This is a genomic window from Tsukamurella strandjordii (assembly GCF_039525985.1).
Lineage (GTDB): Bacteria > Actinomycetota > Actinomycetes > Mycobacteriales > Mycobacteriaceae > Tsukamurella > Tsukamurella strandjordii.
Genome location: NZ_BAAAII010000003.1, coordinates 3237 through 56773, shown reverse-complemented (window position 1 = coordinate 56773; position 53537 = coordinate 3237). Strand labels below are relative to the sequence as shown.

Below are 53537 nucleotides of genomic sequence, written 5' to 3'. Positions count from 1 at the left end.
AAGATAGAGGGAAGTATGAGTGTCGCAGGATTCGTTCGGACGATTCTCGCGCGCCGGCTGGCGGTGCTGGCCGTGCTGGTCGTCACCGTCGCCGCGGGTGTGTTCGGGTGGTCGTCCACCTCGACGCACTACGTGACGAATTCGGCCGTCGTCGTCATCCCGCCGGGGGCGGGCAACCGGGACGCCGGATTGAATCCGTTCGTCAACGTCGCCAGTACCGCGCAGCTGGCGTACGTTCTCGCGACCGCCGCCGAGCGCGACGAGGCTCGCGATGCGGTCGCCAAGGCGGGCGCGTCGCCCGACTATCAGCTGTCCACCGTGGCGGGGGACGCGGCCAACTACGCCCAGTTGTCGCCGCAGGTCACGTTCTCGGTGTCGGCTCCGGACCCGGAGGCGGCGCGGCGCGGGGCGACGGCGTTGATCGATTTCATGCGCGACCGGCTGCAGCGGATGCAGCGCGAGGCCGGCGTGGTGGACGGGACGTTCGCCGATCTCCGGGTGCCCGTGGAGCCGACGGACGGGGCCGCGGTGAGCGGAAGCGCGCTGCGGGCCGCGGTCGGATACGCGTCCGGCGGGCTGCTGGGGACCGTCCTCGTCCTGCTGCTGGTGGGTGCCGCAGCCGACGTGCTGCGCGGACGCCGGAACGGTGAGCCGGACGCCGACTCTGCCGTAGACACTGACGCTGCCGTTCCCGCCGACGCAGTAGTCGCCGACGACGCGGCCGACACCGACGACGATCCTCCCGCCGACGCGGAGGGCTCGGCCCGGTCGCAGCCAGTGGCGTGATGCGGCTTCAGGACCCGGTGGCCGCCGGGTCGGCACTGACCTCCCGGCTGGAGCGCTTCGGGCCTCCGGGCGCGCTGTTCGTGGGCACCGCCGGATTCTTCCTGCTCTCGATGCGGCAGGCGATCACCGTCCCCGCGACCTTCGGGATGAGCCTCGCGCAGACCCTGTTCGCGGCCGGCGCCCTGGTGTGGCTCGGCGCGTGGCTCACCGGCAACGCGCGCCCGGTCTCCGATCGGGCCGTCGTGGTCGCGGTCTCGGGCTACGTGTTCGCGTCGTTCCTCTCGTACGGGGCCGCCACCGCCCGCGGTGTGCCGGGCGTGGCGCTCATGCCGATGGACCGGTACGTGGTGGTCGACCTGTGCCTCGTCGGCGTGGTGCTCCTGCTACTGGCGGTGCTCCGCTCGGAACACGGTGTACGGATCGTGCTGGCGGGACTCGTTCTCGGCGGCACGCTGAGCGCGCTCTTCGCGCTCGTACGGTTCGGCACGGGCATCGACGTCGCCCCGGATTTCCGGATCCCCGGGCTGACCAAGGCCAACGACTTCGTCATCGTCCAGAACGCCACCCGGGAGGGACTCGACCGCCCGCAGGGCAGCGCCGGGCACCCGTTGGAGCTGAGCGCGATCCTGACGGTCCTCATTCCCCTCGCCGCGGCACTGTGCCTCAACGCGCGCGCCCGGGGCGCATCGGCGCTGCCCTGGGCGGTGTGCTTGGTGATCCTCGTCGTGGGCGACCTGGTCACCGTCTCGCGATCCGCCGTCGTCGGGACCATCGCCGCTGTCGTGGTGATGTGCTGGCGCTGGCCGATCCGGCGGCTCGCCGGTCTGGTGGTGGGATGTGCGGTCGTCGCTCTCGTGGGCATAGCGGCCCAGATCAACGTCGTCTCCGCGTTGGTCCAGACCTTCGCGGGGTCCGGTACCGACTCGTCGATCAAGTCCCGGCAGGTGGGGATCGAGTACGTGACCGCGCACGTGCAGGAGCACCTATGGGTCGGCCAGGGTGTCGGCGCGTATCCGGCGCTCCGGCAACCGGTCCTGGACAACCAGTACCTGTCGCGACTGATGGAGGCCGGGGTGGTCGGATTCGTGGCCTTCTGCGTCGCGCTGGCGGTGGCACTCGTGCTGGCCGTCCGCGCTTCCGCCGCCGCGGACGGGCCCACCGCCGAACTCGGCTCCGGCGTCAGCGGCGCATTGGCGGCACTCGCGGTGATCGCCCTGATCCTCGACACGTCCGGCTTCCTCCAGGTCTGGTACCTCACGTGGATCCTGGTAGCGCTCGCGGGTGTGTTGTTCCGGTTGTCCCGGGCCGCGCCGTGACCCGCTCGGTCCGGGCCCGGGTGCTCGCGGTCGTCGTGGTCGTAGCGGTCATGGTCACGGGATTGGCGGGCTGCGCCGAATCCCCCGCTTCGCGGCCCGCCTCGCCGACCATCGGCGTGATCCCGTTCTCCGAACCCGATCTCGTCAATCCGCTCCGGGGGCAGTACCAGAACCTGATGGAACCGCTGTTCCCGCAGGGGTCCGACCTCAACCGCGGGCTTCCGGCGTGGCCCGGCGCTTCGGACGTCAGCGCACGGATCCCGTGGAAGTCGCTGCAACCGAAGGATCCGCGGCGGCTGCCGCCCGGGGCGCCGGACTCGCGCCGCTACGACTTCTCCGCCCTCGACCGGGCGATCGCCGACGCGGCCGCGCAGGGCAAGCGCTTCGGGTTCCGGGTGACGGCGTTCGACTCGTGCTGCGATGTCACGCAGCGGGGCGGCACGGTGTCGTCCGTGCCCGACTGGCTCCGCGGGATACCGGACGCCACTGAGACCTATGTCGTGGACGGCGTCCGATACGTCGTGCCGCAGTGGAACAGCGCCGAGTACCTGGATCGGTTCACCGATCTGGTTGCGGCACTCGGCCGTCGGTACGACCGTGACGAGCGGCTGGCGATCTACGAGATGTCGGGGTACGGGGACTTCAGTGAGAACCACGTCGCATTCGTCCGCGACGACGCGCGCACCCCGGGGCCCTCGCCCGAGGAGAGCCGGGCGCGCCTCGGGTACTACAGCCAGTACCGCGACCAGTACATCACCTCGGGTTCCGCCGCGCGGCTCGTGGACGCGACGTTGCGCGCGTTCCGCTCGACGCGCGTGGTGTCCGCGATGGGCAACCCGGAGATCGCGCGCCTGCTGCTCAGGGACAGCGCTGCACTGGCGGGTGTCCGGCACCCCGTGGGCGTGCGGAGCGACTCGCTGGGCACGTATCCGGTCATCCCGACGTGGGCGGAGAACCAGTGGTCGCAGTACGTCGTCGAGCGCGATCCGATCGTGGCGCTGCTGAGCCGGCGATACCGGACTGCGCCGGTGCTCACCGAGTGGCCGCCGCAGATGCTGACCGGAGGCACAGTCCTCGACTACTACCGGCGGGCGGTGTCGCAGGTCGTCGACGGACACGTCTCGATGACGTCGAGTACCGGTTTCCCGGCGCAGAGCCGGCCCGAGCGGATGACCTCGGAACAGTACGACCTGTGGTCGCGCGCGACGAAGTACGCGGGATACCGGTACGCCGTCACCGCCGCCGGGCTAGCGCCCGCGTCCGACCGCGATCCTGCCACGCTGACCATCCGCTGGGCGAACTTCGGTTCGGCCCCGACGTACGACCGGTGGACGACCACGTACGAGTTCGTCGATGGCGAAGGTCGATCAGTCGCCTCCGTGCCAGCGGGTGTCGACCTCTCTACCCTATTCGCGAGCCCGACGGTTCCCTACGAGGACACTGCGGCCAGCCCGCCTGTAGCGGAGACAACCGATACCGTCGCGGTGCCGCTACTCCCCGGCGCATATGTTCTGTGGGTAAAAGTGGCGTGGAGCGAGCATAAGCTGGACGCTACCCACAGGATGGAACTGCCCCCTATGAATCTCGCACTGCGCGGTCGGGACTGCGATGGCGCATATCCAGTGGGGAAGATCGATGTCCGTTGAGCGATGGCTGCTGCTGCTTCTTCTAGCTCTTGCCGTGCGAGAGCAGCTTCGCCAGTAGCCCGGCAGATGCAGAGGTGATACCCCTTGGAAAGCTATCCGAAAGATAAATTATGAACAAGGCACCCAATGGAGACAAATTCGAGAGCAATCGATCTAATACTGGTGAATTCGACCATGACATCCTTCTCAAAGTGTCTTCTCGAGCATCGCGATTTGAGCGAGAGGAGTTTCCATCTATAAGATGGTTTTCCGCTTCCTTAATTCGCGAAAAGTTTGATTATAGAACTTTTAACACGCTAGACGCGATAACGCTGATTGAGTGCGAACTGGCCATCATTTCCTTTCGGCGCGGACCTAATGAAAGCCTTCTTGAAGCTGCAGCAAATGACAGAAAGTTATCCACCATCGCAAGCGAGTTAATAGAAACGAGGAACTCTAGGCCGATGTCGCGACTTCATTCTGAAGCCGACATTCTAATAGTTGTCGATAACATGGATTCATCCTCTTCGCAGGGAATCTACGAGACAGAGCTCCTGCGTGAAGTGGCTGATTATTTTAGCATCGTCCCTGGTGCCTCCATTCTTGCGGTTTGCGTACCGATGGACTACGAAATTGGGTTGAATTACTCGTTTAAGGCACTGCTTGACAAACGACGAGTAGAAGATCTTCTCGCAAGCCTTGGCATGCAGCGCCTGAAACGGATTGATGCCTGGTATATTCGCACCGAGGCCCTGCGTAGGAACCCTTGAATCAGTCGGCTACGGCAAGTGCATCCCCGGCGGTCCGTACGCCGACCGTGGCGACCCATCCGGTGCGCTTGGAACGGTCGATAGGTTCCGTCTGGCGCGTGATTGCGCCGCAGCTCTCTGCTGATGGTCGACGCGGACCTGTTCAGCTGGTTCGCGATCTCCCGCAACGTGTGACCGCGACGACGAGACGAAGGTCCGCGATGGCTGTCGGGACTGCTGCACCGATAAGGGCCAGCGCAACGTCCTCGACCGGCAGCGATGGAGCACCCGCGAGAGGTAAACCGTTCTGACTTCTCTGCCGCTCCTTTGTGAGTGATTGAGAGGATGGCTTCTATGCCACGCAAGGTTGACCCAAGAACTTCGGAGTCGGGCTGTTCGCCTGGTGACCGAGCACCGCAGTGAGTACTCTTCGGCGACCGCGGTGCGGGTGCAGGTCGCAGAATCGTTGGGGGTCTCGCCGGAGTCGGTTCGTCGGTGGGTTTCCCAGCATGAGATCGGCCGCGCCGTCGGGGTCAGCACCGCCGAACGTGAGGAGATGCGCCGGTTGCGGGCGGAGAACCGTCGCCTTCGGGAGGTCAACGACGTGCTCAAGTCTGCGGCGATTTTCTTCGCGGGGGAACTCGACCCCCGAAACCGCTGATCGTGGCGTTCATCTACCAGATGCGGGCATCTGGTCACGCCGTCGAGTCGATCCACCAGGCCCTGCACGTAGCAGGCTTGCAGGTCGCGGCGCGAACACTACGAGCCTGGTGCGCGCGCAGCCAGGAGATTTCCGAGCGGGGCGTCTCGGATGCGATCGTGGAGGACACTATCCGGCAGCTCGCTTTCACAACCACGCCGGAGGGGACTAAACAGCTTGCGCCAGAAGGTCTGTATGGGCGGCGGAAGATGCTCGCTGCCGCCCGCCGCAGGCTCCCTGGTGCTGGGTTCGGTGCGGTAGATCGGGCGATGCGATCCCTGGGCCTGTCCGGGGTGGTCCGTGGGAAGGCGCATCGGACGACGATCCCGGATTCGCGGGCCTTGCGTGCTGCTGACCTGCTTAACCGGGATTTCACCGCGCCGGCGCCGGACCGGGTATGGGTCTCGGACTTTACGTATGTGCGCACCCACACCACCTTCACCTACGTCGCGTTCGTCGTGGACTGCTTCTCGCAGCGGATCGTCGGCTGGAACACTCCACCCGCCGCGATGTCGAGCTCGTCGACGTCCCCGTCCGGATGGCCCTGTGGCAACGCGAGCGAGCCGGGCACAGAGTCGCAAAGAACCAGCTCATCGCCCACTCGGACGCGGGATCGCAGTACACGTCGATCCGCTTCACCGAGCACCTGCACCTCGAAGGAATCCGCCCATCGATCGGCTCTGTCGGCGATGCATATGACAACGCTCTGATGGAGACCGTCAACGGGATCTACAAGACCGAATGCGTCCGCACGGACGTCTTCCACAACGGTCCTTACCGAACCAGTGAGGACGTTGAATTCGCCACCGCCACTTGGGTTCATTGGTACAACACCCGACGGCTGCACGGCAGCCTCGGCATGCTCACCCCAGACGAATACGAAACCGCCCACTACGCTGACCAACAAGACGTGTGCGAGCTACCCGCCCACACGTAAACCACGGCAGGAAAGCCGGGACGGTTCACCCACAGCTACCGACTCGCCCACACCGAAGCAGCAACCTCCACAGGCTAGGCGCGGCGCTCGTCCTTAACCACCGACAGATGCCGGCGCAAGGTCCGGCTATGGTGAGTGACATAAACCACGGTCCACCGCGTCGTCAGATTCGGCAACGGCTCCTCATCCTGCAGCTTCACCCGCACCGATAACTGATCACCAAGCTGATCATCACGCGCGATCACGAACTCGGCATACACCCGCACCGACTCGCGATCCCAACCAGTCGGCGCAACAACGCGCCGCACCCTCGGCCGCCCATCCACACCCAGAACACTAAACCTCGTTCGCCGGTGGGGCCGAACGAAACCGCCCTACCGGGGCCAGATCAACTTGACATAGCCACTCACACTTCCGGCGAGAGATGCGGCGAGGAGGCCCTTGCTGCCGAAGACGACGGCACCGGGTGCGGAACAGGCGCCGTCGCCAGGCGGCGTAGAGGTGGGGGTGCTCGACGGCACCGACGACGTGGGGTTCTTCGTCGGGCTCAAGGATGGGTCCGTAGATCCGGGTGCTGGCCTGGAGACGTTCGGGATGCTGGAGCAGCTCGGGTCCGATCTGTCGTTGGTCTCGTCGATCGCGGAGCTGCATACGCTGGTGGAGGAGCCGCTGCAGGCGTCTTTGGAGAGGCTGCGCGGGTGGCCCGGGGCGACGGCAGTGCAGCGGCAGCTCGAGCGAGGGAACGGCGTCGCTGAGCGCGAAGGTCGGCGTGATCAACTTCGACGGCGTGGTGCAGTCGGCGCAGCACGATGACGACGCGGAGTGATCGGAGCCGCTCCCCCCCCCCTCTGGGCCGATGAGTGCTGTTAGGCCCGCATCGTCTCGACGGTGCTGCCGTGCTGGTCGGCGTAGGCCTGGCCAACACGCCGGCGCCGGCGTGAGAAGTTGGTTGCCCGGTTTGCCCCTCGATCGCGATAATGAGCGGGATCAGAGAGGTTGGCGATATGCAGATCCCCGTGACGGACCTCGGTTCGTGGCCGAACTACTCTGCGTGCGACGCGAATGCCGGTCACGGGCACATCTATCGCCGTCCGGACGGTGTCGTGGTGCGATGCGGTGGGGCGCGGTACTGCGTGGCGTGCACCGCCGACGAGCTCGAGTCGGCGTCGGCGTGGTGCGGTGCGGTGGCAGCCGGCGAGGGCTGGGCTGAGGGGCCCGGGCGGCACCCCACGCCGCGCGCCGAGGATCCCCGACGGTGCCCGGTGTGCGCCGCGGTCCGCTGGGCCGAGGTCGCTTCCGCGAGCGACCGCTACGGCCGCCGCGTCGTCATCCGGCTGCTCACCGAGGCTGCCCCACTCGAGGCTGGCCACGTCGGCACGAACTCCTACCAGCGCGCCGTCCGCTGGGTCGCAGCGCGCCGCCCGTTCTTCCGGTCCACCGCCCGCAACGGCCTACTCTCCGACGCTGCCCTGTCGGAGTCGTCGGTGCACGCGATCGTGCGGCGCCGGGCGCTGCGCGCCGGCATCGATCCCGCAGTGATCGCACGACTCGGCGCGCACAGTCTCCGGACCGGTCACGTCACGCAGACCCTGCGCAACGGCGCCAGCTTCGAGGAGGTCATGGCCCAGACCGGGCACAACACCGTCAGCACGGTCCTGCGCTACCGCCGCGAAAACGCGCCCCTCGTCGCCAATTCCGTCACGAAACTAGGCCTATGACCATCCCCGCCGCAGGCGACCTCGATGCCCGCGATCGCGCCACCTGGACCCTCTGGGCGGACTGGTGCGCGGCCGTCGACGAGCACCCGGTGCCCGCGACCCCCGCCGTGCTGGCCCGGTTCATCGCCGCCAACCCCGCGGCGCCTCGCACGCAGCGCCGCCGGGTCGCGGTCCTCAACGGCGCGCACCGCCGCGCCGGCCACCGCCCGCCCGGCATCGCCGAGGCGGTGCGCGAGGCGATCGACGCCACCCGCGCGGCGCGCCGGCGCCACCTCACCGACCTTGCGGTCGACGTCGCGACCCACCTGCCCGACGGCTGGCCCGCCGCGCTGTTCGCCCGCCGCGACACGCTACTCCTCGTGCTCGCCACAAGCGGGATCCGCCCGACCGCGCTGTCCCGGCTCACCGCCGGCGCGATCTACGTCGACGACGAGACCGACGAGCTCCACATCACCACCACCGCCGACGGCGGCGAAGAGTACACCACCGCGCCTGACCTACCCGCGGCCGGACTCTCGCCAGCCGCCGTGCTCGAGGAGTGGCTGCACCTACGCGCACTACAGCACCACGTCCCAAGCCCGAGCATCACCGCGACCGCCCTACGCGGCGAACCGATCCCCGCAGTGCCGGCCGTCCCCGACGATGCACCGATGTTCACCCCGCTCGACGGATGGGGCGCACCGCCGCTCGACACCACCTCCCACCTCAGCGCGGGCGCGATCGGAGCGCTGCTCCGTGCCCACCTGGCCGGCGGGGCACCCGCTCACCGCCACATCGCTCCCCGACCCACGCCGGCCGGCGAACCCGCGGCGACGGAGTACCCCGCGCCGGCGCCGCTCGATCCCAGAAGCTGGGACCGCGGCCTCGCAGCGCGCCGCACCGCACAAGGAGCTCTCGCCGACGTCGATGACGTGCTCGACGAGGTCGATGCCCGAGCGAGCAAGCTCCTCGAGGTGCTCCTCCAGCTGCTCGACGACGCAACCGCACCCTGACGGGAACCAAACGCCGAGCTGGCGCGTCCAATTCATGTGACCGATGAACTGTACGAACGTGCCCTCGACGCCCTTCTCGCCGCAGAAGCTGGCCGATTCGCACCCGAAGTCGCGGAGAGACCAGACCTCGACGCCTGGATCATCGCCGCGATCCGCGCATCCACGCCCCCGTTGAGCCAGACACCCTGAACCGCTAAAGAACTCACTGATCTGGCAGGTGCGGGAGTCTGGATTCATTGTCTGCACTTCGATTCCATCAAGAGATGCACTTTCCAGACACCAGACCCCTACGTATTGGCGTCGGCGATGAGGGCGTTGACCCGGGCGGTGATGCTCTCAAGTGCCTTAGCGATCTCGCGCAGCTCGTCTTGAGCGCCGGCCGCCGGCACGGGGGCGTCGGTCCGCCAGTACCCGCCCTTGGGGCCGCGCTCGCTTCGGACGAGACCCTGTTCGATGAGGCGTTTCATCACCGCAATCGCTCCGCCGGTGGACAGGCCAGTGGCCTCGCAGATGCTATCGACCGAGCCCACCCTCTGCCCAGGCGAGGTCTGGGAAAGGATCTGTCGCACAATCAATTCCCCTTCGTCCATCCGTGCCACGATGCACCACCAGCCTATTGCTACAAATGATTGTCAATGATTCGAGAATAGGCTACCATGGAGGCATACCGAAGGAGAGACGATGGCTGACGACGAACAGGCCGAGCGCCGGCGTCCACGGGGCGCTGCAAAGCTCGCGGATCTGACCTTGATCGTGCGGGTCCCCGGCCGTCCGGCCGACGTCCGTGTATTCACCGACGCTGAGGGCCCCGACGCCGAGCGCTACGCCGCGGAGCACGGGGCCACCGTCGAACCGCTCGGCACTGTTCAGTAACCGAAGGAGACCACGATGAGCGACGAGCACGACACCACCTACGGCGGCTGCTGCGAGCACCACGATTCGACGGCTGCGGAGCCGCGTCGAGAGGGGCGAGTGGCGCGGATTCAGACGCCGCCGTCCCGACGCTGGGAGCCGAAGATGCCGGACATGACGAAGCTGCTGGGCGAGACGGTGGCCGAGTACCGAGATCATCCCCCGGCCTAGTCCACGAATCGAACCGATCAGGAGCAACGAAGATGACGAAGAACATCTCCGACCCCGTGCAGGCGATCCTCGCGGAGGAGCTGGCCGGACAGACCGAGAACTGGTCCGACCTCGCGGCGAGCATCACGACGATCCTTCGCGCCCGATTCGAGATCACCGAGCACACCTACTCGATCGTCGTTGAAGAAGCGGGGACCACGGCGCCGTCGCCGGAGACGGCGCGCGCGGTGGATGATTTCGTTCGGCGAGCACGACGAGATCCAGTCCGGTAACCGAACGGAAGACGCAGATGATCAAGCAGGTGCAGGTGCTGGCGGTGAGACGCCATGCAGAGGCCGCGATTTGGGAGCGGGGTTGCCCGCCTGCCGAAGGCATCCTGAGCGTCACCCGAGACGAGGCGACGAGCCCGAGGACTGTGGTCCTGCACGTCAGCTCGGGGCACAACGCCATTGTTTCCCGGAGAGCACTTGAGCGGCACGGGTACACCGTCGAGGACACCGGCTACGACTCGTTCGCACCCGGCAACCTCGGAGTGAAGCTCCGAGTCGGACCGACCGCAGTCAAGTAGCCCGTCCAGTTCCACAGTCCAGCAATCGAAGGAGATCGACGTGGAGTTCGCTGAGGAGACGTGGTACCGCATCGTGTGCGACCGATGCGGTACGAGAGGACCCGCGGGCCTCACCGAGGGCGAGGCTCAGGAGATCGCGTTCAACCTCGACGACGGATGGATCGCGCCGCCGGATGCGGTCGAGGTTCTGTGCCCCGCCTGCCAGCTCGACGCGGCAGTCTGAATATCGAAGGAGAAGTGTGATGGCGGAGTACGGATCTTGGGAGCACCATCCCGGCGGTGGCAAGTCGACCTGGATGCGCACTGAAGCAGAGCGCGTCACCGGGAAGGATACGACGAGGCCCCGGACGCTGGCCGAGCTGCTGGCGGCAGCGCCTTCGGACGAGGACCGTGCCCGCCGCGCCGCCGGCCTTACCGAACGCGTCGAGCTGGTGCGGGCCGAGGGCTGGGATCCGTTCCGCTGGACATGGTCGAACGGCGAGGTCGCCGGCGTCGCCCTGGTCCTCGAGAACGGTGCGCTCGTCGACGAGGTCTCGGGCAGCGAGGTCGCCGCGCTCGACACCTGGGCTGCGGACCTCTGGGGCGTCGACGGCGGCGCCGCAGACGCCGAAGCCGGGCACCCACGCACCCGCGAATGGTTCGCAACCCTCCGCACCACGTCCGGATAACCAAGGGAGGTCTGCAATGGGAGATGAGAGCGGCCCCATCGAACCCGATAGTCGTGATCGTGCACGACTGCTTCGGACGGTGGCACACCAGTTCCGCCAGGTGGACACCGCACGGATGACCGGTGCACAGGGGTACCAGCTGGTCGAGGCGCTCAAATCTGCGGCAGATGGCGCCCCTGTGGCGGTTCGTCCCGAGAATGTGCACGAGCTCCCGTTACGCCCTGGCCCGGATTCGAGTTGGAGGCGCGCGAACCTTGCGCTGGATGCGGCTGCGGACCGTGCGGAACGGGCCGCCGACGAAATGGACAGGCGGCTAGACGAGGCAGGCGTACCCCCCGGATCGTCTGACCTGCTCACACTGGACGAGCTGCTCGCGGTGGCTGGCGAGTCGAGCGCGGACCGAGTCGCCGGTGCTTCGCCGGGCGACGAGGTCGACCAGCTCGGAGCTTTCCGCGAGACGATTGCGTTCGCGGAAAAGCGAGGCATGCTCGACGAACCCGATAGCGATCTTGGCCTCTCCCACCTCCGCGGCATGTTGGCCACGGTCGAAGCCGAGCCGGCCGCGTTCTCGCCGGCGAAGCTGGGCCGGTGGCTCGGCTGGGTGCAAGCGGCCGTGGTCGCTGCGGGAGTCGGCACGCTCGACGACATGAAGGCGATCAGCAACCGACACAAGAGGTAATCGAAGGGAGTCAGCATGGCCGTCGCAGTCGGAGGCCTCATCCAAGACCGATGGTGGGAGCGTCCGATCGAGACCGAGAGGGACCTGATCGGCTTGCCGGTCGATGTGCATGCGCGGGACGCGTACGGTGTCGAGTGCCGGACAGTGGGCCGCGGCGTCTGGGTTCGTCTCGACACCGACGAAGATCATGTGCTGGCGCTCCCGGCCGTGTTCATCTGAGTCCGGATTCACTGCCTAGAAACCGAAGCGCTTTGAAAGGACCACCACGAGATGACAGGGATTTTCCATAGCATGCGGGATGTGCTGGTAGCTGAGATCACGCAGCGCAGCACCTTCAAGATCGGAGATCGGCTTCCCGGACTGATCGAGTTGAGCGAACGATTCGGCCGGTACCCACGGACACCGACTACGAACGCGCGGCGTGCCTACGGAGAGGTGGAGGACCTTGGTTTGGTCGACCGCCACCCTGACGGCACCGTCACCGTTCGGGCCTCCACTCTTGGCCCTATCGACGAGGGAGATCTCGTTGGCCGGCGCCTCGACGCTATCGAGCGATCGTTACTAGATGCGCTATCGGAGGTGCGATCGCTGCGTACTCGCGTGACCGCAAACAGCTCGGTCCGACCGAAGCTCGGTGAGTGGTGGGACGTTCGCAGTCACGCGAGCGGCGACGTTTTCCACGCGGTCTACGTCCGCGACCGGAAGATGGCCGGCGAGTTCCTGTGGCTGGTGGCCGTGGACAACACGCTGATCTTCCGCCCGCTCTCGCACTTCGACGTTGTTCGGCGGCGCGATGAGTCCCCCGACTGGCCGGGAGAAGGCGCTGCGGGCGGGCCGAGCGGCGGCGACGGAGGTGAGGGTGTGTCGCGAGACCTCAACCGTGGCGAGGTCGGCGAGGAGGAGTGGGCTGCCTTCACGGAGTCGCACCAATTTGATGAAGACGAGCAGTAGCCCTGGATCCAGTTCGTAATCGTGACGCATACGGGGGATCCGGGACGCATCAGCGTCCGGCGTGCATCGATGCGGCTAAAAGCCGAGAATGGTCGCTGCGGCTCGCTCGATCGCGATCGTGACATCGAATTCGTAGTCGGGTGGCCACTCGATCGCCCCGGTGATGCGCTCGTGGATCACGCTGACCTCCACCACGCCGGCGGTGACGAGGGCTTCGATGAACTCCCAGTCCTTCTCGCGTCCAGCGAGCGCTTTCGACACACACAGATCGTGGGGCTCGAGGCAAAATCCGGACACGCCGTAGTCCTTGCCTGGGATACCGCACTCGAACTTGACGAGACGGTCCTGCCAACCTGCAGGGAAGATCACGGTCTCGCGCTGGATGGCCTCGATGTAGAAGCCGTGTTCGTAGTCGAAACCGGATTCCTCGCCGAGGTAGACATTGACCTTCATGAGCTTGTCCGCGATCTCATCTTGCGTCGCACCCTGCACGAACTGCATCCACAGCGTCACGTCCATCTCGCGGGACAGGACGGCGGTCGCGGGCAGCTCGTCGTGAGGGTGCGAGCCGAGGATCGCCTGTGAACCTACGACAACGACATACGGTTCACCAGTGAGCTGGCACGCAGCGGCGATGCCGAGCCGGAGTTGGTCCTGATTCACGCAGCAGCCGGCAGCAGCGAGCGGTGCTTCAGCGCACTGGTGACGATCTGCTGGCGAACCTCGGACGGGATCAGCGTGCCGAGCGGGGAGAGCGTGCGCAGACCACCACCGAATTCAGTGTCGGCCGTCACCTGCTCGGTGAGCAGATCGACGTCGCCGCCGGAAAGCAGGTCCATCCACTGCCGGTAGCACCGGTCGTAGAACTCGCCCTGGACGCCGGCGTAGTTGTTCTCAAGCCGGTCGCGCAGTCGCGGATCCGACAGGCGAGAAGGCTCACGGCGGAGAATCTCGGCAGCGGTCATCGCCATCATCATCTGCCGCACATACCGATCGCCCTGCATTCTCCACCTCCTTCTGCCTGGTAGACACCCTCGCGGATGCCAGCGCACCGAATTGATCGGTACCCCTGTGCCCCCAAGGGTACCGATACCTGAACCAGCAGGTCAACTGGGCAATCGGCCCCTGCAGGGAATACATCACCGCACCTTCACCGCCTTTCCGTGAGGGTCGGTGCTCGTCAGTGCCTCGTGATGGGGTGTAGCTCATGGACGATGAGCACTCGGAAGTGAAGTCACCCCGCGATGGCGTGGATGCACGAGTGCCGCGCGGCCGCTTCTCAAGCACCAGCGTGGACTACCGGATCTGGATGGTCGCAGTAGTCACCGCCACGATGGCGTATTCGCTGCTGACCGCGCCGCAGGACAAGTTCAGGCCCGGTACTCCGTCGCTTCCCGCTGTAGTCGGGTTCGTGGTGCTGGCGGTGATCTTTGGCGTGCTCTTGCTTGCCATCGCGTGGACCTTCGACGTCTCGATGAGCCAGGTCCTGCGGTGGCTGGGGTTCTGCCGCCCACGAGGAGTCCGCAACTGGTGGCAGCTCGTCCTCGTATTGCTCGGTGCGATCGCGATCGGCGTGGTGATCCGCAAGGAGATCGTGCCGCTCATCGGGGATCTATGGCCAGGGTTGAAGGTGCAGACGCCGGCGCAGCTCGCGGCGGATGCTGAGCGTGACGTGATGATGGGAGCGCCGTCGTGGATGGTGTGGGCCCACGCAGCCGGCGAGGAGGTCGTGTTCCGCTGCGTCGTCGTCGCGGCAACCGTCTGGGCTTTCGGTGATGGCCCGCTTCGTTGGCGGGAGGTGCAGGCGAAACGCCTCGCGGGTCTGGTCGCCGTTGTGCTCGCGAGCTCGGTAGCGTTTGCCTTCGCCCACGCCGAGTTCAGCTGGTACAACGCCGCTGCCGCTGGGGCGATGGGACTTGTCTGCGCGGTTCTCGCCGTCGTGATGCGATCGGTGTGGCCGAGCGTCGTGGTCCACGCCGCGTACAACACGCCGGCGATAGCCATGCTGTCGCGGCTCTGGTAGTGGGTCGGGCGCTCTGTATCGGACTGCACCCGAATTCCGGTAGCGTTTGCCCCACGGAGACGAAAGGGCTGATCGTGCTGCTTGAGCCGCGCTGGGCACCTGTCGCTCGCGGATTCCTCGCGATCGGGATCATGGTGTCGATGATGGTGATGCTTTCGTTCATACTGACGGAAGGCCGTGGCGTCGCGTACATTGCGACCGCGTTTGGACTCTTCTTCGTGGCGTTCATCCCGGCGTTGGAGTGGGGTATCGATCGCTGCCTCCTCCGCAACGATCCCGAACCTGAACGGGGACACGTATGAGCAACCGAGCGTGGGCGATTACGTACTACGCAACCGCACTTATCCTGATGATCACAGGGTTCCTGGTGGTGGTTGTCGTCCGATAGGCGACCGACACAAGTCGAGCGGAGAGCCGATGAACATGGCGCAGTGCACGGTGGAGGACGCCCCTGACGCCGATCCGAAGTCGTGGCTCGCAAGCCGCGTGGATGCAGGCGCGCTGCAAGCACTCCGGCGGGAGATCGGAAGGTGCACTGCGGTGTCCTCTAGCACCCTTCGAAGAGAAGAGGACTACACAGCTGCCGTGGCTGGCCGACTCGACCTCTTGGGATCTTGGAAGCTTCCAAGAGTCCGGAATTCTCGACACCCAGATTGTTTCGTCCGATTCAGCGCGAGAATCACCGATAAATACAACCAAGGCGGCCGCCCCTCGGAGGAGTCGCAAATAGGGGCAGATGTCGGAGTCGTATTGACGGTCGCGACGGACGAATTGTCCGTTGAATTGGGACACCTCGCGCAGGCGAAGATTCTGAACAGACGGGACTACGAAAGCTTCACTTTCTCCAACGAGAGGGGGAAGTCTCAATTGGACCGCCTACAGAAGGCCGACCCTACGAGCGCCTACTGGCTGGCAAACCACGTTCCGCACACAGACACTTCCCCTAGATCCTGGCGGTATCGGTACTCGGTAGTTCCGAGCAATTTCGTGCGGGCTGCGATGCCGGCGGCGGCGCAGTCCGTTACCCTTCACACCTCGAAACTGGCGCTGCAGGCACGTTCGTTCCCGGATTACCTGCTGGGCGATGTAGTCGGGATGCGCGTGGGGTCTCCCCTGACTGTGCCTGTCGCGAGCGGCGGGATCGACATGAGCCAGGCGGGCCTGATCTTGTGGGTAGTCGCAGGCTCGGCCTCGCGGGCCGAGGAGATTGCCCTGCCCGCAGTGCTCGCAGATACGACGAGGCTCGACTTCCCGGAAGCGCTCGATGATGCCGATTGAGCGTGCTGCCCTTCCGTATCAGGCGGTTCGCCGAACTCTGCCCGAAATAGATGCCGCCCGGCCGCATCTGCGTTGAGAGATTGCCCCTTGCGCGCCGTGGTCTGCGCGGCAACTGGTGCTCCAACCTGGGAGGTTGGGGATGCATACTCGTACCGTGTTCACCATCGCGCACCATCACCTGTCACGGCCCGCGGCGTCGACCGCAACTCGTGGGGCGATCCAGCGGAGATGCCATGGATGAAGCGACGCGCCTCTTCGTGAAGATGACGTTCGCGGCACTAGCCGCGGGTGTCGACGCCTTCGGCCCTGGAGGCCGGCTTGCTACGCCTGCAGTGGCCCCACAGGCCCCCGCGAAACCGGAGGGCGACGGGGAGGGGAAGACTGCAGATGGGCGTGGGACCGCGGCTCAGGCGCAAGTCAACGATCAACGGCGACTGGCGGCTGCGGACGCGCGGGTATTGAAGCTACTCTCGGACGCGAACGTCTCGCGCGAAACAAACCTGAGCAAAATGAAGATCACCTATGCAAGCGCCCTCGAAGACTACAAACTCCTAAAAGACGACGCGGGCTCTCCTGCTGGTGCGGCGGTACTACGGTCCGCGTTAGAGAAGCGTCTTCAAGAGGCGACGACGATCTTACGCGATGCAGATGCCGACGCTCGCCGCCTTGCCCAAGCAATCAAAGACATCAACTATGACCCCGTGACAACCCTCTCGGGTATGGGCTCCGTGCCGTCTGAGTTGCCACCACCTCGCGACCCGGGAGAAGTGATCAAGGGGTTACCCGGGGTGAATCCAGACAAGACAGATTACAGCGGCAACGGCACACTTCCGTCTGACGCCGCTCAAATCTTCTTCTGGCTGAAAGATCACCCTGAAGCCTTGAAGCTTATGAAGCATTACGCGGGGAACACCGGCGAGCCTGTAGTGCTGCCCACCGAACTGGTCGATAAGTGGTCAGGCGAGGAGACTCAGAACTACGGACCCGATGCGTCCGGGGTAACTCCAACGCCGATCGCAGTGCGCATTCGGTCGCAGGTCGATGCGGCAATCCAAGAGGCAAGGGCGAAGGCCCGCGCAACTGGCCAGCCTGTCACGATCTCGAAAACGTCGGGCTACGATCTTGTGGCGGGCGCGGACCCTGACATGGTTCGATCGCTTGGGCGATTCCAAGTATCTACCGCAACAACCGTCCATATGAATCCGGACGGAACCTACAGTCTTACCTATCGCCCAGACATCGCCGACCGCTACGACTACAACGGAACCTTTCCTAACAACTCCGTAGCGAACATAGAATCCAATTTCCTTCACTTCCAAGGCGAGAACGGGCGCGCCAGACCATTCCTAGTAACCGGATCTGGATCAACCAGAGTCCTCAGTGGTCGCGTACAATAGAGGAATGGATACGAATTCTTCCACGAGTGAGCGACGCAGCGGCACTTATGCGCTCTCGGTGTTCTCTATCGCATTGAGCGCGGCGCTGCTGAGCGGCTGCGATCTGGGGCCACAGCTCAACAAGTCAGAATCGTCGGGGGATAGTGATGCTGCAACGATCAAAGTCGTGGAGGACCGCCTGGGCGTGAAGATTCCTAATGAAGGCGCTGTCAAGATCGTCTCTACCTCCCGGTCATCGATTGCGATGACCGCACAGGACGAGGCGTACGCGGTGACGATCGCCGGTGCCGACGGGGCTATCGGTGACTTCGTCGAGCGGGTCAGCAGCGGCTCCAAGCGGGTGTCGGTGGCGAGCAGGTGCTCGCGGGGCCCCTCCCCCAGCCCGGTCGCAGCGGAGATGATCTCCGCCGACCTCGACGCCAGGTCGATCGTGTCGAATCTCGACGCGGAGAACCTCATCGAGCGTTGTTCTCCGATCGACATCCTGTTCCTTCCAGACAGCACCAAGGGGTCTGGCGCATCCATCTACCACCAGGGCGCAAAGGCGATCATCACCGCGCACATCGGAGACTGAGCATGCTTGCTCGAGCGCTGGATCGCATTCGCCGCGCGGAGGAGGACGCCGAAGAGCTGGACGCGGTATTGGAAGCGCTGTCAGCGGAGAAGGCGAGCACTCACCAGATCGCGGATGCGTTGGGCATTGCGGACGGCGAGCTCGGCGCGTTCCTCTCGTCCCGCGCCGTCGTGGTCGACACGCCGGCGGCTCTGCGCGCCGGGGACATCATCGTCGCTACAGAGCACGCAGCGAGCACACTGATCAAGGTTCAGCGGCCGTACCGGCGGCTGATCGGCGAACCTGCCTACAGCGCCGAGATCATCATGCCCGGGAGCCGGCACTGTCAACGAGTCGACGGTGCGGTGCTTGCCCCGTGGTTCCCCGTCAAGGTGCTACGCCCGACGACCGCCCTGCAGTGAGTGTGGCGGCGTATCGGGCAGCCGTGCTGAACTGGTGCCCGAGCGCGGCAAGGCAGCCGCTGGCAACGCGAAGACGACGACAGTTGGAGGTTCATGAGATGGCACTACCCGAGCTGACGGCGGACCAGCGAGCGGCACACCTGCTGAAGGCCGCCGAGACGAGGACAGCGCGCGCGGCGGTACGCGCGGAGCTGAAGGCCGGCGCGGTCTCGGTGGCGGACCTCCTCGAGCGGACCGACGACCCCGTGATCGGGAAGATGAGGGTCAGTTACCTGCTGGAGTCGCTGCCGAGACTGGGCAAGGTGCGAGTGGCCGACATGATGCACCAGCTGCAGATCGCGCCGAGCCGGCGTGTGGGCGGTCTCGGCGAACGACAGCGCTCAGTCCTGCTGGCTCGTCTGCACGAATAGCGACAGACACCGAGTGCGCACACCGCCACACTGCTGGCGAATTCCGCTGCGGGATAGCAGTTTTAATAGCCCTGACGTGGTAAAATTCAAGGAGGTAGTTCACAGGGAGGTGGCACGATGGCAGGGTCTTTCGATCACTGGCTGAGCCAGCATGAGCAGCTGCTCTCGCAGTTGTCGCCGGCGGCGTCCCAGCGGCTTGAGCGCGCTTTGCACTCGGCTTGGCTCGAGGACGCGGCGCCGGACGCCGACCAGGTGGCGATTCTCGTCCAACAGGCGGCCGGCACGATCACGGGCGATCAGGCTCGGGAGCGGATGCTCGGCACGCGAGCGGCGGCCTTTCGCGACTGACCGAGCTGTTGGGGTGAGCAGTGTGAATGAGAACGAGGAACGGTTCGCTGCGCTGTTCTACCCGGGCACTCAGGTGCTGCGTAATGTTCCCGGTCTGCACGATAACGCGGAGTTGGCACGGTTCGAGGCTGGTGCGGTGATCTCTCGTGCGGTGGAACTCGATGAGGATCGGGGGATCGTCCCGCGGACGCACGACTTGCAGCAGCTGGCCGCGATTCATCACCACCTGTTCCAGGATGTGTACCCGTGGGCGGGGGATATTCGGGATGTGAATATGCAGAAGGGCGGCAAGCCTTTTGCGCACTACGCCAACATCTCGATGTACATGGATGCCGTCGCCTACGACCTGCGTGAGAGTCCGGAGCTGCGCTCTTTCCGGAAGGAGACCTTCGTCGATAAAGCGGCGGAGGTCTTCTCCTATGTCAACCAGGCACACCCGTTCCGCGAGGGCAACGGTAGGGCCACACGGCTATTCATGGAATCTGTAGTTGAAGACATCTCCCCGGCGTGGGCGATCGATCTCCGGCAGGCACGGGTCGAGCAGGCGCAGTGGAACGAGTCATCGCATGCCTCGAGGCCCGAAGTCGGGGAATTCAGTCCCAACCCCGCGGCCTTGCGTGAGCTGTTCGGAGCGGCGGTCAGAGACCGATCGGCTCGGCGTGAGCGGGGCGCCGAGCTCGGGACCCTCGAGCGGCAGTCTGAATCTCTGGGCTACGAACGGTAGGGCTGCGCCACCACGTGAGTGTGGTGGCGGAGGGGTGTGCCGTGGTGAGCTGGCTCTGGAACGAGCGCGACCGGCGCTCACCGACGACGGAGGGGGCGCACCGTGCGCGTAATCAAGGTGGCAGGGGTGGTGGTCTCGCTGGTGATCGGTGCCACGGTGACCGTCGCGCCGGCGGCGGCGGATCCGGACGCGCTCAAGGACGGGCCGCGGTCGCTGGCCGTCTCGAGCGCGTCGTCATCGAAGGTGCAGAAGTTCCCGGACCGCGGGACCTGCCAGCTGCGCAAGTCACGTGGTGAGCTGCTGCCCGATTCCAAGTGCACCCCGGGTGCCATCAGCCGCGACGGTGCTCGCACGGACATCTCGAAGACGGTGTGCAAGAAGGGCTGGGCGAAGACGCAGACCGGTTCGTCGTCGGTGTACGCGAAGGAGCGTCCGCTCGCGGCCCGTGCCTACGGGACCTCCGAGAAGGAGTCGAAGGACTTGGTTCTCGATCACCTGGTTCCGGTGCAGCTGGGTGGGGCTGTCAACGATCCCCGGAACTTGTGGCTGCAGACCCCGGAAGCGGCGCGGAAGAAGAACCGCGTCGATACTGCTCTGACGGCGGCGGTGTGCTCGGGAACGATGAGTCTCGCGTCCGCGCAGCGTGTGATCGCGCAGGACTGGACTGCGATCTCCGTGACCTCGAGCGAGGCCGGTGGCCGCCGATGAGGGGCCACAGAGGCATGCTCAGGGTCGGTACGGCGCTGGTGTCCGCGGCCGCCGTGGCTGCGATTGGTACCGGTGACGCCGGAGCGTACGTGGTTGGCAAGACCGTCACGCCGGGGATGACGATCTTCTCCGGTTCGGAGGTGTGCACGGCCGGCTTCATGGTCCGCACTGAGAGCGGAGCATCGGGGATCCTGACCGCCGGCCACTGCAAGAAGGCCGACGCCGTACGCGTTCAGACCTCGCAGGACAAGGCGAATCGGGTAGTGGTCGGCACTTTCGAGCGCGTGACCTTCGACAAGCCCACGCTCGATCTCGCCGTCGTCACGCTGGCGAAGTCCCCGCGGCCGGTGCGCTCTGCCATCCTCGGGAAGACCGCCGTCGCGGGGGTCTTGTCGAAGGAAGAGGTGCAGGACCGCAAGCCTCGCCTGTGCTGGCAGGGCCAGCGGTCCGGATACAAGTGCAGCGAGTACAAGGGCATCGAGGGGAACCGCGTGTTCCTCGGCGATGCGCCGGCGAAGGGAGACTCCGGCGCCCCCGTTTTCGCAGTGCGCAGCGACGGTTCGGTCGACGCCGTCGGCATCATGATCGGCATCACCCGCGACAACCGGGGCCTCGTCGAGTTGATCCAGCCGCGACTGAGCGAGTGGAAGATCAAGCTGGTCGCGTCCCGCTGATCCCCGCCGGGTGCGGCCTCGACGTGCTCAGGCCACGCCCGCGCCGGCGGCGGTGCGGGTCGCAACCACTGCGATCGCGGCCGCCCAGTCCATCTTGCCGCCTGGTTTAGTCGGGAACCGACCGAACCGGGCACGGGCCGGCGCGGCGATCGGTAGAGCGATCGCCGCGGGATCCGTACTGGCCCGTGTGGGCCCCGTTTTGCGGCGCTTCTTGCCCGGGGTACGCCGCCAATCGAGCTCCGCGTGCCACCAGTCGAACGCCCCGCGCTCCCACTGATGCCGGCGAGCACGCTCCACCATCACTCCGGCCGCGCCGAGGATCCGCGCGGCCGTCTCCAGCCGCGGGCGCCACGACAGCAGCCTGAGCCCTCCGAGCACTGCCATCCACCGGTGCACCGTCCTGACCGAGTAACCTGTCAGCGCAGCGATCTCCTCCACTGGCGTACCCGTTGACCAGTAGAAGTGCACCCGCTCCCCTACTCCACCGAGGCCGTCTCGCCATACCCAGACGTCGTGCTGAGCGTGCTCGAGTCGCACGGCACCGGGGAGGGAGTAGGTGGGGGGCTGGGGGCGTGATTTCACTTGTGGTGCAGCTGTGCAAGCAGGTGGTGTGCACAGGGTCCAGGTCGCGGCGGCGGTTCCCTCCGAGGCTGCCTGCAGGTGCGTCCAGCCCTCCGCGGCGAGGCGGGCCATGCTGCGAGAAGCCGTCGTGTGATGGACGTTGGCGGCCTCGGCGAGGCGGCGGACGTCGACGTTGATCGTGGTGGCGTGAGCTCGCTCGCAGAGCGCGTGGAAGGCCAGCAGGACGCGTTCGTCGCTGGCTCCCCCGGGGCGGGCCCAGCGGGGGCCGTCAGCGGCGGCCGCGGATACCTCGTCGAGGAGGGCTGTCGTGGCGTCGTCGACGCGATCGGCGGCGGTTCTGGGCCAGGCGGTTGCCGCTGCGGTGTCGAGGGCCTTCTCCCATTGGACGATCGCGTGGGCCTGGTGGCGGTCGTAGTCCTCGCGGAGGCGGGTGAGGCCGGGCTGGTCCAGGTGGGTGGTGACGTCGTGCCAGGTGCAGCCTGAGGCTGCCATACCGAGCAGGATGCTCCACGCGATCGCGGAGCGGTCTGCGCCGGCGGGAAGTGCGTGGGTCAGGAGCTGCCGGGTTGCCGGTGTGAGGTCCGTGCGCGCCCGTGCGAGGTGCGCGCCTGCCCCGGTGCCAACGATCGTCAGGCCGGGGGTGCTCGAGGCGGCACCGCGCCGCGTCGAGGGTTCAGGGCTGTGCTCCCGGGTGGGAAAGCGTGCGTGGAGCCAGGTGAGCAACTCGGCCGAGGCGGGGCGCTGGTCCATGGCGGTCAGAGCCGCGTCAAGTGCCTGTCCATCGACGGACGGGACGGCGTGGCCACCGTGGCGGTGCGGGGAGCCGGGGATTCGGACGCAACCGGTATCGGCGTTGGTCAGCGGGGAGATGTCGAGCGTGGGTAGGTGCGCTTGCAGGGCGTGCGCCATGCGGTCGACTGCGTCGGCGTCAGCGCCGGCGCAGTCCAGGCGTACCCAGATGTGCGCGCCATCGGTCGGGCCGGACTGCACGAGCAGGTGTGGGACGTCGAGCTCGTCGAGGACGTTGGCGACGATCGCGGCGTCCGTGGCGACAGCGTCAGCGCCGTACTTGGTGGTGTCGAAGTCGAACGCCAGCCACTGGAACCGGCCATCACGGGAGGCGAGGTAAGTGGCCGTCGGCACGGTGAGCGCTCCCCCACGTGGCCACGGGGCAGAGCGGTACTCGTGCACGCGGTCCAGGTCGACGCGCACGCGAGTGCGTGGTGACCACTGCTGCCAGCGCTGTGCGAGGACGGCGAAGGTCTGAGTACGGGTCATCGGCTCGCCGGCCTTGTGTGCGGGCAGCGGCGATCGCGGCGATGAAGCTTGTGGTGGTCGACGCCGCCGGCAGAAGCCGGGCGCGCTGGTCGTCGACGAGTGGTCCCCGCGACACGCGGGGCGCAACCAAGGGTTGCGGCTGGTTCAGGGTGCGCGCTACCCTGAGAGCACACCAGCAAAGTGTGTCCCTTCGGGTAGGTGCGCAAGCATCTGGGACATCGGGGTGGTACCCGAGACCCGATCAAACTTCAGAGCACTAGGTCCCTCGGGTTGGTAGCCCGGAGGGGCTTTTTGCTATCTGCGGCCTGGTCAGCTGGGTTGGTAAGGTCCATCTGGTCAGCGGCCGTGATTGATCGCGTGATGCGTTGCGCTGCTATTCAATTGACATTTCGACCTGCATGGTCGGTGTTGCGATAGGTCGGCGGCGGTTAGGTCATAGGTGGTCCTCGGCGCTACGAAGCGGTCTGCAGCGGCAACACCCCCTGCCGGCCATGAACGAACTCGTATAAGCCGAGATCGTTCGCGATGAGGCTGTTGATGTAGTCAGTGATGGAGATGCCGCGCTCCTTGAGCTCGTTCTCCATCGCTTTGTTGAGGGCAACAGGCATACGAGTCTTCACGGGGACTCGCTCCCCCTTTGATGGCATCGGCATGACGCTCATCCTGGTGACAGATTCGCGCCAAGTGTGGGACGTGGGCTCCGACACGCCGAAAGTGGGACCACATTCCGTGTGATCGTGGGGCCAGATTGCATCGCTATGGGACTCCCACGCAGCGGTTCGGGCATCTATTTCGGGCATGTTGGTCGGATACCGCGGTGCGCTGCCACGATCCCGTTCGTGAGTCGACGCCGGGTCCTGCGTGGTTTCGTCCCGGAGGAGCTGCAGCGCATCCGGGAGAAAAAGAAGTGGTCGCGTGGGGATCTCGCCCGCGTCACCGATGTAGACACGCGGACGATCGGTCGCTGGGAGGATGGCGAGACAGCACCGACGATCGACCTGCTGGCCAGGGCGACAGCAGCACTGGGGGTGCCCCTGAGCCGGGTGATCGTCGTACCGGCCGGCGAGCGGGATCTGACGGTTCTGCGCTGGCTGCGCGGGCTGACCCAGCCGGAACTGGCCTCGCGTCTGCGGGTGACCACGTCGCGGTTGTCGGACCTCGAGCGAGGAGAGGCGCCGTTGTCGGATCAGCGCGCCGAGCTGCTTGCGCGCGAGCTGGGTGTGAGCAAGCGTCGGGTGCTCCAGGCGTACGAGCTGACGCGACTGCGCCCGCCCGGCACATGGCCGGGCGAGACCGTGGCGGAAGACCCCGGCACGGCGGAGGTGGAATGGCATCGCGGAGGTTAGGCCGCCGCGATCGGGAGGGTGAGCTGATCGCCCTGTGCCGCGAAGTTGATGCGCGAGGAGGACACCGCGCTCGCCTTCGGCGCCGCCGGCTGCTTGGGCTCGGGAGCTTCGATGGCGTGGGCCGCGGTCTCAGCGCCGCCGGTGCGGCGGTTGAACTCTTCGGCGGTCGGCATGTCCAAGGTGGGCAGTCCGTTTCGTGCGAGGTCGTCGTTGAGTTCGCCGTAGCGGGTGATCAGCCGGTGCACGATGCGTCCGGGCATCCGGTGACCGGCCCACACCCCGTGCGTCGGCGCCCAGCCTTCGGCGGTGTAGACGCGCTGGCTCGGGTCGTTGCCGGCGCCATCGCGACCTGCGCGGCCGCCAGCGGCGGCGCGGGCGGTCTCCTGCAGGCACTGAAGTCGCAGCGGGCAGTGCCCGCATGCTTCGCGCGCTTCGGAGCCGCCGCGAACGAACCACAGTTCAGGCTCGACCTGGCAAGGGGTGTGCACTCGCTTCGGCGGCTGCTTGGCCCACGCCGGGATGAACCTGGGCGGTCGCGCGGCAGCGCGGAGAGGCGTCGACGCCGGCACCGGCCGGTTGGACGAGCTGGCTTCAGTCGCAACCATCTGAGTTACTCCCTTACTGCGGCGAAACGCTTGAGATACTCGAAGTGTTACACATCGAGTATCGCTCAGCAAGTGTTGCAGGGCACTTTTGTGTCACCCGGTGATGGACCAGGGGTTACTCAGTTGGAATACTTCGGAGCAGTGAACAGGGAGGTGATGCAGTGAGCCGGACCCGTCCGACGGGCGATACGGTCGTGGGTGCGCGTATTCGCGCACGTCGCAAGCAGCTCCGGCTCACGCAACAGCAGCTCGCTGACCGGGCCGGATGTAGCAAGGTGTGGATCCGGTACATCGAGCTCGGCACCGGTTGGCCCAAGCCTCCAATGCAGCAGAAGATTGCGGACGCGCTAGAGACCGATACATCGATCTTCGATCAGGCGCCAGCAGCCGCCAGTCCCCCGCAGGGCGACCCTCACGGCGTGTCGCTCCCGGCCACAGAGCTACCCAACGTCCAGCAAAAAGGTAACTCCGCGCCTCTGGCGGGGACAGGCTTGGTGGCGGTTCTGTGGATGGCTCTTGAAGGTCTGCAGACAGTACGCGCACAGCTGCTCGAGGAGGGCGACGATCCCGATCGCGTGGTGGTGCTGGCGGGCTTGCTGGACCGCGCGCGCCAGCTCGAGAGCGAGCTTGGCCCGTTGATGCTGCGCGCATCGGGATCGCCGGCGGAGTTCACGAAGCTGTTCGCCGGCACCGCGCGCCTGCGGGAGGACCTGCTGGGCGATCTAGCTGACAGCGCCGCTCCGCCGTATGGGGCGCGCGTGTGGGCGGCACGGCGCTCCATGGGCTTGGTCGAGCGTGAACAGGCCGCGGCGGCATTGCAGACCACAGCCGATGTCCTGCTGGACATCGAGACGGGCCGCAATGCCCCCGGCCTCGAACTCGCGGAGTTGCTCCGCCTAGTGCTCGGTGTCGAGCCCGACTGATCTCATCGGGCGCGGCCACGCACCGCGCACGCCGAATTGCAGGCACCAAACGCGGCCGCGGCCCGTGATCATCAGGACGTACCGGCCCGCGGGCTCGCAGCAGGTGTGCCGCGCGGCGTGCGGCTACTGCTCGGTCGCCTTGGGCGGGAAGCCTTCGGGGAAGTGCTTGTAGTTCTTGAAGCGGACTTCGACGACCTGCCGCACCCCGTTGTCGACGCCCTCGGACCACACTGTTTCGCCTGCCCGCTTGACGATGAAGAAGCCCAGTACATGCTCGGCGAGCTCGTACTCGTCGCCGCTGAAGGTCTTGGTTCCGGCCCTCGTGACGAGGGTGATTTCGCTGGGTCCGGCGGTGGTCGATTCGGTCGATTCGGTCATGCCCGCAACGATAGTGGTGCGGGGTGGCCAGCCGGAGGCTCGGTACCTTGAGGTGGTGCTGTGGACGTTTGTCATCTTCGCGCAGGCCGGTGCCGACGATCCCGTCGTCAACTCCGGGGCCGCGGTGCCCGAGCAGCAGGCCATGGCGGCTGGAGCGGCGATGTTGGAGGCCCGCGGTCTTCCGCTCGAGGTGCTGGAGCGGTGGCGCCGCGCCCCGGCGGGTGCGGTGCTGCGCGCCAGCACGTACACGTTCGGACTGGTGCGGACGCCGGTGCCAGCGCAGGCGGGCGGCCCGATCGGCGAGTGGGTCGCCGAGCACATGTGGTGACCGGGACTTGTCGGTGCCCGGTCGTACCGTCGCGCCATGAGCGAGATCGAGGAGTACCGGTTCGGGGACGTGGTGCTCGTGCGCGGGCAGCGGCGGATGGTGATCGGCGAGCGCCGGTACGGGCTCGGCGACTACGTGGTGATCGCGGCCGGCGGTGGTGGTGAGTCGATGGTGCGTAAGGAGTGCGTGCGGCGTGCTCCGTCCGCGGTTGGTCGGGGATCTGCGGCCTGAGATCGGGGCCAGCGGTTCGATTGGTGAAGAGCGCCCAGGTGGGCAAGTGTGGCGGCGTACGCCGGTGGGTCTCTAGCCTGCAGGGGTGGTCTCTGGTCTGGAGCAGTACGTACGCGCGGTCGGCGCCGCACTAGCCCGCGGCGTCGAAAGCTACGGCATCCCCACCAGCATCACCGGCGTCCCGAACAAGAGCGTCGACAACCCCACCGCCCCCGGCGACAGCGGCCGCACCGCCGCGGCCCGCGTCACCAACAACGCCGCCCTGCAACAGCAGCTCGCCCGCATCGCCGCCAGCGACAGCAAGGTCGCCGCCGCCCTCCGCGAAGCCGCCACCGGCTCCGCCGCCGGCCGCGCCAAACTGATCGCAGCGCTCCGCGCCGCCAACGGCGACGTCACCGCCATCGGCCCGCACACCCGCACGCCGCCCGGCCGAAAAGCCCTCATCGACGCACTCAGCGGCCGCGTCGGCGACGGCAAGACCACCATCACCGGCAGCGACGGAAACAACCGCACCCTCGCCGGCCGCGTCACCAACACCGGCTACCCCACCGGCAGTAACAGCACCCCGACCATGCCCAGCATCCCCCAAATGCCCCAAATCCAAACTCCACAAGTCAATTCCGGTCAGGGGTCCGGCTTCTCGGCTGCTCCGATTCGACAGCTGCTCAGCGGCGACAAAGGGTCGGTAACGAAATCGAGTAAGCGGACCACGTCAGCGAGCCGGACGGCGGATTCAGGGCAGTCGCGGGCATCCGATGACAAGGGGGACCGTCGCAAGAAGATCCCGCTGAGCTCAGTGGATTTCACCCGGACCAAGTACCCCGGCGGTAAGGCCGCGTATCGCGGATACATCCTCTCTGCGTTGGATCATGCCGGCATCAAGGACCCGAAGGCGCGGATGAACTGGCTTCGGGGCATGGAAGTAGTCGCCCAGCGTGAGTCGACGAAGAACAACCTCGCGGTGAATCTGGTCGACGTCAACGCGCACGGTGCTCGGCAGTCCGATGGTCACCCGAAGTACGCCACCCGGGGGCCGTTCCAGTTCCGCCCGGATACCTTCGCGGAGTCGCACATGCCCGGGACGTCGCGCAACATCTACAACCCGGTGGCGAGCGCGGGTGCATTCATCAACCGCGCGCTTCACGTGTACAACGTCGACCGAGATGGATCGAATCTCGCGGAGCGGATCCAGCAGGCCAATCCCCGGCGCGCACCGAAGGGTTACTGAGCGGGGGCCTGTCGTGCCGGAGTGGCATTCTCCGCGGCGTCGGCGGCAGCCTGAACGTCGCGGAAGTCGCCTAGGAGCTCGTAGAGGCGTCGATCCCAGAATTCGACGTCGTCTCCGTATTGATCGCGCAGGACGGCGAACTGTTCGTTCATGATGCGGGCGAGTTGCTCGGGAGCGTACTTGCTGGTGATCCCTGCCTCGAGCCAGACGTCGACGACGGCGCCGACGTCATCGAGCGTGATGACGACCTCGTGATGGTCGTTGGTGGTCCTGCCTGACTCTGCGGTTTCCTCGCGGAGCTGGGCGACGGCACGCAGGAGTGCATCGCTCATGTCGAACGCCTGCTGGGCCTTGCCGCGCATGACCTAGACCTCCTCGTTGGGCTTCTTGGCTGATTCTGTACCGCGCCGCGGTGTCGGCGCCGGGCGGGGTCGCTCCCCCGTACCTGACGCCGAGGCGGCCGCCTTCTTCTGTTGCTCGGCGTGCTGCTGGTGGGCCAGCTCGCGGTCGACGGCGGCATGGATGCGTTCGGTGTTCGGTCGCGGCCGCAGCACGGCCTTTTTGGTCTCGCTCTGGCTCTCGCCTCCGCCGGGGCCGCCGGCCCCGGCTCCGGCCCCGTGCATGGGCATCATGGGGAATCCGCCCATGGGCATGCCGCCGCGGGTCGGCGCTGCTGCTGTCGGTGTGGCGACGGGAGCGGCTGTTCCCGTCCCGGTGTCGAGCGGCACTGCGAGTGCGGCGTTGGTTCCGAGAGTGGTTGCTGCCGGCTCGGTGCTGGGGTTCTCGCCGCCCCCGCCGCCTCCGCCACCGAAGTCATCGCCGGCGCCGACGTCGCCAACGCCGGCGTCGTCGGTGCCGGCGTCGTCGATGCCAAGGTCGTCGTCGAGCTCGTCGCCTGCGGTCTGGAAGCTCTGAGCTGCGCCGCTGAGGCCTTGGACAATCTGGGAGCCGGTGGATGCGACCTGTGAGGCGGCTGCGGCGGGAAGGGATGCTGCAGCGCCCACGATGCCCGTCAGAAGGCTCGGCAAAGCCTGTGCTGCGGTGCTGAGCTGATCTTCTTGTTTGCTGCTCGGGTCGTCCTGGCCGCCTGTATCGGTTGCGGTAGGAGCTGCGGTCCCAGATGGGTCTACTGCGCCGGTCTCACCCGCTTCGTCCTCGCCGTCGCCGTTGGGATCGTCGGGGTCACCAGGCTTTCTGCCCTTGCCATTGCGATCGGGGTCTTCATAGGGCTCGCCACCCCCGCTGGTGCTGCCATCACCACCGCCGGTCGGGCTGACCACGGGAGGAGGCGCCTGGATGGGAGTGTCTGTCACGAACGAGGTCATGGTGTAGTCCGCGGCGCTGGTCGCTGCAGTTCCGCGAAGAGTGGCCAGGTTGTTCTGCACCTGCATCACGTAAGGGGTGTACCGGCCGCCGCTCGCTGCGTTCGCCTGGTTCGCCTGCTCCAGCTGGTTGCGAGTGTTCGTGAACGTGGTGGGGGTGTGATACTCAGACGGCGAACACCGCCTCTACCGATCCCCTCGCAGCCGACACCACCACAACCAAGTTAGGGCGCCCTCGGGCCTGACTGTGTCGGATCGGTGACAATCGACAACGCCTTGCGGTGCCGGTGAACCACATACGACACCGACCACCGCGACGTCAGATCCTCGAGCTGCTGCTCCTCAAGCAACTTCACCCGCACCCACAGATGACTGCTAAGCCCGGTATCCCGAGCGATCACATGCTCGGCATACGCGCACACCGAAGCCCGATCCCACCCTGACGGGACAACGACCGTCCGCCGAGAAGGCATCTGCAGATCATCCTCCCCATCCACATCCACGAACCTACGACCAAACGCGGCCACCCGCCTACAGTCGGGGCCAAATCACACCGCCCTGGTTGGAGCCAGACCAACTTGACATAGCCACCCGCTGGCGGGGTGTACTGCTGCGAGCGAGCAGTGATTCGAGATCTCCCGGTGTCCCGATCCACCCCGGGGACCACAACCGTTGCGCTGACCCGCAACGGTTGCTTGATCCAGTCGGGGGGAGCGCTCACCGGGCCGGTAAGAGCGCGAGGACAGGCGCTTGGCAACCACGCCCCTCGAGGCCGTGTTCGAGCATCACCTGGCCATCGGCCTCGTCGGCCGCGGTCCACGATGGGGGACTTGTACGACCGGATCCGCCAGTCGTCCGTCGCATCGCCCCGACGCACCGTCTATGGCGTCGACGGCGATGGCTCGCAGCGTGTCGACAGATCGCCACGACGGATCAGGACCCAGGTGAGCGGGAACCGGCGTCCTGCTCACGGTGGTGCTCCTGCGTGCGTTGTGTGAACGCGGCGGCCCTGCTTAGCGCCCTACTCGCGGACTTCCCGCGACTGGCCCGGTTAGCCTGACAAGGATGCTGCGGCCTTTCGCAGTGACGCCTCCAGAGTCGCTTCCGCCTCGGGTAGAGCTGCCGCGAGGGTTGTGACGGATCGGAGCCGCTCGGATGAGGCGTGATCCTTCTGTACTGCTGCGCGTGCGACTGCAGTCCAGGATGTCGCCGCATGGTGGGCGTTGGCTGCAAGGATGGCGGTTGCGTGATCGCCGGTGAGGCGTGCGATTTCATCGCAGCCCTGTGCCAGCAGTCGGCGGAAGAGGCCACCGCCGGTCCCCGCTTTCTCGATGAAGGCGCCGAGGCTGAATAAGTGCATCTCGAGGTCGTCGGTGGACAGGGCTCCCCAGCTGCAGACGTCGGATGCGAGAGCGCTGGCCGCGTCGAGGCCGTGTGACCCATGTTCTGCGGGCCCGGCGATCGTCGATGCGCCTGGGGTGCTCAGGCTCGCTGCGGATTGCGCGAATGCCTGTGCGGCCACCTCGATAATTGAAGGCGGCGTCTGTGGCCAATTGATACGAAACTGCGTGTGTCGGGTTGGCTCCGGGAAGGAGGTCGAGCGGCGCGCGCGTGCGAGTGCGTCCAGTGGGACGCGTTGAAGATCTTCGCGATCGTTGTCGGCGATGTACGCGATGCCTTGCGTCTCGTCGTAGCCGACTACCACGATGTCGTGGCGGCTCATGCGCAACTGGACCCGCAGATAGGGGAGTTCTGCGATCTCCGCCCAGACCAGTGCAGGGCGGCCCTGATCGATCTCGCCACGAAGGTTCTCCCAACCCTCGGCCGGGTCGTCGGTGGCAAGCACCTCGACGGTGCCGCCCAGACGGCGGGGGAGGTCCACCTCAAAATCAGGTCCTCGTCCGACCAAGTACACGGGTGGCATCAGCGCGCTTGATCGAATGTAGGTGAGGGAGAGGGCTCCGCCGAGGGCAAAGACGAGGCCCTCATCGGGTGGGCCGTCGAAACCGAGCCCGGTCCACTCCATGAGGTCTCGCATCGCACCGGACCCACAGTGGCCGCCCATTCGGTGCGGGTAGGGGTCGATCATCGAGGGGCCGGACACTGACACGAGTCTCCTGTGTTGAGGCGGTGCGGATCTTGTTCGTAGAGTCGATTGCCGGCCGACGACTGAGGCAGGTCGGGTTAGGCGTGGAATGCATCTAGTGGCGTCGCACGCTGCGTGAATATCAGAGGGCCATAGGCCTGTTTGAGAGCCGCCAGGATGTTGTCGAGAGGCAGGTCGTTGTACGTACCTCTTTCGCGGACGTACTCCATGTGTGTTGAGCCGTCCGCGGAGTGAGCGTGGAGCAACGCGTCGCTGTCGCCGGTGAAGTCGATCGGGGCAACTCCGAACCGTGCGCACAGTTCCGAGTTGAACGCGGGTGTTGCCTTGAGCCACCGTCCGTCGATGTAGACGTGGCTGTACCCGTGATAGACGAAGACGTCGGTTCCCATCAGCTCACGTAGGGTGCCCGTTTGGAGGTGGTTACGGACGTCGGCGAAGCCGAACCGCGCTGGGATCCCGGCGGCGCGAAATGCGGCGGTGAGCACGACGGCCTTGGGGACGCAGTATCCACGTCCGGATTCGATTACGTGGCTGGCCCGGTAATGCTCTGGGTCGTTGGAGACGGTGTACGGGTCGTAGCGGATGGCGTCGCGTACCGCGGTGAACAGGCGGCGAGCTTTGTCTTTGTCGGTGGTCGCGTTGCCGACGGCTTCGCGTGTGAAGGTCGCGACGGTGGCGTGCTCGATGTCGAGGAAGCGTGAACCCGTCAGCGCCGCCGGGCTGACCGCGTTTGTCGGTGATGTGGTCATGGGGTCGCTCCGATCAATGCGGACCTGACGATCGGCGCTCGTTGTGCAATGGCGCGCTTGGCGTTCACGAAGTCAGCGGGTCTGTTGACGCAGTCAGCTGCAATCAGTTCTCCGGCGGAGAAATAGTAGCAGGTGAAGTCGCGGCCATGGGCGGGGTCGCCGCTGACCAGCACCTCGTCGTATCCGGTGTTGAGCCCGGCGATCTGGAGTTTGAGGTCGTATTGGTCGGACCAGAACCACGGCAGTGCGGCACGACCGGTTGTGTTGTCGCAGATTGTGGCCGCCGCGATTTTGGCGTGCTCGGTTGTTGCGGACACGCACTCGAGACGAACACGTCTCCCGTACCGCTCGATTCGGTGGTTGGCGCAGTCGCCGGCTGCGACGATGTCAGGATCGCTGCTACGAGCGCGGTCGTCGACGAGGATGCCGTTTTCGACGTCGATGCCCGCAGCTGCTGCGAGCTCCGTGTTCGGAATGACGCCGACGCCGACGATGACCAGGTCAGCGGCCAGCGTTTCTCCACCGGCGAGGACAACGCTGGCGACTCGTTTGTCGCCGCGGAACCCCTCGACGATTGCGTCGATCCGTACGTCGACACCCTTCTCGCGGTGAATTCGATCGAAGAATTCCGACACGACGGGCGCCGTGACACGTTCGAGTACGCGTCCTGCCGCCTCCAGGACGGTCACTTCGACACCCAGGGTTCGAAGCGAGGCCGCTGTCTCCAGGCCGATGTACCCGCCGCCGACAATGACGACCCGCGAACCCGGGACCGCGGCGGCGCGGATGGCCTCGACGTCGGTGGCGGTGCGCAGATAGTGCACGCCCGGCAGATCGGCCCCAGGGACGGGCAGTGCGCGAGCTCGAGCGCCGGTGCACAGGGCCAACTTCGAGTAGGACACCGCGTCGTTGTTGCCGAGAGTGACGGTTCGTTCGGCACGGTCGATCGAGGTTACGGTTCCGTCGACGAGCTGGATCCGTTGCTTGTCGTAGAACTGGTGGCTTCGGATCGCGACATCGTCGAGATGGCAATCGCCGGCCAGGTATGCCTTGGACAGCGGCGGCCGCTGATACGGCAGGCGGCCCTCGTCGCCGATCAGCAGGATGTCTCCAGCCCACTTCTCCTTGCGCAAATTGGCCGCCAGCTGTGCGCCGGCGTGGCTTGCGCCGACGATCACGACCCGATCAGTGCTCACGTCTCCTGCTTGGGAGTCAGACGGACCATCATCTTGCTGATCCCACGAACGAAGTTGGACTGCACGTACTCCGGATCACCGACCACCGCGATGTCGTCGAAGCGCTCGAGGAGTTCTTCCCAGAGAATGCGCAACTGCAATTCGGCCAGGCGGTTTCCCATGCAACGGTGCACGCCGAAACCGAACGCGATGTGGTTGCGAGCGTTGGACCGATCGATGATGAGCTCGTCCGGGCGGTCGAACACTCGCTCGTCGCGGTTGCCGGAGGCGTACCACATGACGACTTTGTCGCCTTTGCGGATGAACTGACCGTTGAGCATCACGTCCTTCTTGGCGACCCGGCGCATGTACGCCAGGGGGGTTTGCCACCGGATGATCTCCGACACCGCGTTGGGGATCAGGTCCGGATTGGCTTTGAGTTTCTCGAACTGGTCGGGATACTCGTTGAGAGCCAGCACTCCGCCGCTCATCGAGTTGCGGGTGGTGTCGTTGCCGCCGACGATCAGCAGCACGAGGTTCCCGAGGAACTCCATGGGGCTGTCGTCGAGAAGGTCTTTGGTGTCCTCGTTGCTCTGCAGCATGGTGATGAGGTCGAAACCAGGCTCCTCGCCTGCCGCGGTCCGCGCGGCCTTGTCTCGCCATAGCGCACTCAAGCCCTGTGCCATCGCGACCATCTCGCGGAAAACTTTGTCGTTGTCTGATGGTCCGCCGTTGGCCTGCTCCATCGACGTGGCCAGATCCGACCACTGGACGAGTTTGTGGCGCTGCTCGTAGGGGTAGTCGAGCAATGTCGCGAGCATCCGCGCGGTCAGTTCGACCGACACGGTCTGGACCCAGTCGAACGGTTCGTCGAGCGGTAGCTCGTCGAGGACTTCCCGGACGCGCGACCGGATGAGGCCCTCCATCTCGCGCAGGTTCTTCGGTGCGACGACTCCCTGGACGGCGGCGCGCTGCTTGTCGTGCCGCGGCGGGTCCATGGCGATGAACATCGCGATGTCCATGAAGCGGGGCGGCCGACCGATGATGATGAACGGTTCGGCGGAGAACGCGTCGTGGTTCTTGTCGACAGCGATGATGTCGGCATGTCGAGTGACCGACCAGAACGGCCCGAAGGGACTGCGGGGCTGGAAGTGAACGGGCGCCTCATTGCGCACACGCTCGAAGTAGGACCGCCACCTGCCCTGTCGGTAGAGGAATGGGTTGCTCAGATCGATGTCGGTGAGTTCGACTTCCTCGACAGGCGGGATGGGGGTCTCGGTGAAGATCTTTTTGCCGTCGGTTCGGGTGACGATCCGGCGGGCCTTGTCATAGACGTGGGCGCCACGGATTTGTAGATCGATCGGGATCATGGACTGCGCTTTGTCGGCGAGGGCAGTTGAGATGCTCATAGATGTTGCTCTTTCGCTTTAGACGTTCACAACTGGAACTCGGGAAGGCGAACGGTCAGACCGTCCCACTCGTTGTTGGCGGTCATCTGGCAGGCCAGTCGCGAGTTGGCCTCACGTTCGGGGTGCATACTCAACATGCCTTCTTCGACGTCTGTGCTGTGTCCGACGGTGTCGATCCACGCGCTGTCGACGACGACGTGGCACGTTCCGCATGCCGCCTCACCGCCACAGTCGCCATCGATCCCCGGTATCGCCTCGTCGACTGCAATCTGCATCAGTGACCTGCCGGGCGTCACCGGCGCGGGGTAGTCCTCGCCGTCGTGGGTCACGTAAGTGATCGTGGCCATGGCCACCTCCTTGTTCGTGGGTCGTAGAGGTGAGTGTGCACGCGGCAGATGTGCTTGATCCAGGCTCGGACGTCGCGATGTCTTGTTAAATTGGCTCATGTGAGCCTTGTCGAGTTGGGGATACCGCCGCTAGCGTTCGCGCAGCTCCTCGACAGCGGTGCCCTGGGCGCGGCGGAGACGCGAGCGTTCGGACGCATCATGGCCCGCGAGGGCGTCGATCTCGCGGTCGTCATTGCGCGACAGGGCCAAGTGCCTGTCCGGTGGTTTCACGAGGTGTATCCGGCGATGGACGCCCAGCAGGGATTCCGGTTGGGCGTGGCGTTCGCCGAGCACGCCCAGCTGACCTCTTTCGGCCCCCTCAGTTTGCCGCTGGTCAGTGCGGGTTCCGTCCTCGAAGTTGTTCAACTGCTTCGGTTCTTGCCCCTGATATCGACCGCGCTGAGCACCGAGTTCCAGCACGGAGACTCTGGACTGACGATCGCTCTGGCCGGGCGCACAGATAGCCCCGGCACCGATTGTCTCGCCGTCACCTACGGTGGTCTGGCTGTCCTGCGGTTGGTGGACATGCTCGCCGGTGCCGTCCCCTCCGTGGAGCTTCATCTGACATGCCAGGCGCCAGCAGACCTGATCGTCGTGGGTGAGATCGGCCATCGGATCCTTTTCGACGCGCGCGCGGCGTTCGTGCATATACCGGCTGCCGTGCTCTACGACGTGTGCCGCTTCTCCGACCCCGTGGCCTACCGGATCGGTATCGCCGAGCTTCGACGCGTCTACGAACAGCGCAGGCCCAATTCCTACACGCAGCTGGTCCGCGCACAGTTCGATGCTGACCCTGCGCGCGCTGACGGCGCTCGTATCGCGGCGGAGCTGGCGACATCGGTGAGCACACTCAAGCGACGCCTGCACGCCGAGGGCACCACCCTGCGTCGCCTGCGGCAGCAGTTCGCCCAAGAACGAGCCACCGCGCGACTGCTGGATCCCGGCATCAGTGTCGGCGAGATAGCCGCAGAACTGGGGTACTCCGAGGTCGCCAGTTTCTCCCATGCATTTACACGGTGGGTCGGGTGCTCCCCGACTCAGTTCCGCCGCGCACCGTCGAATCAGCGGGCAGCGCCGGGCATCTGAGCAGGTCAGTCCGCGCGGAGGAAATTGACGAAAAAGCTGTCTACCGTGGAGGTGTCGGCGTAGCGCGCGAAGTGCGTGAGATCGACTTTCACGAACTCGCTAGTGGCGGAAAAGTAGGTCTCGCCCTCCACGGTCCCGCTCGCCCCGATGTGCAGGGTGTGATCGGCGTCCTCGTCGATCCACGCCGTGAGGCGTACTGGTACGTGGAGGGGTACCGGTCGGCGGTACTTGACCGTCAACGTGCGCGTGACGGCCGGGGTGCCGGCGATCCACAGCGTAAATCCCATGATGTCGTCGCACGCGGCCGAGATGGCCCCTCCATGCGCCAGACCTGGTCCACCGGAATGCTTTTCGGTGAAGGAGTGATCTGCAAAGACTCGGTCCTCGTCGCGGTAGACCTCGAGCTGCAGGCCGCTGGCATTTTCCGGCCCGCAGCCCATGCACGATGGGGAGTGCGCGGGCAGTCTGCTGGGTGCTGACATCACAGTCCTCGAATCGATGCTCGTGCCGGTAGCGGACCGCTACTGACGGTATCGTTGGCAGGATGCCACATACGTGGACCAACAGCGAGAAGAATGCGGGTAGCGGTGAGCATCGATGGCCTCGACGACGTCGATCCGCGGCGGGTTCGTTCCAGGAACCGTCTACTCGACGCCACGGCGGTGTTGCTGCGCAGAGGGGGAGTGGAGGCTGTCACCGTCGAGGCGGTCACCAGCTTGTCCAGGGTTGCCCGCACAACCCTCTACCGGCACTTTGGCAGTACCACCGACCTGGTCGCCGCTGCCTTCGAGCGTTTGCTGCCCCAGGCCGATCGCCACGAACTCTCGGGGTCGGTGCGCGAGGACTTGATCCGGTTGATGGATCGTCAGGCGGACGTCATCGAACAGGCGCCGCTGCAGGTCACCACGGTCGCGTGGTTGGCGATGGTGCCCGAACGGGCCGGCGAGCAGAGCAACGCCCTGGCCCCACTGCGTGCGCGGGTGGTCGATCACTACCGCGAACCGTTCGACCGATTGCTCACCAGTGCCAGTGCCGTCGACGAGCTCGACGATTTCGACCTGACCCTGGCCATCACCCAGCTCGTCGGACCGCTGATCTTCGCCAAAATCACCGGCATCCGGGCCGTCGACGCCGATGACCGCCGCCGCATCGTCGACGACTTCCTGACGGCGCATCGCCGCATGCCCTGACCGCTCGCACGGTCCACGCCGAGTCCGAAGACGAGCGACCGCGCCACCGCTTTTCGCTACATCATGTAGCGTACCGATCCAGGTAGTTCCGTTTCGGCAGGAGTGGTGTTGATGGTGGTGCACCGGCGATCGGCTGGCGCGCGGTCAGAACGCGCGGAATACAGCGCCACGCTTGCGCGGGTGGCTCGGTACGCGCTAGCGCACAAGGTTGTCGTCGTCGGCGCGTGGCTCGCGGTGGGTGTGGTGCTGGCGCTGGCGTTCCCGCAGCTCGAGACAGTCGTGCGCCAACAATCGGTCGATCCGATCCCTGCGGGAGTGCCGTCATTTCAGGCTTTCGACCGGATGGGTACGGCGTTCGGGGAGAAAGGCGCCAAGACAACGGTTTTCATCGCCATGGAGAACCGTGGCGGCCTCACCCCGACGGTGCGCGTACGCTACGACGAGCTTGTTCAGAAACTTCGTGGCGCCACCGCCGATGTCGCTTCCGTCCGTGACCTGGTGGGGGATCCGACGACGGCGTCGCAGGCGGTGAGCCGCGACGGGACGGCCTGGTACCTGCCGGTGGGGCTGACCGGAACGCTGGGCGGCCCCGCCGCGACTCGCGCCTTGGATTCCGTGCGCGACCTCGCCTATCATTCGTTCTCCGGCACCGGTACAACCGTACACGTCACCGGGCCCACCGCCACCTTCAGCGATCAGATCGTCACGGCCGAAAAGGACCTTGTGGTGATCACCATGGCCACGGTTCTGCTGATCGCGTTCATCCTGCTGGTGGTCTACCGGTCGCTGTTCACCGCGCTCGTACCCCTGCTGGTGATCGGGATCAGCCTCGGGGTGGGTCGCGGTGTGGTGTCAGCGTTGGGCGAGTTCGGAATGCCCGTTTCACAGTTCACCGTCGCGTTCATGACGGTGATCCTGCTCGGTGCCGGCGTCGACTACACGGTCTTCTTCATCAGCCGCTACCACGAGCGATTACGGTCGGGCGCCGAGCACGCACCTGCGCTCATCGACGCCACCGCTACGATCGGGCGCGTCATCCTCGCCTCCGCCGCAACCGTCGCCCTGGCGTTCCTGGCGATGGTGTTCGGAAAACTGAGCGTCTTCTCCACTCTCGGGCCGGCATGTGCGATCGCGATCGTCATCGGGTTCCTCGCCACGGTCACCCTGCTACCGCCGGTCCTGCACGCCGCCTCCCACCTCGGGTGGGGTGCACCCCGCGCGGACCTGACGCGGCGCTACTGGAACCGCATCGCGGTACTCGTCGTACGGCGCCCCGCCTCGCTACTGGCTATGACACTCGTCGCTCTGCTCGCCCTCGGCGCAGTGGCGTTGGGCATCACCATCACCTACGACGACCGCAGCGGACAACCCGCCACCACTGACAGTAACGAGGGTTACGCACTGCTCGACCGGCACTTCCCGACCAACACTACCGTCCCGGAATTCCTCGTGATCCAATCCCCGAACGACATGCGTACCGCGAAAGGGCTGGCTGACCTCGACGACCTGGCATCACGCGTCGCGCAAGTCCCGGGAGTGACCCGGGTTGTCGGCGTGACCCGACCCACCGGCAGCCGCCTCGAACAAGCCCAGCTGTCGTGGCAGAACGGACAGATCGGTGACCGACTCGCCGCGGCAGTCAGTGACGGCCGATCACGCACTGGCGACCTGTTCCAACTTCGAGATGGCGCCGACCAACTCGCGACCGGCCTTGCCACGCTCGACAGCCAGATCCGCGCCAACCTGACACCGCTGTTGCGAATTCTCGACCAGGCCACGACCGCGGGACAACAGATCCAGCAATACCGACCACTGCTCGGTCAACTCCGCACAACCGCACCCGCACTCGACCAACTCATTGGGCAGGCACCGCAATTGGCCACCGCGGCAAGGCAGGCATCCGACGCCTTGAGTCTCGTGACCGCCGTGCGGCCCTTGCTCGACAACGCTCCCTGGTGCGCCCCGATCCCTCAGTGCGCCGCCGTCCAACAGCAACTCCGGACCCTGGGCACACTGCGGGATTCCAACTTCCTCCTCCAAATCGGCGCTCTCTCCGGGCAACTGGGCAACCTCGGCACACCCATCACCACCATCACCGCGCAACTCACCGCCGCAGTGGACACATTGGACACAACGCTGGGTGCTGTCACCGCGCGCGACCTCCCCGCACAACTCGCCCAGCTTCAGAACGGGGTGAGTCAACTCGCTGCTGGCTCCCGCGCGATTGCCGGGGGAGTCGCCGCACTCGTCGACAGCAACCTGCAACAGTTCGCCGGGATGGCCACCCTTGCCGCGCAACTACAGACCACCGCCCGCGAAACCCGCGGCTCGGACGCCGCCACGGGTTTCTACCTACCGCCTGACGCGTTCGTCAACCAAAAGTTTTCCGACGTTGCTGCACAATTCGTCTCTCCAGACGGGCGGACAGTGCGCTATGCCATCCAAACCGACGCCGATCCCTACAGCAGCCAGGCGATTGAACTCACCAACGCCATCACCACCGCAGCCCAGACAGCGAGACCCAACACCGCCCTGCAGAACGCATCGGTGTCGCTAGCGGGATTCCCCGCCATCAACGCCGACCTGCAACGCCTGCTCAGCCACGATTTCCGGCTACTCGCCCTGGCCACCCTCATCATCGTCGGCATCATCCTGATCGCACTACTCCGAGCGCTCATTGCACCGCTTTACCTGCTGGGAACCGTTATCCTGAACTACGCTGCAGCCCTCGGCGTGGGGGTGGTGATCTTCCAATGCATCCTTCGCACCGAGATTGCCTGGCCTGTACCGCTTCTCGCGTTCATCGTGCTCGTCGCCGTCGGCGCCGACTACAACATGCTGTTGATCTCCAGGCTGCGTGAGGAATCCCACCGCAGCATTCGCATCGGAGTCCTACGAACCGTCACCAACACCGGCTCCGTCATCACCTCCGCCGGCCTCATCTTCGCGGCAAGCATGTTCGGACTGATGGTCGGCTCGATCGCCATCATGACCCAGGTCGGCCTCATCATCGGTGTCGGACTACTCCTCGACACCTTCGTCGTCCGAACGATCGTCGTACCCGCAATCGCCACCCTGGCCGGACCAGCGAGCTGGTGGCCAGGCAAACACGGGTGACCCGAATCCACTGCGCCCGCATGACGACGAAACATAACGGTCGGCACGCGGCCCGTCGGCCCCACACCCAGCTCGCTATCTGATAACGCACACCGTAAGATCGACAGATTAAATAACTGGATGACGGTCGCAGGACTTGGTCGTAAGACCGCGGGCGTGTGCTTCGCGCCAGGCGGCGGCGAGGTTGTCGGCGCGGCTGTGCCAGGTCATCTCGCCGAGGTACTCGGCGTGCTTCCTCGTCGCATCGGTCCACCGCAGCTCCGCGTACAGGCGCCGGTACTGGCACCGGAGGACCACCCGCCCCAGCGCGTTCGGTGCGGTGCGGATGGCACGGTTGTGGCGGCCGCCTGCGGCGTCGTCCTGCTCTTTGGCCTGCACTGCCTTGTTCGACCCGTGCGGGACGCGCCAGTGGTGGTCTTTGACCGCGTCCTTGCTGTTCCAGCCCCACCGTGACATCCCTGGCGTCCCCCGCGCTGTTAGACGACGGTCAGGTGACGGCTGCCGGCGGTGGCACCCTCGGGTGCGCCGAACAGGCTGGTGCGGTTCTCGGCGGTGAGCAGTGTCAGGGCGTCGAGCTCGGTGGTGCTGTATCCGTCGGTGGCGAGCTGGGCGAGAACATCGCGGGCGAGCTCGGGTGTCTCGGTCGGGACACCGGGCCGGGTGCCGTACATCCGGCCGGTTTCGTTGAGTAGTCGGAACATCGCCCGGTACTGCCGGTCGGAGAGCACGCCGCGCTCGCGTGCTCGGACAACGAGCGAGGACTCGCTCACGCCCCAGTCCAGGCGCAGCTCGTCGAGCTCGTGCACGGTCCGGGTCGAGACCCGGTCCAGCGCCGGGCCGATGTCGTCGACCGGGGCGAGGAACTCGGCGGCGAAGACATTTGCCCGTCGCTCGGTTTCGGTGGGGCTGACCAGGGTCATCGCATCCATCACCAGGTGCCCGAGTTCGTGCGCGAGGGTCATGCGCATCCGGTCCGGCGGTAGTGCGGCGTTGACGTACACCAGGTGCGGGTGATGCGCGGTGGCGCGTAGGGTGACCGCGTCGATCTCGCGGTCGTGGAAGTCCTCGACGACGACGAAGACCCCGGCCGCTTCCAGCAGTTCGGTCATCGACCGGATGGGGCCGGCGATGCGCCAGAGCCGGCGCAGGACTTGCGCGACCGTGATTTCGCCGAGATCGGCGGCGTAGTCCCCGGGGTCGAGATCGGGCAGCGCCAGTTCCGGATCGAGATCGGTGTGGGCGACGACCCGGCCTAGCCGCATCGCGACCAGGTTGGCGCGCGCCCAGACGCGGTCACGTTTCCACTCCGCTGTGGTGGCGTTGGCGCGGAAGTGCGTGCCCTGCGCAGGTGAGCGCTCGAACGCGACGCACAGCGCCTCGACCGGGCATTGCAACGCCCGGGCGTAATCGTCGAGCGCCTTACCTGCCAGCGGCAGAGCGCCAGCCTCGACCCGGGTGACGTGCGATCCGGAGATCCCGGCCTCCTCAGCGAGCCGCTTCTTCGACCAGCCGTGCGCCAGTCGTGTCAGCGCAACCATCACCGGGTTCGCCTCGGCCTGCGAGAAGAGTGCCGTCACCCAGATCGCCTCCATATCCTCGATCGATCCCTGCGTTCCACGCTATCGCGGTAACAGCCGAAATCTGCGCAGAAACACCGTGTGAACTGCGACTTTCTGCCCGACGCGGTTATCTCCATCCGAAACGCAAGTGACTGATGTGACGTCCGTCTCGCTCGCGAGAGCGAGGCGAGACGGTTTGGCCAATTCTGCAGGTCACGGCGTGTTGTCTTGCTGAGAACTGTACCACGTTAGGCAAGATTCCATGCAAGTAATTACATCGATGGGAGACAGATCGTGACGGCACTCATGGACGACGACATCAACCCGCTCGACGCGGGAGCGGTTTCTCGGAAGGAGGCGCAGCGGATCCTGCGCCCGGTGACGATCGGCGTCGGCGCGCTGCTGCTGGCCGCGGTCGATCACTGGAACACGCTGACCGCGGGGCAGCCGGCGCACTTGCGGACGGTGCTGCAGCCGCTGCTGCGGGGTAGTCACGTTGCGGCGTTTGTCTCCGCCGGCACCAACGTGTGGCTGAGCACCCAGGGGATGCACCCGCCCGGGCACCTGGTCAAGCGGCCGTATCAGTGGTCCGAGGTGAGTAGTCACGGCCGTACTTACCTGGCGATCCATCACAAGGAGATGGAGGGCACCAACACTCGGCGCAAGGCCTTCATCAAGCAGGACTCGCAGACTCTGCAGCTGGTGGGCGATCCCACGCACTGCGAGCTGACCTGGGACTACGACGCGGCGACCGATTCGCACGTGCGGCGGATCTGGGTCAGCGCCCCCGGGGTGCAGTGGGAACGGTTCGAGATCCCGATGGACCAGGTGCAGCAGAGGTACGCCGCGTGGCGCAAGCGGGACGTGCGCTGGCTGCCCGGGCGGCTGCCCGCTGCGTCGATCGCCGACGCCGCGATCGCCGATGACGTGGTCATCGATGTGCGTGACGAACAGCAGCGTCGGCGCACTGACATCACGACCCGCCGGCCGCGCCGCGCCGACGGCCTCGAGGACCAGCGATGAGGGCCGCCCCGGTCACGGTCCACGGGGTCCGGTCGTGGACCGTCGTCGACCAACAGGGTTTGCCGGTGCTCGAGATCGAGCAGTTCCTGCATTGGCAGCGGGCGATCGGACGTTCTCAGAACACCGTCCGCTCGTACGCGCGGCACCTGAGTCAGTTCTATCGTTGGCTGGCTGCGCGGGGAATCGTTTGGGATGAGCTGGATTTCCGGCAGCTTTGTGACTTCGTCGCCGTTCTCACCGCTGGACTGCCGCCGCTGCCGTCGCGGTGCGGGGGCCGTGCACCCGGCACGGTGAAAGCGGTCAGCGCCGCGGTGCGGGAGTTTTACGAGTTCCACCGCGTCGAGGGCCGGGGACCGCAGGATCTGGTACTGACCCGCAACCCGTCGAAGCTGCCGCGGCGCGCGCACAGCTTCCTTGCGCACCTCGAACACCGCCGTCCGCGCGAAGTCTCCCGCCTGGCCCGGCCCGACCGGCAGTCGGCAGAGACCGTGCAGGTCATCGACTTCGAGACCGACTTCGCCAAGCTGCTCGCCGCGGCGTCGACCACCCGTGACCGACTGCTGCTGTCGGCGCAGTACGACCTGGGCCTGCGGGTAGGCCAAGCGCTCGGCCTGCGCCACGGCGACTTGAACCCGATGCGCAGGCAGGTGATGATCCGCCGGCGTGACGACAACGCCAACGGGGCGCTATCAAAGCAGAAGACCCAATTCATCGTCGAGGCTCCGCGGCGGTTCTTCGACCTGTATGCCGCGTACCTGCTCGGTGAGATCGCCCACGTCGACAGCGATTACGTGTTCGTCAACCTCTCACGCCCACCCGTCGGTGGTCCGATGACCTACTCCAACGCCTACCAGCTCATCGAACGGATCGGCGCCGCCGCCGGGATCGACGACCTCAACCCGCACATGCTCCGCCACACCCACGCCACCGCCCTGGCCAAAGCCGGATGGACCGCGGCCGAGATCGCTGCCCGCCTCGGCCAATCCCATTCGGCCAGCGCCGACGTCTACATTCACCTCGCCAGCGACGACCTCGCCGAAAAGCTCCGCACCACCGAGCATCTGGTCTGGCGAGAACCGCAGCAGTACCGACTGAAGGGAGACGGCGATGGCGCGCGGTAACGGCGAGCGCGCCCGGTCCGGGCCCCGCGGCGTCCCCGCTCTGCAGGTGCCGGACGGGCCTTGGTGCGCATCGACGTGGCCGGTCGTCGACATCGCCGGCGACCGCCGCCGCGCCGCCACCGACCCGTGCGCCGTCTCCGACTGCGACGGCGAGCGGTACTGGCTCGGCGGCCCCGGTGGACGCGCAGCCGCCACCTCGGGGCTGTGCTATGCCCACTACTTCCAGTGGTTCCGCGCTGGACAGCCCGCCGACTTTGACGCCTGGGCCACCACCAGCGCTCTGCCCGTCGGCGTGCCCCGTGGACGGCCCGCCACCACGCAGGTCGTCGACTTCCGCCGCATCCCAGCGGCGGCCGCCGACGAAGTCCGGTTCGTCGCCGCAACCAAGATCGGCCGCGGCGACTGGACCCCCAACGCCGGCCTGCGCCGCGCCCTGATCGTCCTCATCGAGGTCGCGCACGGGCGTATCACCAGCTCCCTGACCGAACGCCCCGTCGACGACTGGCTGCTGCTGTGCAGGCAGCACTGGCCTTACACCAACTTCGACTCCCTCTGCGCTCCCTACATCCGGAGGTTCTTCCGACTCCTTCACGGGGCCACCGACCCCGACCCATGGGCCGCGGATCACTGGCGGTGGCGCGACGGATTCGAGTTCGTCCTCGACGCCACCCAAGCCGGGGCGACACGAACCGCTGTCGACTGGGCCACCATCCCGGTGCCCTGGCTCAAAGAGGCCGTCAAAAGCCTGGCCCGCCAACAGTTGTCTACCTCCCGCATGTCCTGGGGAACGCTCACCCAGTGGCTGCGCGCCACCCGCCAGCTCGCCCAGTTCCTCACGCTCGACGGAACCGTTCCCGAACCGTCTGCGGTCACTCGGACGGCGTTCCTGGACTACCTCGAATGGACGCGCCGCCCCGACACCAAGGCAAGCCCCCAGCTCGCGAACACCGCGGCCTACCTGCTCGAAACACTGCGCGACTGCGGACTCGTCGACGACCTGGGATCAGCGATCTTCCTGCGCCGCGGCGAGAACGTCCACCGCAAGACCCGCCGACCGAGGCCCTTTCCACCCGATGTCATCGAACGCATCGACACCCTGATCGTCGACAACCCGGCCACCGACCCCACCCTCCGGGCGATGATCGCCACCACACGATGGGCGGGGTGCCGCATATCCGAACTCGTCGCCCTCCCGATCGACTGCCTCCAACACAGTGAGCAGGGCCACTGGATCGAATACTGGATGACCAAAACCAGCGCCTGGCGGCGGCTTCCAGTCCCCGAAAGCCTCGCCGAGATCATCCGCGACCAGCAGACCCGCGTCCGCGACACCTACGGCCCCGACGCCGAGCACCTCTTCCCTGGCGCCCGGTCCAGCGCCATCGCCGGCCGCACCCAGCCCTGGTCCACCAGCGGGCTACGACACCGCCTCGCCGCACTGTTCCGCGAGCACGGCATCACCACGTCCGTCGCCACCGGCGAGAAGATCTCCGGAGGCGACGTCCACCGCTTCCGCCACACCATCGGAATGCACCTGCTCAACAACGGATGGACCCAACCGGAAGTGCGCGACTTCCTCGGCCACCACAGCGACACCATGACCGCGACCTACGCTCGCATTACCGACGACACCCTCGCCCGCAAAGCCCGCGAATTCTGGGACACCAACCCCGACAAGGGCGTCGACGCCACCGTCGAGCGCCTGCGCGCCCGCTTCACCACCGCACTGCCCAACGGGTTCTGCACGCTCCCCGCGACGCAGCGCTGCGAGTTCCGCCCGAACCCCTGCATCGACTGCTCCTTCCACGACCCCGGCGGCCGCACCTTCCTCGGCGCACACATCACCCACCGCGACCAGCTCAGACAGCTCGCCGCCCAAGCACAAGACAACGGCGACCGCCAGGCAGCGGACCTGAACAAGACCATGCTCGACAAGGTCACCAGGCTCATCGACGAAATCGACTCAGACACGCAGGAATCCAGGTGAGCAATGGCGACCGCGATCACCGCACTGCACGCCTCACCGCGGCCGCCGCCGCCCGCACAACCAGCGCGACCGCCCGCGCACGTCGAGCCATCACCCGGCTGCACAACACCGGACAACCCGTCACCTTCGTCGCTGTCGCCAGAGCCGCCGACGTCTCAACCAGCTTCCTCTACAAGCAAACCCAGCTCCGGCAGGATATCGACGCGAAGCGCGGCACCGCCACCGCCGGAATAGAACGCTCCAGGGCAGCCAGTGCCGAATCCCTCCGCACCAAGCTCGCAACCGCGATCGACCGCAACCGCGAACTGACCGAACAGCTCGAGCAACTACACACCGAGAACGAGGCGCTCCGAAGCCGACTCCTCGAACTGGGAACCCGGCCGCCGGCCAAACAAGAAGCCCGTCGAGGAGAACATGCAGATAATCCGTCCGCCACAGGGCCACAACAGCCACGATGAGACCCGTCAGCCACGTCGTGGACAGTCAGGAGGCTCCTAGAGATATCGTTCGAGGGTGCGTAGGGCTGTGAGTCGGGAGTCGAGCTCGGTGAGGGTCTGGTGGTAGGCCCAGAGTGCGGCGACGCGGCGGCGCAGTGATTCGGTGAGGGTGTCGAGGATCTGGTGCTGGTCGTCGACGGCGTTGCGAGCTGCGATGTGTTCTGGTGCGTCGCCGGAGGGGCTGGGACCTAGTCGGGCGCGCATGGTGGCGATGCGGCGGGCGTGCTGGGCGATTTCGGTGGCGTCGGTGTCGGGGTTGAACGTGACGCGCTGGCTGGCGAGGTAGTCACTGTTCCAGGCGGGTAGGTCGGTGATCTGGTCGGCGAGGACGCCGGCGATCGCGGCGAGCTGCACTTCTGGGGTGTTCCAGTCGAGGGTGCGTGTGGCGTCGATGATCGCGTCTTTGTCGGCGTCGGTGAGCGCGTATTTCTCTGCGGGCGTGTAGTCGGCGCCGAGAAGGTAGAAGACGCCTGGGAGGAGGCATACCAGCGTCGTCATCACTGCCAGGAGCCAGGGATTCAGGAACGGTGCGAAGAGGAAGCCGACGGGCAGCGTGGCAACGCCGATCCAGGCGTTGTCGCCGAGAGAGCGTATGCCTTCTCGGACAGTAGCGTTGAAGCCGCCGGGTTGTTGCCTCGGTACCCATCGGGTCTTCGGCGTCTTTCCCTGCGGGTCGCCGACGATGATCGGTGTGGGGAGCGTGCGCGCGAGGTGCGGTGCGCGCTTGTGCAGGTATTGCTCGAACGGGGGCCTGGTGGCGTCGAGCTCGTTCCACTGGCGCAGCTGCTCGGTGCGCTCGTCGACGAGGTGCTTGGGGGTCCGTGAGCGTTCGGTGATGGTGACCTTGTACCCGTCGGTGGTCAGGGCGTCGATCTTTGCGCGCAGTTCGGCGGTGAGCTGGGATTCGTCGACGGCCATCGGCAGTGCGGCCGGGTTGGGCTCGAGGTGATATTCACCGAGGGCGTACAGCGCGCGAGCCTGGGTGGCTTCGTCGAGCTCATTGAAGGTGGGAACTTCGGGTCGGCGTGGCGCAGGAAGGTTGTTCGCTGGCTCAATCATCGCGTTGTTCTCCGCTTCCTGCGTGTCGGTCATATTGGATATTTTGCCGTGTGGCACTGACATTTTCAGTGTTCAGTCTGAGGTGCCGTGAAGGCGTTCGAGGATGGTGGCGGCTTCTGCGAGGGCGTCGCGCTCGTGGTCGGTGAGGCTGCGGAGCTGCTGGTGCAGCCAGGCCCTGCGGGCGCTGTTCTCGTCGTTGATGATCTGTCGGCCGGCGTCGTTGATGCTGACGATGACTTGTCGGCCGTCGGTGGGGTGGGGGCCGCGGTCGACGAGCTCGAGGTCGTACAGGGAGGCGATGACGCGGGAGATTGTCGGCGGGGTGACTCGTTCACGGTCGGCGAGCTGCCCGGGGGTGAGCGGGCCGTCTTCGGCGAGCGCGTTGAGGGTGGCGAGCTGGGCGAGGGTGACGCCGGCGTCGGGTCGGCGGCCGCGGAGGGTGCGGGCGAACCGGACGCAGGCGAGTGCGATGCTCTGGGCTTGGTCGTCGTGGGGGCTGGTGGTCATGGCGGGTCCGTTCGTAGGGGTGGGGGTTAGATGCGGCCGTTGCAGCCGCCGGGGTTCCAGAGGCCGCGGCCTGCGGTGTGGGCTTGTTGTTGGGCGATGCGCAGGGTTTCGGCGTGTGGGCCGGGTTGTCGGGGGTTGTAGGTGTATGCGCGGGCGTAGCCTGCGGCGACGAGCTGGTAGTTCAGTAGTTGCCCGCTTTGCCAGATGTAGGCGAGGGTGCGGCCGTAGCGGTCGGTGCGATCGCCGGCGCCGGCGGGGTTGTATTCGAGCTGGACGCTCTGGCCGGCGAGGGTCTGTTTCAGGTGGGCGGAGGCTTCGGGGCCGTAGCACTGCACGGGCTTGGACGGGTGCACGGTTTCCGGTGCGTCGATTCCGGCGAGGCGCACGGTGATCGCCTTGCCTCCGTCGCGTGGTGCGATGCGGATGGTGTCGCCGTCGGACACGGCGATCACGCGCACGGGCTCGGTGAGCGCGGTGGCCGGCGTGGGCGCGGTGATGGTGACGGTGGCCGTCGCGGCGGGCCGTAGGGCGGTGCAGGCAGTCAGTGCCGTGAGGACTGCGGCGGCCGCGGTGAGGGCGGCAGCGGTGCGGATCGGTGCGGTCAGGCGGTGCATGCCGCTCCCCCTCGTGCTTGCCCTGCGCCTTCTCCCCTGCTGGGGCTGGGCCAGGTGGTGTGTTGGTGGACGTCGCTGCGGTGGGCGGCGTCGGCGCGTCGGGCGCGGTGTTCGAGCTCGTCGTGGATGGTGCTGGTGAGGCTGCGCCTGGTGGTGGTGAGGTCGGCGCCGGCTGCCCCGGAGGCGAACCATCCCGGGTGGCGGGCGGTGGTGCCGATCGTGACCACTCCCCCACCCTCGGTGCCGATGAGCAGGGTGAGCGCCGGTGTGGTGGTGAGATTGCACGCGATGCCGTCGGCGGTGAGCTGGCTGTGCAGCTCGTGTAGTTCGCGGGCGATGGCGCGGTGCTCGCGTGGGGTCAGCGCCCTCCTGGTGCTGGTGGTGCTCATGCGGGGTGTCCGTTCAGGTTGCGGTAGCGCTGCTCGAGGCCGGTGTCGAGAAGCTTGGCTCCGGCTTCGGCGATGAGGGTGTGCAGCTCGTCGGGTTGGGCTTGCTGGGTGATCTGCACGATCCGTCTCGCGTGGTTCATGACGGTGTCGATGGCGTCCATGACGTGCTCGGCGCCGGGCTGGCCGCGGGTGGTGCGGCGGGCGGCGATCGCCACGCGGTAGAGGTCGGCGTGGGAGGGCTGGTAGAAGTCCGCGGCTTTGAGGTGCCGGGCGATGTGCCGCGCCTTGTCGGTGGGTGCGGTGATGAATGCCCACAGCAGCAGGCGCTCGTCGGCGAGGTCGGCGTCGTCAGGCAGGTACGGATCCGCATGCGCCGGCACCGCTGGGACAACCGCCGCCGGTGACGTGCCCGGTTCGTCAGCCGGGAGCGCCGGTGCCTTCGCGGGTTCGCATGCAGCTGTGCGGGTTTCGATCGTCGTGGTCACCTCCTACACTCCCCTCTCCCCTACTGGGCTTTCTCGCCTGAATCAGGCTGCTTGCAGTGTCTTGATGCGGTCGGGGCGGAAGCCGGACCAGTGCTGCGTGGTGGTGGTCTCGACGATGATGACGGGGGCCTGGAGGTACCCCAGGCTCATCACGTAGTCGCGGGCTTCGGCGTCCTCGGTGAGATTGACTGTCTGGTAGTCGATTCCGGCCTTGTCCAGGCTACGGAAGGTCGCTGTGCACTGCACGCAGGCGGGCTTGGTGTAGACGGTGACGGTGGTGGTCATGTGGATAGTCCTCTCGCGTGTGCGGAATGGTTGTCGACTCTCCCCCGAGACACTTCCTATTCTACATACTTTCTTGGGTTAATGTCTAGTCGATTGACCGTTTTTCTTGGATCAATCCGGGGGTGGTTGGCGGTTGTGTTGTGGTCCCGTTGTTGGGGCCCTTTCCCTTGACATATGCCGCAGATTCGCAGGCGGCGACGGCAGCACAACAGAGCGTGAAAACAAGTTTTTGTCATTTTCAGTTGAGGCCGTAGGCCTAAAGGACAAAAAGTTTTTTCGTAGCGACGTTGTGCCGAGTCGGTGACTGTTGAAAGAATCCGGCGGTCATTGGAACGGGCATGGTGTGCGGAGGTCGCGCTGCTCACGGTGTGGATGCCGGCGCCGTGCGCAGTAGGGGGTTGCCGGCCCCGGAGGGGTCGTGTCGTTCCGGCGAAGCCGGCCACCGCGCTTGCGTGTGCGCGCGGTGTGCGTCCGCGCAAGCGGATGCGCCAGGTCAAGTGCACTGTGCGCCCGTAGGGCGCGCGTTGTGTTCTCCCCTTCGGGCGGTGCCCGGCTGTGGGTCCGCGCCCTGCGATTGTGGGCGGGCGGAGGCTCCGAAGGTCTGCCGTAGCCCCGTCCACATGAGCAGGTGGGTGCGCGGTCCACAGTTGGGTGTCCGGCCGATGCGCCCGGGCAGGGGTGCAATCCTGGGGCCGCGCGAAGCGCGGCGCGCCCGCCCCGACGGTGCGGGACGGGCGCGCGGCTTGCGGTGCTGCTAGCTGGCCGGTTGGGGCTTGTCGTTCCAGGCGGCGGCGATCGCGGTGACGATGACGAGCGCGAAGGCGGCGAGGATCGCGTACGCCCACGCGGGGGCGTCGATCAGGCCGTATACGACCAGGCCAAGCGCGATGGGGATGAGCCGTTCGCTGGCGCTGCCGAGCTTGCGAAGCATTGCAGACCTCCTGACCTCAAGGGTAGTCTGTGAGGGAGCCCCGGCGGGGGCTTCGAAGCGTCCAACTTGTCCGCCCCCGCCGGGTGACCCTTCTCTACCGTTCCTCGTCGTCCTTGCGGGCGGCGCGGCGTCGGTCCAGCAACTCGAGAGTTGCCTTCACGGCGGCGGGTAGAGAGAGGATCAGGGGGAGAACAATTTTCGCGATATCAAGTACCGTGTCCATTGTCGTCCTCCTTCCCTCTATTGTCGGGGAACTTCCCCGACACCATTATTCTATCGGAATAGACCGTCAATTACCAGTCGATAGAAGTGTGATCTAGGCCGGGAACGGTTCGTTATTGGCCTGCATTCTGGCGACTTTCACTCGCGAATTCATGTGCCCAATATTGTCCACCAGTGCGTTGTATGCGGCATAAAATACGCATTCGGGGTCGGTCTTCCAATAGGGATGGTTTTCGTCGTCCCACGCGGCTTGTGGCGGTTCGGTCTCGTCGGGGTACTCGACGGGGAACTGTTTGAACACCGCGTCTTGGATTCCGAAGTAGGTGGCGAATGTTGCGTCATCTTTCGGGTTCGCCCGGTATTGGCGCTCGGCCTCGGCGGCGGCGGCGGCGAGCTGCTGCGGGTTGAGCGTGGCGATGTGGCGGCGCAGGGCGGCGCGGGCAGCTGAGGGAGTCATGGTCACGGGTTCGCTCCTGGTCTCGGCTACTTGCTGGGCGTCGTGATCGGGGTGTCGGGCTCGACGTTGACCGGGCCGAGGGTGGTTCCCTTCGCGCCCGCGTTCCACATGAGCCAGTGCTCGCCCTTCCACTCCGGCCTGCGCGAGAAGGCGGCGACGGTTTCGGGTTCGAGCTGGGCGACGGTGCCCGCGTATCCGTGGCCCTTCCACTGCTGGTACTCGGTGGCGCTGATCGTCTTGATTGCCATGATGTTTGGCCTTTCGTCTCGGGTCAGTAGGCGGGAAAGTCATGGACGGGGACGGCCTCGGGGCAACCGTCGGCGACGAGGGACGCGGACAGCGTCGCGTCGTGGTGGCCTCGCCCAAGTCCTCCGCGGATCGTCGCGGTACCGTCGCGGTAGTCGACGGGCGTCAGGTACCAGGTCCGTTCGGGTCGTCCCGGCCCGGTCAGCTGCCCGATCCCGGGGACCATGCGGGCAGCGCTGCGGCCGGTCTTGAGGTCGTGCGTGGTGACCTGGGTGAACCAGTCGACAGACACGAGGGCGTACAGGTCGCCGGCGTCGGCGGCTGCCTGGTAGTCGCCGGCCTCCGGGACCTGCTCGACGACGGTGCCGCGCGAGGGGTGGCGCGGGCTCGCGGGCAGGTAGCCGACCACGGCGACCGTGCGGCCGTTGATGGTGGCGGTGTACTTGGCGGCGTAGTTCTCGGTCATGTTTGCTCGCTTTCGATTCGGTGCGGTTCTGGCGAGTTCGGTCTAGGCGCTGGCTGGCACGGGCACGTACTGCTCGACGGGCGCAATGAGGGTGATGTGGTCACCGGATGCGATGTGGACGCACACGCCGTAGGGGATGCGGTCGACGATGGAGACGACGGGACGGCGGTAGCCCTCGCGGTTGGGGCCTGCGATCTGCTCGGCGACCTCGACGGCGGCGGCGAGCGCATCGTCACGGTCCGCGTGGAGACCGCCGGGGATGCTCCGGCCGTGGCCGCCGACGGTGTCGCGGTAGAGGCTCCACATGGTGGCGTAGGTGGTGGTCATGGGCGCGCCTTCCGGTCGACTCGGCCAGGTGGCCGGTGTTGTGGTGGTGGTGTGTTCTTGTATTGGCCGCCGTTGTGCGGACCGGGCGGAGCGCCAAATCGGTTTGCCCGTGCCCGGGAATTGGTGTGAAACCCGAAGGGCGCGAGCTAGCGAGCGAGCTTTCCGCCGTCCACTCGGTGGGTTGTCCGAGTGGATGTGTGGGCGGCGGAAAGGTTTTCTGCTCCAATTCCCGGGCACGGGTCGAGGCTCGCCGAGTACCGATTTGGCAGTGCAGTCCGGGCCGTCAAAGACTGCGGCTCAAGAACACCCACTTCTTGGGGATGAGTGCCGTAGGCCCCGCGCCGGCGAAGCCGGCCCCGCCGCGGAGCGTGCGGACCCCTCCCCTCGATGAGGGGAGGTTGGGAGGGGTGCAAGCGCCGAAGGCGCCGTGTTGTCGTCGGCCCGTAGGGTCGTCGTCCGGGTGGTTCGGGCGGTGCCCGGCTGGGGGCCGCGCCCTGCGATTGTGGGCGGGCGGAGGCTCCGAAGGTCTGCCGTAGGCCGTCCACATGAGCGGGTGGGTGCGCGGTCCCCGGTTGGGTGCCGGTCGATGCGCCCCGGCAGGGGTGCAGTCCTG

The 53537-nt window shown here is 66.2% G+C and carries 69 protein-coding genes and 2 pseudogenes; 40 read left to right on the top strand and 31 right to left on the bottom strand.

Annotated elements, in window-relative coordinates; genetic code table 11:
* Positions 1–15 precede the first annotated feature (15 nt).
* The 4 genes from ABD108_RS05715 to ABD108_RS05700 all read left to right on the top strand — a co-directional run bounded on the left by ABD108_RS05715 (position 16) and on the right by ABD108_RS05700 (position 4497).
* Positions 16–786 (top strand): hypothetical protein, encoded by a 771-nt coding sequence (locus ABD108_RS05715; protein WP_146489213.1) that lies wholly within the window; start codon positions 16–18, stop codon positions 784–786.
* Positions 786–2102, top strand: coding sequence for an O-antigen ligase family protein (locus ABD108_RS05710; RefSeq protein ID WP_146489212.1), 1317 nt, complete (start codon positions 786–788; stop codon positions 2100–2102). Before ABD108_RS05715 ends, ABD108_RS05710 begins: the two co-directional genes overlap by 1 nt.
* A complete protein-coding gene (locus tag ABD108_RS05705; RefSeq protein ID WP_193560356.1) occupies positions 2099–3748 on the top strand; it encodes a hypothetical protein in 1650 nt (549 codons plus the stop codon). Before ABD108_RS05710 ends, ABD108_RS05705 begins: the two co-directional genes overlap by 4 nt.
* 110 nt (positions 3749–3858) lie before the next feature.
* On the top strand, positions 3859–4497 hold the full coding sequence (locus ABD108_RS05700; RefSeq protein WP_231706762.1) for a hypothetical protein: 639 nt from the start codon (positions 3859–3861) through the stop codon (positions 4495–4497).
* Positions 4498–4556: 59 nt separating this feature from the next.
* Here the strand turns inward: ABD108_RS05700 and ABD108_RS05695 are convergent.
* Positions 4557–4673: pseudogene (locus ABD108_RS05695) on the bottom strand (helix-turn-helix domain-containing protein); the annotation flags it as partial.
* Between the two features lie 157 nt (positions 4674–4830).
* On the opposite strand from ABD108_RS05695, the pseudogene ABD108_RS05690 reads away from it, so the two are divergent.
* Positions 4831–6113, top strand: a pseudogene (locus ABD108_RS05690) (IS3 family transposase).
* Between the two features lie 74 nt (positions 6114–6187).
* Here ABD108_RS05690 and ABD108_RS05685 read toward each other — a convergent pair.
* Positions 6188–6439: a hypothetical protein gene (locus ABD108_RS05685; RefSeq protein ID WP_146489211.1), complete on the bottom strand. Its 252-nt coding sequence runs from the start codon at positions 6437–6439 to the stop codon at positions 6188–6190.
* Positions 6440–6620: 181 nt separating this feature from the next.
* On the opposite strand from ABD108_RS05685, the gene ABD108_RS05680 reads away from it, so the two are divergent.
* The 3 genes from ABD108_RS05680 to ABD108_RS05670 all read left to right on the top strand — a co-directional run bounded on the left by ABD108_RS05680 (position 6621) and on the right by ABD108_RS05670 (position 8823).
* A complete protein-coding gene (locus ABD108_RS05680) occupies positions 6621–6926 on the top strand; it encodes a hypothetical protein (RefSeq protein ID WP_343929760.1) in 306 nt (101 codons plus the stop codon).
* Between the two features lie 191 nt (positions 6927–7117).
* Positions 7118–7831: a tyrosine-type recombinase/integrase gene (locus tag ABD108_RS05675; RefSeq protein ID WP_231706759.1), complete on the top strand. Its 714-nt coding sequence runs from the start codon at positions 7118–7120 to the stop codon at positions 7829–7831.
* Complete coding sequence (locus tag ABD108_RS05670) at positions 7828–8823, top strand: recombinase (protein ID WP_343929759.1); 996 nt, start codon at positions 7828–7830, stop codon at positions 8821–8823. Before ABD108_RS05675 ends, ABD108_RS05670 begins: the two co-directional genes overlap by 4 nt.
* A 287-nt stretch (positions 8824–9110) precedes the next feature.
* Here the strand turns inward: ABD108_RS05670 and ABD108_RS05665 are convergent, their stop codons facing one another.
* Complete coding sequence (locus tag ABD108_RS05665) at positions 9111–9413, bottom strand: Rrf2 family transcriptional regulator (RefSeq protein ID WP_114514750.1); 303 nt, start codon at positions 9411–9413, stop codon at positions 9111–9113.
* A 91-nt stretch (positions 9414–9504) separates the two neighbouring features.
* On the opposite strand from ABD108_RS05665, the gene ABD108_RS05660 reads away from it, so the two are divergent.
* The 9 genes from ABD108_RS05660 (at position 9505) to ABD108_RS05620 (ending at position 12772) form a co-directional block, all read left to right on the top strand.
* A complete protein-coding gene (locus ABD108_RS05660) occupies positions 9505–9696 on the top strand; it encodes a hypothetical protein (RefSeq protein ID WP_114514749.1) in 192 nt (63 codons plus the stop codon).
* A 15-nt stretch (positions 9697–9711) separates the two neighbouring features.
* Positions 9712–9906 (top strand): hypothetical protein, encoded by a 195-nt coding sequence (locus tag ABD108_RS05655; RefSeq protein WP_114514748.1) that lies wholly within the window; start codon positions 9712–9714, stop codon positions 9904–9906.
* Between the two features lie 32 nt (positions 9907–9938).
* On the top strand, positions 9939–10178 hold the full coding sequence (locus ABD108_RS05650) for a hypothetical protein (protein WP_343929758.1): 240 nt from the start codon (positions 9939–9941) through the stop codon (positions 10176–10178).
* Positions 10179–10195: 17 nt separating this feature from the next.
* Entirely contained in the window at positions 10196–10474 is a 279-nt protein-coding gene (locus ABD108_RS05645) for a hypothetical protein (protein WP_343929757.1), read from the top strand.
* A 40-nt stretch (positions 10475–10514) separates the two neighbouring features.
* On the top strand, positions 10515–10697 hold the full coding sequence (locus ABD108_RS05640; RefSeq protein WP_343929756.1) for a zinc ribbon domain-containing protein: 183 nt from the start codon (positions 10515–10517) through the stop codon (positions 10695–10697).
* A 19-nt stretch (positions 10698–10716) separates the two neighbouring features.
* A complete protein-coding gene (locus tag ABD108_RS05635; RefSeq protein WP_343929755.1) occupies positions 10717–11142 on the top strand; it encodes a hypothetical protein in 426 nt (141 codons plus the stop codon).
* Between the two features lie 79 nt (positions 11143–11221).
* Entirely contained in the window at positions 11222–11821 is a 600-nt protein-coding gene (locus tag ABD108_RS05630) for a hypothetical protein (protein WP_343929754.1), read from the top strand.
* Between the two features lie 15 nt (positions 11822–11836).
* Positions 11837–12040, top strand: coding sequence for a hypothetical protein (locus ABD108_RS05625; protein WP_343929753.1), 204 nt, complete (start codon positions 11837–11839; stop codon positions 12038–12040).
* A gap of 81 nt (positions 12041–12121) precedes the next feature.
* Entirely contained in the window at positions 12122–12772 is a 651-nt protein-coding gene (locus tag ABD108_RS05620; protein ID WP_343929752.1) for a hypothetical protein, read from the top strand.
* A gap of 75 nt (positions 12773–12847) precedes the next feature.
* Here the strand turns inward: ABD108_RS05620 and ABD108_RS05615 are convergent, their stop codons facing one another.
* Positions 12848–13435, bottom strand: coding sequence for a DUF6036 family nucleotidyltransferase (locus tag ABD108_RS05615; protein WP_343929751.1), 588 nt, complete (start codon positions 13433–13435; stop codon positions 12848–12850).
* Positions 13432–13776, bottom strand: coding sequence for a hypothetical protein (locus ABD108_RS05610; RefSeq protein ID WP_343929750.1), 345 nt, complete (start codon positions 13774–13776; stop codon positions 13432–13434). The genes ABD108_RS05615 and ABD108_RS05610 overlap by 4 nt, the downstream gene beginning before the upstream one ends.
* A 203-nt stretch (positions 13777–13979) precedes the next feature.
* Here ABD108_RS05610 and ABD108_RS05605 point away from each other — a divergent pair, with 203 nt between their 5' ends.
* The 11 genes from ABD108_RS05605 to ABD108_RS05555 all read left to right on the top strand — a co-directional run bounded on the left by ABD108_RS05605 (position 13980) and on the right by ABD108_RS05555 (position 21309).
* Complete coding sequence (locus ABD108_RS05605) at positions 13980–14795, top strand: CPBP family intramembrane glutamic endopeptidase (protein WP_343929749.1); 816 nt, start codon at positions 13980–13982, stop codon at positions 14793–14795.
* A 74-nt stretch (positions 14796–14869) separates the two neighbouring features.
* The gene (locus ABD108_RS05600; RefSeq protein ID WP_343929748.1) at positions 14870–15097 is read left to right on the top strand and encodes a hypothetical protein; all 228 of its coding nucleotides are present in this window, start codon (positions 14870–14872) and stop codon (positions 15095–15097) included.
* A 448-nt stretch (positions 15098–15545) separates the two neighbouring features.
* Positions 15546–16073, top strand: coding sequence for a hypothetical protein (locus tag ABD108_RS05595; RefSeq protein ID WP_343929747.1), 528 nt, complete (start codon positions 15546–15548; stop codon positions 16071–16073).
* A gap of 233 nt (positions 16074–16306) precedes the next feature.
* Positions 16307–17470, top strand: coding sequence for a hypothetical protein (locus tag ABD108_RS05590; protein WP_343929746.1), 1164 nt, complete (start codon positions 16307–16309; stop codon positions 17468–17470).
* Between the two features lie 4 nt (positions 17471–17474).
* The gene (locus ABD108_RS05585) at positions 17475–18044 is read left to right on the top strand and encodes a hypothetical protein (protein ID WP_343929745.1); all 570 of its coding nucleotides are present in this window, start codon (positions 17475–17477) and stop codon (positions 18042–18044) included.
* Between the two features lie 2 nt (positions 18045–18046).
* A complete protein-coding gene (locus ABD108_RS05580; protein WP_343929744.1) occupies positions 18047–18445 on the top strand; it encodes a hypothetical protein in 399 nt (132 codons plus the stop codon).
* A gap of 98 nt (positions 18446–18543) precedes the next feature.
* On the top strand, positions 18544–18855 hold the full coding sequence (mihF, locus tag ABD108_RS05575; RefSeq protein ID WP_343929743.1) for an integration host factor, actinobacterial type: 312 nt from the start codon (positions 18544–18546) through the stop codon (positions 18853–18855).
* Positions 18856–18972: 117 nt separating this feature from the next.
* Positions 18973–19203, top strand: a complete 231-nt coding sequence (locus tag ABD108_RS05570; protein ID WP_343929742.1) for an antitoxin VbhA family protein — start codon at positions 18973–18975, stop codon at positions 19201–19203.
* 22 nt (positions 19204–19225) lie between these two features.
* Complete coding sequence (locus ABD108_RS05565; RefSeq protein ID WP_343929741.1) at positions 19226–19927, top strand: Fic/DOC family protein; 702 nt, start codon at positions 19226–19228, stop codon at positions 19925–19927.
* Between the two features lie 102 nt (positions 19928–20029).
* Positions 20030–20635, top strand: coding sequence for a hypothetical protein (locus ABD108_RS05560; protein WP_343929740.1), 606 nt, complete (start codon positions 20030–20032; stop codon positions 20633–20635).
* A gap of 14 nt (positions 20636–20649) precedes the next feature.
* Positions 20650–21309: a trypsin-like serine protease gene (locus ABD108_RS05555; RefSeq protein ID WP_343929739.1), complete on the top strand. Its 660-nt coding sequence runs from the start codon at positions 20650–20652 to the stop codon at positions 21307–21309.
* Between the two features lie 27 nt (positions 21310–21336).
* Here ABD108_RS05555 and ABD108_RS05550 read toward each other — a convergent pair whose 3' ends face one another.
* Complete coding sequence (locus ABD108_RS05550; RefSeq protein WP_343929738.1) at positions 21337–23169, bottom strand: hypothetical protein; 1833 nt, start codon at positions 23167–23169, stop codon at positions 21337–21339.
* Positions 23170–23621: 452 nt separating this feature from the next.
* Complete coding sequence (locus tag ABD108_RS05545) at positions 23622–23822, bottom strand: hypothetical protein (RefSeq protein WP_343929737.1); 201 nt, start codon at positions 23820–23822, stop codon at positions 23622–23624.
* 186 nt (positions 23823–24008) lie between these two features.
* Here ABD108_RS05545 and ABD108_RS05540 point away from each other — a divergent pair, with 186 nt between their 5' ends.
* Positions 24009–24515, top strand: coding sequence for a helix-turn-helix domain-containing protein (locus ABD108_RS05540; RefSeq protein WP_343929736.1), 507 nt, complete (start codon positions 24009–24011; stop codon positions 24513–24515).
* Here the strand turns inward: ABD108_RS05540 and ABD108_RS05535 are convergent.
* Positions 24512–24775 (bottom strand): hypothetical protein, encoded by a 264-nt coding sequence (locus tag ABD108_RS05535; protein WP_343929735.1) that lies wholly within the window; start codon positions 24773–24775, stop codon positions 24512–24514. The two genes, ABD108_RS05540 and ABD108_RS05535, sit on opposite strands and share 4 nt — an antisense overlap.
* A 506-nt stretch (positions 24776–25281) precedes the next feature.
* On the opposite strand from ABD108_RS05535, the gene ABD108_RS05530 reads away from it, so the two are divergent.
* The gene (locus tag ABD108_RS05530; protein ID WP_343929734.1) at positions 25282–26043 is read left to right on the top strand and encodes a helix-turn-helix domain-containing protein; all 762 of its coding nucleotides are present in this window, start codon (positions 25282–25284) and stop codon (positions 26041–26043) included.
* 123 nt (positions 26044–26166) lie between these two features.
* Here ABD108_RS05530 and ABD108_RS05525 read toward each other — a convergent pair whose 3' ends face one another.
* Positions 26167–26421 carry a hypothetical protein gene (locus ABD108_RS05525; protein WP_343929733.1) on the bottom strand — a complete coding sequence of 85 codons (255 nt, stop codon included), beginning with the start codon at positions 26419–26421 and terminating at the stop codon, positions 26167–26169.
* A 55-nt stretch (positions 26422–26476) separates the two neighbouring features.
* On the opposite strand from ABD108_RS05525, the gene ABD108_RS05520 reads away from it, so the two are divergent.
* The 3 genes from ABD108_RS05520 (at position 26477) to ABD108_RS05510 (ending at position 28208) form a co-directional block, all read left to right on the top strand.
* A complete protein-coding gene (locus tag ABD108_RS05520; protein ID WP_343929732.1) occupies positions 26477–26749 on the top strand; it encodes a hypothetical protein in 273 nt (90 codons plus the stop codon).
* 36 nt (positions 26750–26785) lie between these two features.
* Positions 26786–26980, top strand: coding sequence for a hypothetical protein (locus tag ABD108_RS05515; protein ID WP_343929731.1), 195 nt, complete (start codon positions 26786–26788; stop codon positions 26978–26980).
* 85 nt (positions 26981–27065) lie between these two features.
* Entirely contained in the window at positions 27066–28208 is a 1143-nt protein-coding gene (locus ABD108_RS05510) for a hypothetical protein (protein ID WP_343929730.1), read from the top strand.
* Here the strand turns inward: ABD108_RS05510 and ABD108_RS05505 are convergent.
* The 7 genes from ABD108_RS05505 to ABD108_RS05475 all read right to left on the bottom strand — a co-directional run bounded on the left by ABD108_RS05505 (position 28202) and on the right by ABD108_RS05475 (position 35317).
* A complete protein-coding gene (locus ABD108_RS05505; protein ID WP_343929729.1) occupies positions 28202–28570 on the bottom strand; it encodes a hypothetical protein in 369 nt (122 codons plus the stop codon). The genes ABD108_RS05510 and ABD108_RS05505 overlap by 7 nt on opposite strands.
* 3 nt (positions 28571–28573) lie before the next feature.
* Positions 28574–29602 (bottom strand): hypothetical protein, encoded by a 1029-nt coding sequence (locus tag ABD108_RS05500; RefSeq protein ID WP_343929728.1) that lies wholly within the window; start codon positions 29600–29602, stop codon positions 28574–28576.
* A 979-nt stretch (positions 29603–30581) separates the two neighbouring features.
* A complete protein-coding gene (locus ABD108_RS05495; RefSeq protein WP_074850301.1) occupies positions 30582–31619 on the bottom strand; it encodes a BtrH N-terminal domain-containing protein in 1038 nt (345 codons plus the stop codon).
* A 95-nt stretch (positions 31620–31714) separates the two neighbouring features.
* Positions 31715–32386 (bottom strand): transglutaminase-like domain-containing protein, encoded by a 672-nt coding sequence (locus tag ABD108_RS05490; protein WP_068526269.1) that lies wholly within the window; start codon positions 32384–32386, stop codon positions 31715–31717.
* The gene (locus ABD108_RS05485; RefSeq protein WP_068526270.1) at positions 32383–33582 is read right to left on the bottom strand and encodes an NAD(P)/FAD-dependent oxidoreductase; all 1200 of its coding nucleotides are present in this window, start codon (positions 33580–33582) and stop codon (positions 32383–32385) included. The genes ABD108_RS05490 and ABD108_RS05485 overlap by 4 nt, the downstream gene beginning before the upstream one ends.
* The gene (locus ABD108_RS05480; RefSeq protein ID WP_068526271.1) at positions 33579–34970 is read right to left on the bottom strand and encodes a cytochrome P450; all 1392 of its coding nucleotides are present in this window, start codon (positions 34968–34970) and stop codon (positions 33579–33581) included. The genes ABD108_RS05485 and ABD108_RS05480 overlap by 4 nt, the downstream gene beginning before the upstream one ends.
* A 26-nt stretch (positions 34971–34996) precedes the next feature.
* Positions 34997–35317 carry a 2Fe-2S iron-sulfur cluster-binding protein gene (locus ABD108_RS05475; protein WP_068526316.1) on the bottom strand — a complete coding sequence of 107 codons (321 nt, stop codon included), beginning with the start codon at positions 35315–35317 and terminating at the stop codon, positions 34997–34999.
* A gap of 99 nt (positions 35318–35416) precedes the next feature.
* Here ABD108_RS05475 and ABD108_RS05470 point away from each other — a divergent pair, with 99 nt between their 5' ends.
* Complete coding sequence (locus ABD108_RS05470) at positions 35417–36442, top strand: AraC family transcriptional regulator (RefSeq protein ID WP_068526272.1); 1026 nt, start codon at positions 35417–35419, stop codon at positions 36440–36442.
* A 5-nt stretch (positions 36443–36447) separates the two neighbouring features.
* Here the strand turns inward: ABD108_RS05470 and ABD108_RS05465 are convergent, their stop codons facing one another.
* Positions 36448–36924, bottom strand: coding sequence for a PaaI family thioesterase (locus ABD108_RS05465; RefSeq protein ID WP_068526273.1), 477 nt, complete (start codon positions 36922–36924; stop codon positions 36448–36450).
* Between the two features lie 93 nt (positions 36925–37017).
* Here ABD108_RS05465 and ABD108_RS05460 point away from each other — a divergent pair, with 93 nt between their 5' ends.
* Positions 37018–37632, top strand: coding sequence for a TetR/AcrR family transcriptional regulator (locus ABD108_RS05460; RefSeq protein WP_068526274.1), 615 nt, complete (start codon positions 37018–37020; stop codon positions 37630–37632).
* A gap of 111 nt (positions 37633–37743) precedes the next feature.
* Positions 37744–40749 carry an MMPL/RND family transporter gene (locus ABD108_RS05455; RefSeq protein WP_068526317.1) on the top strand — a complete coding sequence of 1002 codons (3006 nt, stop codon included), beginning with the start codon at positions 37744–37746 and terminating at the stop codon, positions 40747–40749.
* Between the two features lie 108 nt (positions 40750–40857).
* Here ABD108_RS05455 and ABD108_RS05450 read toward each other — a convergent pair whose 3' ends face one another.
* Both ABD108_RS05450 and ABD108_RS05445 read right to left on the bottom strand, forming a co-directional pair.
* Positions 40858–41205, bottom strand: coding sequence for a hypothetical protein (locus ABD108_RS05450; protein WP_068526275.1), 348 nt, complete (start codon positions 41203–41205; stop codon positions 40858–40860).
* 20 nt (positions 41206–41225) lie between these two features.
* The gene (locus ABD108_RS05445) at positions 41226–42326 is read right to left on the bottom strand and encodes an ImmA/IrrE family metallo-endopeptidase (RefSeq protein WP_225536079.1); all 1101 of its coding nucleotides are present in this window, start codon (positions 42324–42326) and stop codon (positions 41226–41228) included.
* A 276-nt stretch (positions 42327–42602) separates the two neighbouring features.
* On the opposite strand from ABD108_RS05445, the gene ABD108_RS05440 reads away from it, so the two are divergent.
* The 4 genes from ABD108_RS05440 to ABD108_RS05425 all read left to right on the top strand — a co-directional run bounded on the left by ABD108_RS05440 (position 42603) and on the right by ABD108_RS05425 (position 46897).
* Positions 42603–43331 (top strand): hypothetical protein, encoded by a 729-nt coding sequence (locus tag ABD108_RS05440; protein WP_225536078.1) that lies wholly within the window; start codon positions 42603–42605, stop codon positions 43329–43331.
* A gap of 65 nt (positions 43332–43396) precedes the next feature.
* Entirely contained in the window at positions 43397–44452 is a 1056-nt protein-coding gene (locus ABD108_RS05435; RefSeq protein WP_225536077.1) for a tyrosine-type recombinase/integrase, read from the top strand.
* A complete protein-coding gene (locus ABD108_RS05430; RefSeq protein WP_223120764.1) occupies positions 44439–46439 on the top strand; it encodes a tyrosine-type recombinase/integrase in 2001 nt (666 codons plus the stop codon). The genes ABD108_RS05435 and ABD108_RS05430 overlap by 14 nt, the downstream gene beginning before the upstream one ends.
* Complete coding sequence (locus tag ABD108_RS05425) at positions 46436–46897, top strand: DUF6262 family protein (RefSeq protein WP_220270942.1); 462 nt, start codon at positions 46436–46438, stop codon at positions 46895–46897. Before ABD108_RS05430 ends, ABD108_RS05425 begins: the two co-directional genes overlap by 4 nt.
* Positions 46898–46933: 36 nt before the next feature.
* Here ABD108_RS05425 and ABD108_RS05420 read toward each other — a convergent pair whose 3' ends face one another.
* The 12 genes from ABD108_RS05420 to ABD108_RS05365 form a co-directional block, all read right to left on the bottom strand.
* Positions 46934–48028, bottom strand: coding sequence for a hypothetical protein (locus ABD108_RS05420; protein ID WP_343929727.1), 1095 nt, complete (start codon positions 48026–48028; stop codon positions 46934–46936).
* A 39-nt stretch (positions 48029–48067) separates the two neighbouring features.
* Positions 48068–48502, bottom strand: a complete 435-nt coding sequence (locus ABD108_RS05415) for a MarR family winged helix-turn-helix transcriptional regulator (protein WP_343929726.1) — start codon at positions 48500–48502, stop codon at positions 48068–48070.
* A 26-nt stretch (positions 48503–48528) separates the two neighbouring features.
* Positions 48529–49116, bottom strand: a complete 588-nt coding sequence (locus ABD108_RS05410; RefSeq protein WP_343929725.1) for a thermonuclease family protein — start codon at positions 49114–49116, stop codon at positions 48529–48531.
* A complete protein-coding gene (locus tag ABD108_RS05405) occupies positions 49104–49505 on the bottom strand; it encodes a hypothetical protein (RefSeq protein WP_343929724.1) in 402 nt (133 codons plus the stop codon). The genes ABD108_RS05410 and ABD108_RS05405 overlap by 13 nt, the downstream gene beginning before the upstream one ends.
* Positions 49502–49990: a DnaB-like helicase N-terminal domain-containing protein gene (locus ABD108_RS05400; RefSeq protein ID WP_343929723.1), complete on the bottom strand. Its 489-nt coding sequence runs from the start codon at positions 49988–49990 to the stop codon at positions 49502–49504. The genes ABD108_RS05405 and ABD108_RS05400 overlap by 4 nt, the downstream gene beginning before the upstream one ends.
* A gap of 42 nt (positions 49991–50032) precedes the next feature.
* On the bottom strand, positions 50033–50275 hold the full coding sequence (gene nrdH / locus ABD108_RS05395; protein WP_343929722.1) for a glutaredoxin-like protein NrdH: 243 nt from the start codon (positions 50273–50275) through the stop codon (positions 50033–50035).
* 754 nt (positions 50276–51029) lie between these two features.
* A complete protein-coding gene (locus ABD108_RS05390) occupies positions 51030–51206 on the bottom strand; it encodes a hypothetical protein (RefSeq protein ID WP_343929721.1) in 177 nt (58 codons plus the stop codon).
* Between the two features lie 94 nt (positions 51207–51300).
* Positions 51301–51429 (bottom strand): hypothetical protein, encoded by a 129-nt coding sequence (locus tag ABD108_RS05385; RefSeq protein WP_343929720.1) that lies wholly within the window; start codon positions 51427–51429, stop codon positions 51301–51303.
* A gap of 93 nt (positions 51430–51522) precedes the next feature.
* On the bottom strand, positions 51523–51891 hold the full coding sequence (locus ABD108_RS05380; protein ID WP_343929719.1) for a hypothetical protein: 369 nt from the start codon (positions 51889–51891) through the stop codon (positions 51523–51525).
* Positions 51892–51911: 20 nt separating this feature from the next.
* The gene (locus ABD108_RS05375; RefSeq protein ID WP_343929718.1) at positions 51912–52133 is read right to left on the bottom strand and encodes a hypothetical protein; all 222 of its coding nucleotides are present in this window, start codon (positions 52131–52133) and stop codon (positions 51912–51914) included.
* Positions 52134–52156: 23 nt separating this feature from the next.
* Positions 52157–52597 (bottom strand): hypothetical protein, encoded by a 441-nt coding sequence (locus tag ABD108_RS05370; RefSeq protein ID WP_343929717.1) that lies wholly within the window; start codon positions 52595–52597, stop codon positions 52157–52159.
* 42 nt (positions 52598–52639) lie between these two features.
* Positions 52640–52924 carry a hypothetical protein gene (locus tag ABD108_RS05365; protein ID WP_343929716.1) on the bottom strand — a complete coding sequence of 95 codons (285 nt, stop codon included), beginning with the start codon at positions 52922–52924 and terminating at the stop codon, positions 52640–52642.
* Between the last annotated feature and the right edge of the window lie 613 nt (positions 52925–53537).

What these genes read in the sequence shown, in the direction of transcription:
- ABD108_RS05715 (WP_146489213.1), top strand. Translation starts at nt 16, where the DNA reads ATGAGTGTCGCAGGATTCGTTCGGACGATTCTCGCGCGCCGGCTGGCG.
- ABD108_RS05710 (WP_146489212.1), top strand. Translation starts at nt 786, where the DNA reads ATGCGGCTTCAGGACCCGGTGGCCGCCGGGTCGGCACTGACCTCCCGG.
- ABD108_RS05700 (WP_231706762.1), top strand. Translation starts at nt 3,859, where the DNA reads ATGAACAAGGCACCCAATGGAGACAAATTCGAGAGCAATCGATCTAAT.
- ABD108_RS05675 (WP_231706759.1), top strand. Translation starts at nt 7,118, where the DNA reads ATGCAGATCCCCGTGACGGACCTCGGTTCGTGGCCGAACTACTCTGCG.
- ABD108_RS05670 (WP_343929759.1), top strand. Translation starts at nt 7,828, where the DNA reads ATGACCATCCCCGCCGCAGGCGACCTCGATGCCCGCGATCGCGCCACC.
- ABD108_RS05665 (WP_114514750.1), bottom strand. Translation starts at nt 9,413, where the DNA reads ATGGACGAAGGGGAATTGATTGTGCGACAGATCCTTTCCCAGACCTCG.
- ABD108_RS05660 (WP_114514749.1), top strand. Translation starts at nt 9,505, where the DNA reads ATGGCTGACGACGAACAGGCCGAGCGCCGGCGTCCACGGGGCGCTGCA.
- ABD108_RS05655 (WP_114514748.1), top strand. Translation starts at nt 9,712, where the DNA reads ATGAGCGACGAGCACGACACCACCTACGGCGGCTGCTGCGAGCACCAC.
- ABD108_RS05650 (WP_343929758.1), top strand. Translation starts at nt 9,939, where the DNA reads ATGACGAAGAACATCTCCGACCCCGTGCAGGCGATCCTCGCGGAGGAG.
- ABD108_RS05645 (WP_343929757.1), top strand. Translation starts at nt 10,196, where the DNA reads ATGATCAAGCAGGTGCAGGTGCTGGCGGTGAGACGCCATGCAGAGGCC.
- ABD108_RS05635 (WP_343929755.1), top strand. Translation starts at nt 10,717, where the DNA reads ATGGCGGAGTACGGATCTTGGGAGCACCATCCCGGCGGTGGCAAGTCG.
- ABD108_RS05625 (WP_343929753.1), top strand. Translation starts at nt 11,837, where the DNA reads ATGGCCGTCGCAGTCGGAGGCCTCATCCAAGACCGATGGTGGGAGCGT.
- ABD108_RS05610 (WP_343929750.1), bottom strand. Translation starts at nt 13,776, where the DNA reads ATGCAGGGCGATCGGTATGTGCGGCAGATGATGATGGCGATGACCGCT.
- ABD108_RS05605 (WP_343929749.1), top strand. Translation starts at nt 13,980, where the DNA reads ATGGACGATGAGCACTCGGAAGTGAAGTCACCCCGCGATGGCGTGGAT.
- ABD108_RS05590 (WP_343929746.1), top strand. Translation starts at nt 16,307, where the DNA reads ATGGATGAAGCGACGCGCCTCTTCGTGAAGATGACGTTCGCGGCACTA.
- ABD108_RS05585 (WP_343929745.1), top strand. Translation starts at nt 17,475, where the DNA reads ATGGATACGAATTCTTCCACGAGTGAGCGACGCAGCGGCACTTATGCG.
- ABD108_RS05580 (WP_343929744.1), top strand. Translation starts at nt 18,047, where the DNA reads ATGCTTGCTCGAGCGCTGGATCGCATTCGCCGCGCGGAGGAGGACGCC.
- mihF (WP_343929743.1), top strand. Translation starts at nt 18,544, where the DNA reads ATGGCACTACCCGAGCTGACGGCGGACCAGCGAGCGGCACACCTGCTG.
- ABD108_RS05570 (WP_343929742.1), top strand. Translation starts at nt 18,973, where the DNA reads ATGGCAGGGTCTTTCGATCACTGGCTGAGCCAGCATGAGCAGCTGCTC.
- ABD108_RS05555 (WP_343929739.1), top strand. Translation starts at nt 20,650, where the DNA reads ATGCTCAGGGTCGGTACGGCGCTGGTGTCCGCGGCCGCCGTGGCTGCG.
- ABD108_RS05550 (WP_343929738.1), bottom strand. Translation starts at nt 23,169, where the DNA reads ATGACCCGTACTCAGACCTTCGCCGTCCTCGCACAGCGCTGGCAGCAG.
- ABD108_RS05545 (WP_343929737.1), bottom strand. Translation starts at nt 23,822, where the DNA reads ATGCCGATGCCATCAAAGGGGGAGCGAGTCCCCGTGAAGACTCGTATG.
- ABD108_RS05535 (WP_343929735.1), bottom strand. Translation starts at nt 24,775, where the DNA reads ATGCCCGGACGCATCGTGCACCGGCTGATCACCCGCTACGGCGAACTC.
- ABD108_RS05525 (WP_343929733.1), bottom strand. Translation starts at nt 26,421, where the DNA reads ATGACCGAATCGACCGAATCGACCACCGCCGGACCCAGCGAAATCACC.
- ABD108_RS05515 (WP_343929731.1), top strand. Translation starts at nt 26,786, where the DNA reads ATGAGCGAGATCGAGGAGTACCGGTTCGGGGACGTGGTGCTCGTGCGC.
- ABD108_RS05505 (WP_343929729.1), bottom strand. Translation starts at nt 28,570, where the DNA reads ATGCGCGGCAAGGCCCAGCAGGCGTTCGACATGAGCGATGCACTCCTG.
- ABD108_RS05495 (WP_074850301.1), bottom strand. Translation starts at nt 31,619, where the DNA reads ATGATCGACCCCTACCCGCACCGAATGGGCGGCCACTGTGGGTCCGGT.
- ABD108_RS05490 (WP_068526269.1), bottom strand. Translation starts at nt 32,386, where the DNA reads ATGACCACATCACCGACAAACGCGGTCAGCCCGGCGGCGCTGACGGGT.
- ABD108_RS05480 (WP_068526271.1), bottom strand. Translation starts at nt 34,970, where the DNA reads ATGAGCATCTCAACTGCCCTCGCCGACAAAGCGCAGTCCATGATCCCG.
- ABD108_RS05475 (WP_068526316.1), bottom strand. Translation starts at nt 35,317, where the DNA reads ATGGCCACGATCACTTACGTGACCCACGACGGCGAGGACTACCCCGCG.
- ABD108_RS05465 (WP_068526273.1), bottom strand. Translation starts at nt 36,924, where the DNA reads ATGTCAGCACCCAGCAGACTGCCCGCGCACTCCCCATCGTGCATGGGC.
- ABD108_RS05460 (WP_068526274.1), top strand. Translation starts at nt 37,018, where the DNA reads ATGCGGGTAGCGGTGAGCATCGATGGCCTCGACGACGTCGATCCGCGG.
- ABD108_RS05455 (WP_068526317.1), top strand. Translation starts at nt 37,744, where the DNA reads ATGGTGGTGCACCGGCGATCGGCTGGCGCGCGGTCAGAACGCGCGGAA.
- ABD108_RS05450 (WP_068526275.1), bottom strand. Translation starts at nt 41,205, where the DNA reads ATGTCACGGTGGGGCTGGAACAGCAAGGACGCGGTCAAAGACCACCAC.
- ABD108_RS05430 (WP_223120764.1), top strand. Translation starts at nt 44,439, where the DNA reads ATGGCGCGCGGTAACGGCGAGCGCGCCCGGTCCGGGCCCCGCGGCGTC.
- ABD108_RS05420 (WP_343929727.1), bottom strand. Translation starts at nt 48,028, where the DNA reads ATGACCGACACGCAGGAAGCGGAGAACAACGCGATGATTGAGCCAGCG.
- ABD108_RS05415 (WP_343929726.1), bottom strand. Translation starts at nt 48,502, where the DNA reads ATGACCACCAGCCCCCACGACGACCAAGCCCAGAGCATCGCACTCGCC.
- ABD108_RS05410 (WP_343929725.1), bottom strand. Translation starts at nt 49,116, where the DNA reads ATGCACCGCCTGACCGCACCGATCCGCACCGCTGCCGCCCTCACCGCG.
- ABD108_RS05405 (WP_343929724.1), bottom strand. Translation starts at nt 49,505, where the DNA reads ATGAGCACCACCAGCACCAGGAGGGCGCTGACCCCACGCGAGCACCGC.
- nrdH (WP_343929722.1), bottom strand. Translation starts at nt 50,275, where the DNA reads ATGACCACCACCGTCACCGTCTACACCAAGCCCGCCTGCGTGCAGTGC.
- ABD108_RS05390 (WP_343929721.1), bottom strand. Translation starts at nt 51,206, where the DNA reads ATGCTTCGCAAGCTCGGCAGCGCCAGCGAACGGCTCATCCCCATCGCG.
- ABD108_RS05385 (WP_343929720.1), bottom strand. Translation starts at nt 51,429, where the DNA reads ATGGACACGGTACTTGATATCGCGAAAATTGTTCTCCCCCTGATCCTC.
- ABD108_RS05375 (WP_343929718.1), bottom strand. Translation starts at nt 52,133, where the DNA reads ATGGCAATCAAGACGATCAGCGCCACCGAGTACCAGCAGTGGAAGGGC.
- ABD108_RS05370 (WP_343929717.1), bottom strand. Translation starts at nt 52,597, where the DNA reads ATGACCGAGAACTACGCCGCCAAGTACACCGCCACCATCAACGGCCGC.
- ABD108_RS05365 (WP_343929716.1), bottom strand. Translation starts at nt 52,924, where the DNA reads ATGACCACCACCTACGCCACCATGTGGAGCCTCTACCGCGACACCGTC.